The following is a 57671-nucleotide window of genomic DNA, read 5'->3' as shown; positions in this document are numbered from 1 at the left end:
GGCGGTAGGAAAGTCCATTGAGAAAAAGTGCTCTTCTAGCCACTGCCAAAACGGGCTGCTGCCGTTTTCGTCAGACACGCCGCGCATTTCTGCTATTACTGTTTGTGCAAAACGCTGCTCATGTTGTTTTATAAACATAAAGCGCGCTTTTGAAAGAAGTTTACCGTTACAGTTTTTACGATAGCCATCTTTCAAAAATAAGGTACATAGTTCTGTCGCGCCGGTGTAGTCGTTACATAGGGTTAAAATATCAACCGCTTTGTATACATCTAACGTGCGTGATGAGTGAATTACTTTACTTAAGTGGTAATGATAAAACGCATCATCAAGCCCTACTGCAGCTTCAATAGCTGAAGTACCGACTACTTCACCGGTTTCGGTATCTTCAAGAACAAACAGGTAGCCTTCGTCACCAGGTTGTGACGTTTGTTTAGCAAATGAACTTACAGAATGGTCAATTTTCTTTTGCAGTAACTCTTCGTTTAACGGCAAAGATGTAAAACCATGACCCGATTCGTGGGCAATTTTTAATAACGCTGCGTAATCATTTTGCTGGATTGGGCGAAGGATCATCATGAGTCCGCTTGCTCCTTTATCAATAACGGTAAATAGAATATGCAGGGCAAGCAGGCTTGCCCTTAATAAGGTGGTTTAACGCGCTTAAGCGTTTACTACGCTTGCTACTGCTTTTTCAAAACGCGCCATACCTTCGCGAATATCCGCTTCGGTGATTACTAACGATGGCGTAAAGCGTACTACATCAGCACCCGCTACAAGCGACATAAGCCCTTGCTCGGTAGCTGCTACTAAAAACTCTTTAGCACGGCCTTTGTATTGCTCGTTAACGGCTGCACCAATTAATAAACCTTGGCCACGAATTTCGCTAAACACGTTGTATTTTTCGTTTACCGCGTTAAGAAGCTCGTTAAATAATGCTGCTTTTTCTTTTACGCCCGCCAGTACTTCAGGGGTATTTACAGTATCAAATGCGGCTTCGGCTACTGCACACGCCAGTGGATTACCACCGTAAGTAGAACCATGAGTCCCTACTTTTAAGTGCTGTGCAATCTCAGTAGTAGTTAGCATAGCGCCAATAGGGAAACCGCCGCCAAGAGCTTTAGCTGACGTTAAAATATCAGGCACTACGTTTAGACCTTGGTATGCGTATAGCTCACCAGTACGGCCAACACCTGTTTGTACTTCATCAAAAATAAGCAGTGCATTGTGTTTAGTACATAGCTCACGAACGCCTTGTGCAAATTCGTCAGATGGCGAAATAATACCGCCCTCACCTTGCAGTGGCTCCATCATTACGGCACATGTTTTGTCGCTAATTAGCGCTTCAAATGCAGCTAGGTCATTGTAATCACAATGTACGATGTCGCCTGGCTTAGGACCAAAACCATCTGAGTATGCAGCTTGCCCGCCAACAGTTACGGTAAAGAACGTACGACCGTGAAAGCCTTTGTTAAATGAGATAATTTGTGATTTTTCAGCACCAAATTTATCAAGTGCAAAACGACGAGCTAATTTAAGCGCAGCTTCGTTTGCTTCTGCGCCTGAGTTTGCAAAGTAAACTTTTTCAGCAAAGGTCGCATCGACCATTTTTTTAGCTAAACGCAGCGCAGGCTCGTTAGTCATTACGTTTGATAGGTGCCAAATTTTTTCGCCTTGCTCTTTTAATGCACCTACTAATGCAGGATGGCAATGGCCAAGACAGTTAACAGCAATACCACCGGCAAAGTCGATAAATTCTTTACCTTGTTGATCCCATACGCGAGAGCCTTCGCCTCGAACAGGAATAACGCTTGAAGGCGCGTAGTTAGGAACCATTACGTGATCAAATAATTCGCGATTGACTGTCATTTTTTTTCCTCTTAATTGTGAGCAACACAAAACATCAAAATAGGTGTTTGGTTATAAATGTAACCAAGATATTTACGCACTAAATAGCAAAAGGTTGAGCGTAAAACTGCCTTGTGGTTCAATTTTCAGGCGCTCATTATTTCAGATATTTGTGGTGCTGTCTCGTTAAAAACTTTCATGCAGGCCTTTAAAATAAAGGCCTTGGGATATTATTTCATAGATAGTGAATAACTATCTGCATAGAAAATAAATGCCATTTTTTAATACTTATGCGCCTGCGCAGTGAGTCGCGCCTTACATTAAGTGCTTAAAGCGAGGTGTGCTTAGGGAGATGTTAATGAATGAATAGTCGCAAAAAAATTAACAAAAAATTCAATAGTTAATGAAAATTTGCCGCCACCAACGGCAATTTACCGATATAAGGACCAGCGAGTAAGCTGCTTTTTAGTCAATTTGAATAGCAAGGTTGGTAAAATTGCTTGTTTCGAGGGCTTTTAGCTCATTTTTAGTGAATTGGTGGTACGAAAACCACGCCTGCATTTCATCTTGTTCAATAAGTTGGTGCTGTTTTAGATTTAAATACTGCGAATAGCATCGCGCTTTAAGCATGACTTCACTCATAGGGAAAACATCACTACTTTGCTCGATGCCGTGAACAAGTTGCGCCATAACATGATTAAACGGCAAAAACTTAAAAGCCATTTTTCGAATAACTTTAGCACTTAACTCAAGCGACTTATTACTTAACAACGTGGTTAAAAATAAGGGATCTGGCTTTAGCTCCATCAATGCCGTGTGTAAATCTTTTTGCTGCGCTTCGCGTGCTATTTGCACTTTACGTTGCCATACCTGTTCAAAGGTTTTTAAGTACAAGCGTACTAAGGCAATACGCCCAACATCTATAAGCATGCCCAGTGTAAACGCATGTACGGGGTTTACATCGTTAAGCTCTGCAATTTTTTGCGCCGCAATTGCATTGGCCATGGCGGCATCGCGCAGGCGGCGTTTTAATAATGGAAATGGCTCTGTGCTGTGTGGCATCCAATGGCGCATAGCAAAAGTAGGAATTACCAATTGTAAGTTATCAAGGCCAATATAGCGCAGTGCAAGTGCGGGGCTGTCTACTTTAACTGAGGTACTTTTGCTGCGCTGCTTTCGGTAGTAAGGCAGGTTTACCAATGACACTAATTCGCGGCCAAGCCAACTAGAATCATTTACCAATGGCTCTAAACGCCCAACACTTGCCGACTTAGCCGCCAGTATATCTAGCATGGTAGCAACGTTATCTTCTATGCCTATGGTGTTTTGAATAACAGCATCCATATCTTCTAATTGCTTAAATATGGCTGTTTCTATTACTTTATGAAGTTGTTTACTCGCTTGTGCTCGGTACTTATGATGCGCGGTGCTACTTTGCTGGCGTTTATGCTGTGCGGCAACTTCTACTTCTAATAACGTGCGTTGCTTCATTGGTTCGCCATAATCAATTTCCAGCGTATGAATAAAGCCAATTTGTTGATGTGCAAAACTATGGCCAAGCAGCAAGTCGTGAGCACGCTGGTCAAGCATTGAGGCTATTCGCTTTTGCGACGCAAGTTCAGTCATAAAGTCCATTCAGTATAAGTATTACCATTCGGTGGTTACTGTAAGGTTAGAAGCGAGATAAAAAGTTAGCAAGCAATTCGAGCCCTTGAGTTGTTAAAATAGCCTCGGGATGAAATTGCACGCCTTCAAGAGCAAGCTCTGTGTGAAGTAGCCCCATAATTTCGTCAAACTCACCTTGCTCGGTTTGGCTCCATGCGGTAATGGCTAATTCACTCGGTAAACTATGTTTTTCTACCACCAGCGAGTGATAACGACACACAGTAAGCGGGTTTTCTAAACCGGTAAATACCCCCTTATTATTATGAACAATAGGTGAGGTTTTACCATGCATGACTTGCTTAGCACGTATAACCTTGCCCCCTAGCGCTTGCGCGATGGTTTGATGCCCTAAGCAAATACCCAAAATAGGGTAAATGCCTTTTAGCTGCTCAACGACATTGAGTGACACACCCGCTTCGTTTGGCGTACAAGGCCCCGGAGAAATAACAATATGCTTGGGGTTAAGTTGCTTAATTTGCGCAACAGATATTTCGTCATTACGCTTTACCAGCACCTCTTGGTTTAAGCGCTGAAAGTATTGTACTAGGTTATAAGTAAACGAATCGTAGTTGTCGATCATCAACAGCATTACACAACGACCTTATTTAATAATGTAGTGCTCTTTGCTCACATGTGTGGCTTGTAAAATGAGCGATAGAAGCTTTTATAGGGCCATTCTATCACTAATAATTACCCAACATACATTAGCAAAACGCCTTAAAAACTTACGCCTTTAGCTAAAAATGCTTCAAATTCGTTTGCTGGTATTGGCCGGCTTAACAAGTACCCTTGAATTAGGTCGCAGTTATACTCTTTTAGTTTTTCAAGTTGGGCATGCTCTTCTACGCCTTCGGCGATAATATCGAGCCCTAAGTTTTTAGCTAATTGGCAAATACTCAATACTAAAGCCTGATCGCGTGTGTCTGTGGCCATATTGCGCACAAACGACTGATCTATTTTTAATTTATTTACCGGAAAACGCTGTAAGTAACCCAGCGACGAATAGCCCGTACCAAAGTCATCAATTGATAAGCTAATACCCAGTGCACTCAGCGCCTGCAGTACTGAAATACCAAACTCTTCATCGTCCATAATGGCGGTTTCGGTAATTTCTAGCTCAATTAAATGCGCGGGCACGTTAAAGTGCGCCAACCGCTGTTTTATGCTTTGCACAAAGTCTTGCTGTGTAAATTGCCTTGCCGATATATTAATAGCCAAGCGGATATTTAAGTTTTGCTGATGCCATTTTTTAGCTTGGGCAAAGGCACTATCGAGTATCCATTCGCCTAATGGCAATATAAACCCGCTGTGCTCGGCAATAGGAATAAACTGTGCCGGAGAGACAAATTTCCCATCATCAAACCACCTAATTAAACATTCGCAGCTGTTTATGGTTTGCGATTTAAGGTGCATTTTAGGCTGAAAATAAAGCTCAAACTGCTGCTTTTCAATGGCGGTATCAAGGCGCCGAGCAATATGCAGCTGCTGGGCGTGCTTAACTCCGCTTTCGGTATCAAAATAAGCGTAGGGAATATTGCGTTTTACCGCCTCTTCTAAGGCAATATTGGCGTGCAGTAGAAGCGTTTTATAGTCATTACTGGTTGGGTAGCGTGTTACACCGCAGTTAAAGCTCATACGCATTTCACCGTACGGTGTGCTAATAGCTTGGCTTAAACGGCTTTGTACGCCTTTGAGTAAGTCATCTAGGGTTGTTGAGCAATCTTGCTCGGTATAAATAACCACAAAGTTAGCATCGGCAATGTGATAAAAGGTCAGTTTGTTTTTGCTTTTTAACTGCTGAGAAAATTTATTAGCGCTGCGCGATAAGTGCATAGCAAAGGCATTTATACACTCGTTAGCGCCCGATAAACCATATTGCTCAAGCAATAGCTTAAAGTGGCTTACATCAATCAGCATTAAACTAAAAGGCTGCTCAAGCGAAATTAGCTCATTGGTGTATGTTTCTAAACTGGCTTGGTTGGGCAACTTTGAATACGGGTGGTGAAAGGCTAAATACTCTAATGAGCGCTCTGCCTCAAATTGCTCTGTTACATCGCGTATGTGTATATCAAAGGCATCTATTTCTTGCAGCCAATGTATTTGGTAAGTGAGGTAATGGTTATCTAGCTGTGTATAAAAACGCTCAACATGACTAGCCGACTGCTTAGTGTCTATTAGTTGCTGCTTTATATTAGGGCTTAGTAATGCAATGGGCGTGCTGTGTTTATCGCTTACATACGCTTTATGCATAGCAATAGCGGCAGGGTTACAGTAGTTAAGCTCAAGGTTGGCGCTTAAACTCACAATTGGGTTAGGGTTGCGCGTTGGAAATAGCGCTAAACGTTCGTTACGGGCACTAAGCTTTATAAATTTAGATGCGTAACGCCCTGTATAAATGCTTACCAGCACTATGGCAAACGTAAACAAAAACACAATATTGACTGTGGTGTGCAGGTTGCTTTCGGTGTCTTTGTAGCCGCTATCAACCGCATTTGAAATAACCGTTTCTGCATTTGTTAAGTGCCCCATCACTTGGGCTTGCAGTTCGGTGAGTTGCTCTAGTTGCTCTCTGGCTAAATCCCAACTAGTGCTGCTGCTTGATAAGTTTTCGTGTAATTTAAGTGCTAAGTCTAAACCACTTTTAAACTCATCACTTAAGCTGCTTTCTAGCGCTAATGTGCTGTGGTTTTGATCTAGGTTTTTTATTAGCGCAAGTATACGTACATGGTTTTCTAAAAAGTCGATTAAATAAAGTTCACGCTTACTCGTTGCGTAATACTCATATAATAAGCGCTCTTGCTTTACTAGGTAGGTTTCGATTAATCGAATATCGCGTAGCGCCGGAATTTGTTGTTCCATTAAGGTCGATGAGGTGCGCTTAATGGTTTCTGCCTGATAATAAACCATCGCAGACAGTACACAGCCTACCAGCACAATACCGATATAAAACTGCTTAGCTTTACTGGCAAATTTATTAGTGAATATTTTCATATAAACGCTTGCTCTGACCCTAAAATATTAACAACTAATTTTAAAACGTAATTATATACGATTAATAAAAGCACTATTGTTTATATTTGGTTATAAAAAAGGGTGTACAAACGTTAATCAGGCGGGCGTAAAAAAGAAAGAGGCCGGCGAGGATGCCGGCCTTAATGATACCAATCCGCAATAATACTTAATCATTTTCAGGGGCTAAACGTGTCGCTATCTACGTTAAAAAATTCTCATTTAGAGCAACTAAATAGCGAATTTTTTGCCTTGCTATCAACACGCTTTTCCATCCTCAAATTAGATCACTTAATTATGCGGATTGGTATAATTTATTGTACAGAAATAACAACTTTACCCATAGCTTGGCCACTTGCTAAGCGGTCATGCGCTTTAGCGGCTTCTTCTAAACTAAAGTCTTGCTCATCAAGTACTGGGCGCATACCGCCTGCTTCAACAATTTGCGCAAGTTTAGTCAGTTTGTCGCCGTGGTCTTGACGGTTAAAGTCGTGGATCATTGGAATAAGCATAAAGATTACGTTTAACGATAACCCTTTAAAGTGTACTGGGCTTAAATCTACTTCTAATAAAGAAAGCGTTGTAGATACCTGTGCATTTAGCTTTGCTGCAGCAAATGAGTTAGTCAGGTTACCACCACCTACGGTGTCAAATACCATGTCAAAACCAACGTTGCTTGTGTGTTTTTCAACGTACTGCTCTACGGTTTCGTCTTTAAAGTTTATGCCTGTAGCGCCAAAGCTTTCTATGAGTGCTAGTTGCTCTGCGTTACCGCCAGTTGAGTAAACATCAGCGCCAAAATGCTTAGCTAGTTGTACTGCTAAATGGCCTACACCACCTGCGCCGCCGTGTACTAATACTTTTTGGCCTGCACTTACACTTGCACGTGTTAAGCCTTCAAGTGCTGTAATACCTACAAGTGGAATAGCGGCTGCTTCTTTCATGCTTAGGTTTTTAGGTTTGTGAGCAATTAAGCGCTTATCAGCAAGAATAAACTCAGCAAGTGCACCTGGTAAATCGCCTAGTCCACCAGCACAACCGTAAATTTCGTCGCCTACTGCAAATTCTGTTACACCTTCGCCAACAGCTTCAACGGTGCCTGCAAAGTCCATCCCTAAAATGCCCGGTAGTTTTGGAGCAAAGGGTAAGTCAGCACCCATTTGACGAATCATCATATCAATTGTATTTACGCTTGTTGCGGCAATACGAACTAACACATTACCTGCTGTTACTTGTGGTTTTGCAACCTCAGCTGCTACAAACTCTTCAGTGCCACCAAAATTATTAATTGTCATTGCTTTCATGGGTATTGCCTCTGTTATCTGTTGATAAGTAATTGTGTAATGAAGCTTCATTGTAGACACCCCCTTTACAAATGATAATAAGGCTAAACATACAATCAGTTTCAAAATAATATTTATAATAGAGTTTAAAAATCCTCCATCACTGTTTAAAAGTAGGCGTTAAACAAAATCCTACCCAGTCGCTGCGCTATATCAATTTAAGCTAGCTATGGTTGATTTATTATTGTCTAAGCCCCAGAGTAATATATGAAAAGGTAGTAATTCACTTAAGTAACTCATTTATCCTACTAAGGAGCGAATATGTTAGGCGAAGACCACTCACTTACCAATGACTTTCCACAGTACCTAAATACCATTGCAGAGCTAAATAAAAGCGACACAGAATTTGCTAAAAAGGCAGATAAATACGACAAGCTAGATAAAGAGATTCGTGTTTTAGAGCTTAAAGATGCGCCCATTAGCGATGAGCAAATGAATCAACTAAAACATGAGCGTTCAGAATTAAAAGATTGGTTGTACGAGCGTTTACAACAAGAGTAATGTTGCACACAAAAAAAAGAGTTCACCGTTAGGTGAACTCTTTGACGATCAACAAAGGGTAAAACATTTAAAGCACATATCGGCTTTATAAAAAACAACTAGGCCTTATAAGGCATGTGTGAAATCTTTTCGCGTTAATTTGCTACTAGCTATCAGCATTTAGCTGAGCAAGCAGGCTATCTAACGTATCAACTAACTGCTGATTTTTAGCAGGGTTGAGCGCATCTGGATGTGGCGGTGCAAAGCGCTCTGCATCGTTATCGAAATAAAGGCCAGTGGCATCTTTAAATTCGTCACTTAATGCGGCGCGGCAAAAAATATCAGCGCCTAGTTTTAAGTCGCCACCAGCAAGCCCGTAAGCATCTTTTACCATTTTACTACCTAGTAACGACTTAGGGTTTACCGCAACAACTAATGGCCCACTGCCTTTAAGTGCTAAACCTAAGTGACGCGACCACATAGTAATAGCCAATTTGCTTTGCGCGTAGGCTGCGCTATCTGATAGCGGCTTTTTGCCCACTAACGAGTCAAAGTTAACGCTGGTTTGTGCAGCCGATGACACGTTAACCACACGTGATTGCGTGTTCATTACAGGCAGTAACGCTTTAGTAAGTAAATAAGGCGCTAACGTATTAACTGCAAACCGTGCATCTAGCCCATTTACAGTAGTGATATTTGCCAATTTATAAACACCGGCGTTATTAATAACTACATCAAGTATTTCATTCGCGTTTTGTAAGTCGGCTAACACTGACTGAGCCAAGGTGTTTACTTGCGCCATATCGCTTAAATCGGCAATGTAGGTGGCTGTGCTTGCTTGCGGGTAATCAGCGTTTAAGCTTGCTTGTACAGTATTTAACTTGTCCTGGTTGCGGCCATGTAATAATACAGTATGCCCTTGCGCTAACAACATTTTAGCGGTCTCTAGGCCAATACCGTCGGTGGCACCGGTTAATAAAATTGTTTTTTTCATGTTGAACGTTCCTTTTTGTATTAAGACTTTGGCCATTGCATTAACGACAAATTACACACGCATTAGCTCACTGCTATTTATTAATAGTACCACCACTTTTAGCGACTAATAATTAGTGGCTCAGTAGAATCAGTTTATAGAATTAATTGATAAACCTATGCGCCCTTATTAAGAGGGTATAGCCATTGTGCCTTTGCTTGGGTAAATTTTAAGCGTTTATTTGAAATAACGGACAATCATAACTATTGTTTTTAAATTACCTTAATAGTAGTATTTATCATATAAATACACTTTTCGAGAAAACACATGAAAGTTTTAGTTACAGGCGGTATGGGTTATATAGGTAGCCACACATGTATTGCCCTTCATGAGGCAGGCATTACCCCAGTTATTTACGACAACTTATCTAACGCAAGCCCCCGTGTGCTTGATCAACTCGAAAAAATTACCGGTACCCGTTTTGAGTTTATTTTAGGTGACATTCAAGACGAGCAGCAGTTTAAACTTGCCCTTAAACACAGCCAAGCTGAGGCTGTATTTCACTTTGCAGCACTTAAAGCGGTAGGTGAATCAACTGAGCAACCCCTACGTTATTACCAAAACAATGTGTCGGGCACATTAAGCATGCTACAAAACATGCAAGAGGTAGGCGTTAACCATATTATATTTAGCTCATCGGCCACTGTGTACGGCGAGCCAGACTACCTACCTATTGATGAAAAACACCCTATACGCGCTACTAACCCTTACGGTTGGAGCAAAGTTATGGTTGAACAAGCCATGCAAGACGTATGTAATGCCAACAGCCAATTTATGGGCATTGCTCTTCGCTACTTTAACCCTGTTGGTGCACACCCAAGCGGCTTATTAGGCGAAAGCCCAAATGGTATCCCAAATAACTTAATGCCATTTATTGCTCAAACTGCGGTAGGTAAACGCGAAGTGGTGAATATTTTTGGTGACGACTACGACACCAAAGATGGCACCGGCGTGCGCGACTATATTCACGTTTTAGATTTAGCTAAAGGCCATGTAGCGGCCTTTATGCAACATAAAACAGATACCGCCTTTCATGCATACAACCTAGGCACCGGCCAAGGTTATTCGGTGCTTGATATGATCAAAGCATTTAGCGCATCAGCCAATAAAGATATTCCTTATAAAAGTGCACCGCGCCGTGCAGGCGATATTGCCTGTAATTACGCCGATGCCACAAAAGCACAAACCACCCTTAACTGGCACGCAGAACTAACACTGAGCGACATGACCAACGACACATGGCGCTGGCAAACTAATTACCCAAGTGGGTTGGAGAGTTAACATGGCTTTATTAGAAAGTACTCATAGACGTAAAAACCCGCTAACGGGGCGCTGGGTATTAGTATCACCGCATCGTAATAACCGCCCGTGGTTAGGTGCTACAGAAGCAATAAACGAAAGCGTACTACCAAAACACGATGAAAGCTGCCCACTTTGCCCAGGCAACACCCGTGCAAATGGCGACAGCAACCCAGATTACAAATACACCCATGTATTTAGAAATGACTTTGGCGCACTGACCCCTAATGAGAGCGAGCAATCGCAAAGCTTAGACTCAGACAGCGATTTATTTATTGCTGATGAAGCAAGCGGCGAATGCCGTGTGATTTGTTTTTCACCAGAGCATAACAAAACACTGCCAGAGCTTGAGCACGATGCCCTGCACGAAGTAGTAAAAACCTGGAAAGACAACTACACAGAACTTGCACAACACTATGAATGTGTTCAGGTATTTGAAAATAAAGGCGAGATCATGGGTTGCTCGCAACCTCATCCACATGGCCAAGTATGGGCGCATTCGCACTTATCAACCGAAATAGAAGCCGAAGATACGCAGCAGCTTGCTTATTATAAAAAGCATGGCAGCGCGATGCTTGCCGATTACGTGCAAAAAGAGCAAGCAGATAAAACCCGCGTCGTATTTGAAAACGAGCACTGGCTTGTTGTAGTGCCTTTTTGGGCAGCGTGGCCGTTTGAAACACTGCTTGTAACTAAAGATAACATTCAAAACTTTAGCCAGCTAAACGATGCGCAAACAGACGCCTTAGCACACGCGCTTAAAGTATTAACCACTAAATACGACAACGTATTTAATTGTAGCTTCCCGTATTCTATGGGATGGCACAATGCACCGGCTAATCGTGGCTCAGATGAGCAATATTGGCGCTTACATGCCCATTTTTACCCGCCGCTACTTCGCTCTGCCACCGTTAAAAAACACATGGTTGGCTACGAAATGCTAGGCGAAAGCCAGCGCGATTTAAGCGCAGAAACAGCTGCCTCTATTTTACAAGCAGCCAGTACCACACACTACAAAAAAACAGCAGGACACACAGATGACGCTTAACGATTTTCAACAACAATTTTTATCACTGTACGGTGCGCCTGCTCAAGGTATTGCTGCAGCTCCTGGGCGTGTAAACCTAATTGGCGAATTTACCGATTATAACGACGGCTTTGTATTTCCGTGCTCGTTAGAGTTTCGTACTCAAGTTATGTTTAAAGAGCGCGACGACAACATCATTACTGTGCATTCGTTAAATTACCCAGGCGAAAAAGACAGCTTTAGTGTTGATGAAGACATCAGCGAAGGACAATCGCAATGGGGTAACTATATCCGTGCCGTGTCATTTGTTTTAAAGCGCGCGGGCCATACTTTACGCGGCGCCGATTTACTTATTGACAGTAACTTACCGCAAGGCAGTGGCTTATCTTCATCGGCGGCATTAGAAGTGGCCATTGGTGGTATGTTTAACCATATTGCACAGCTTGGTTTAAGCGAAGAAAAAATTGCCTTACTAGGCCAAGAAGCCGAAAACGACTTTATGCATTGCCAATCGGGCATTATGGATCAGCTTATTTCGGCAAAAGGCGAAAACGGCCATGCGCTTTTAATTGACTGTGAAAACCTAGCAACTGAATCAGTAAAAGTACCCGATGATTTAAACATTGTTATTGTTAACTCTAACTACCCACGTAAATTGGTAGATAGCGAGTACAACCAACGTCGTGTTGACTGTGAGCAAGCAGCTGCAAAAATGAATGTAGCCACGCTTCGTAAAGCCACCATGGACACGCTTGAAGCAACTAAAGATGCACTAAGCGAAAACGAATACAAACGTGCACACCATGTAATTAGCGAAAACGAGCGTGTAATTGCAGCAACTAAAGCGCTGCAAAATAACGACATTGATACGCTGCGCGAGCTAATGGCGGCATCGCACCAATCGCTTAAGCATTACTTTGAAGTAACCGTACCAGCAACCGACGGCCTAGTAGAAATTTGTAAAGAAGCGATGGGCGAACGCGGTGCAGTACGTATGACCGGTGGCGGTTTTGGCGGTGCGATTGTGTGTTTATGCCGTGATGCAGAAGTACCACTTATCAAAGCAGCGGTTGAGCAGCACTACTTTGAACGTTTTAATTTAAATGCCGACATTTACGTATGTTCAGCAGGTTCAGGATTACAAATTACGTCTTTTTAAACATCATTAAGGAATAAGCATGGCAAAGGTTAATTGGGGTATTATTGGGTGTGGCAATATTGCTCACACCTTTGCTAAAAGCATTGCGCATTGCGCTAATGCACAGCTTATTGGCGCTTCATCGACCAGCGAGCAACGCGCAAAAGAATTTGCCACACACTATTCAGTTAAAGGCTATGAGAGCTACCAAGCCCTTATGCAATGCCCACACATTGACGCCATATATATTGCTAATACCCACGAGCAACACTTTAAAACTATTGCGCAATGCTTAGTGCACGATAAGCATGTACTCAGCGAAAAGCCCATTACTGTTAATGCACAGCAACTCATAACCCTTAGCCAGTTAGCCGAGCAACAAAACTGCTTTTTAATGGAAGGTGTATGGATGCGCTTTTTACCTGCCATAGTAAAACTGCAGCAGTTATTAAGCGAGGGCGTAATAGGTAAAGTACACAGTGTTAATGCCAACTTTAGCCTTGCGGGCAACTTTGCTGACTCACACCGTTTAATGAACCCTGCGACTGCAGGTGGTGCATTGCTTGATTTAGGTATTTACCCTATATCAATTGCCGATGTGGTATTTAATAAAGCCCCTGAACAAATTAAATCATTAGTACATAAAAGCACGACCGGCGTAGATGAGCGCAGTGTAACCCTTATAAATTACGGCCAAGGGCAATTTGCGCAGCTTAGTAGCGCGTTACAACAAAATGGCCCTACCGAAGCCTGTATTTTAGGGGAGCACGGGTATATTCGCATTGCTGAATTTGTTGGTGCACAGTCGCTAGAGCTTCATTTAAACGCCCAGCAAATGCAGCAGTTTGATTTTAGCTTTAATGACGATGAAAACTTTAAATTTGAAATTGCTCACGTTAGCGAATGTATTTTACAACAACAAACACAAAGCAATGTATTACCGCTCAGCACAAGCCTGCGGGTAATGCACATAATGGATACGCTTCGTGCGCAGTGGCAGCTTAAATACAGCGATAGCGTTGAAGCCCATGAGCTAGATTAATAATAAAAAATACACACAACAAGGATACACAATGACAACCACACACACGTTAAAGGCGCTTTCAAAAGCCTTGCTGCTAGCAACGGGCTGCTTAACAGCAAGTGCTGTTTTTGCAGATCAAAAAACGCCTGAGCAACTCTACCCACCTTTAACCAGCGATGTACTTCCTGAGCTTGCTGCTAAAGGTAGTTACAGCGTTGGCGTACAAACGCTTGATTTAATAAATCCCGCGCAGTTTGACCCTGCAACCCAAGGGGAAAAAGATCGCCCTTTAAAAGTAGAAGTGTGGTACCCAGCAGCAAACAGTGCAAACGCACCCTTAACCAGCTACAGCGACATAACCCGTACAGGTAAAGCGTTTACCTTACAAGCCGATGCCATGCGCGATGTAGCCATTAATAACAAAGAGCACTACCCTGTTATTGTGCTCTCACACGGTTATACCGGCTATCGTACAATTATGTATTACTTGGGCGAACATTTAGCATCGCATGGGTACATTGTGGCAGCCATAGATCATACCGACTCAACCAATGCAGATGTTGATTTTAAAAATGCGCCGTTTTCGGGCTTTTTTAGTACCCTTATAAACCGCTCACGCGATCAACAATTTGTACTTAACTACTTTAACGAACAAAACAACTTTGCCAGCAAGCAAGTAGATAACAAAAGCGCAGGCATAATTGGTTACTCTATGGGTGGTTTTGGCGCGGTTAATACAATTGGTGGCTGTTATGACTTTAACGAGCAAACGACTGCAATGTTTACCGGTATAAAAGACCCTGCACAAATTAAACACGTGCAGCAATTACTTAATAGCTGTGCGGGTGGGCAATATAAAAACCCACAAGTAGATACACGCATTAAAGCCATGGTGGCCTTTGCGCCTTGGGGCGGGCAACATAACTTATTTAATGCCAGTGCTATGCAAAACATTAAAGTGCCTTCGCTTTATGTAGCGGGTAGCTTAGATGATATATCCGGTTATGAAGGCATTAAAAACCTATATAACCAAACGGGCAGCACCGACAAGTACCTGCTTACTTACAAAAATGCGCGCCATAATATTGCGCCGCACCCTGCACCTGCTATTGCACAAAGTAGCAGCGAATTAGATATAGGCCATTACTACGAGCCATCGTGGTCAATGCGCACCCTAAACGAGACCAACAAACACTTTGCACTTGCTATGATGGACTGCCACGTAAAAGGCATTACCAGCCAATGTGAATACCTAGACTTACCACAAAATGGCGACCAAGCTGTGGTTAATGGTAAGCCACTGCCAGCATGGCATGGGTTTGATAATCGTTTTTCTACTGGTATGGATTGGCAACAAGCTAAACCGCGCACCAAGTAACACAAACTTTGGCGGCTATTTTTATATTTAGCCGCATACGCACTTAAAATAATGCTGCTATAAAACACCTGTTATTTAAAAGAGTTAGCAAATAAAAACAGCGTGCTTATTTTTTAAACGGCTATTTTAAGAAAAAATCATTGCCATTAATGTAAGTTAAAGGCAATCTAGTCATATATAAGATAAGATAAGATAAATAACACAAATATCATGTCAAAATACATACTCTCAATTGATCAAGGAACCACAAGCTCTCGGGCCATCTTGTTTACAAAAGATGCAGACGTTTTTGGCTCAGCACAACAAGAATTTTCGCAGCATTTTCCACAAAATGGTTGGGTAGAACACGACCCTAACGATATTTGGCAAACCGTGCTAAGTACCAGCCGCGAAGTATTAGCAGATAAAAACGTTAAGCCTGAAGAAATTATTGCCATTGGTATCACCAACCAACGTGAAACCACTTTAGTGTGGAACAAAAAAACCGGCAAACCTATTTATAACGCCATTGTGTGGCAAGACCGCCGCACCAGCGATTACTGCGAAAGCCTAAGCACTGACGAGCTTTGCCAAACCATAAGCGATAAAACCGGCTTACTGCTAGACCCGTATTTTTCGGCCACTAAAGTACGCTGGATTTTAGACAACGTTGAAGGCGCACGCGAACAAGCCCTTGCAGGTGAACTGGCGTTTGGTACCGTTGATACCTACTTACTATGGCAGTTAACCGGTGGTAAAGAGCACCGCACCGACGCCACCAATGCATCACGCACTATGTTATTTAATATTCATACTCAGCAATGGGATCAAGAACTACTCGATTTATTCGAAATTCCTGAATCTATGCTGCCCCAAGTGATGGACTCAGCCGACGAGTTTGGCTCAACCAGCGATGATATTTTTGGCGCACCAATACGCGTATGTGGTATTGCCGGCGACCAGCAAGCAGCCCTTGTTGGCCACGCATGTTTTGAGCAAGGTATGGCAAAAAGTACTTACGGTACGGGCTGTTTTTTAATGCTGAATACCGGCGAAAAAGCGCTTACCTCTGAAAACCGCTTACTAACCACGGTGGCTTATAGGCTAAATGGCAAACCAACATATGCCATTGAAGGCAGCATTTTTATGGCAGGCGCCACGATGCAGTGGATTGTTGAAGGCTTAAAACTCTTAAGCCATGCCGGAGAGAGCGAATCGTTAGTAAAAGATGTACCGCTTGATCATGGGGTATTTTTAGTGCCTTCGTTTACAGGTTTAGGCGCGCCCTACTGGGACCCAAATGCACGTGGCGCTATTTTAGGTTTAACCCGCGACTCGGGCATTAGCACCATTGTTGCTGCTGCGCTGCAATCGGTTGGGTATCAAACCAAAGACTTACAAAAAGCAATGGAGCGTGATGGCTTACGCCCAAGCGTGTTACGGGTAGATGGCGGTATGGTTAAAAATAACTGGGTACTGACCTTTTTATCAAACATTTTAGGCGCGACGGTAGAGCGCCCAACAGTGACCGAAACCACCTCTTTAGGCGTAGCATACTTAGCAGGCTTACAAACCGGTGTGTATGAGTCAACTGAGCAATTAGCAAAAATGTGGACCTGCGACCGTCGCTTTGAGCCAACAATGAGCGCTGACGAACGTAATGATTTATACGCAAAGTGGCAGCACTGTGTAGCGCAAGTTTGTCTCTCTAGTGACGATAGCAAACAAGCGTAATACGCCTAGCCGCTAATTAAAATTAGCGGCTTACAAAACACCGGCAACAGCGCTTAAATGGCGCGTTGTACGCTGTATGTTTTAAAAAGATCAGGATTGAAAATTAACAAGCAAAAAGCGCGGTTATCTATTGTCAAATAAGGGCCGCAGCTTTATGATGCCATATGTCTTATTTATATTACAAATAAAAAGGTTAGCTCGGTGGAATTAGCAGATAACGAATACGACCTACTCGTCGTCGGTGGTGGTGTAAACGGCACTGGAATAGCAGCTGATGCAGCAGGCAGAGGATTAAAAGTGCTATTGTGTGAACAATCAGACCTTGCCAGTGCAACGTCTTCAAATAGTTCTAAGCTGATCCACGGCGGTTTACGCTACCTTGAGCATTACGAATTTAGATTAGTAAAAGAAGCCTTGGCTGAGCGCGAAGTGCTGCTTAAAAATGCCCCGCATATTATGTGGCCGCTTACCTTTAGGCTACCGCACCAATCGCACCTACGCCCAGCATGGATGATCCGCATTGGCTTATTTATGTACGACAACCTAGCTAAGCGCGAAACACTTGCTGGCTCGCGTAGCATTAAGTTTGGTGAAAACAGCGTATTAGAACCTTCAATTACCAAAGGGTTTGAATACTCAGATGGCTGGGTTGATGATTCACGTTTGGTAATTTTAAACGCCTTAGCTGCCCAAAACAAAGGCGCGACCATTGCTACGCAAACCAAGTGCGTAAGTGCAAAACGCATCGATAACCAATGGCAGGTAACGCTTGAGCAACAACAAACTAAGGCGCAACAGACTATTAAAGCCAAAGGTATTGTTAATGCAGCAGGCCCGTGGGTTGCAAAATTATTTGACGAAGCACTGATAGAAAAATCGCCACAAAATATTCGCCTTGTTAAAGGCAGCCATATTGTGGTGCCGCGTATTCACGATGAAAAACAAGCTTACATTTTACAAAATAAAGATCAGCGCATTGTGTTTGTTATACCGTTTGAAGATGACTACTCACTAGTAGGCACCACCGATGTTGAACACAAAGGCGCAGCGCAAGATGTAAAAATTAGTGATGAAGAAATCGATTACTTAATCGATATTACTAACAGCTACTTTAAAAACCACATTAAACGCGAAGACATAGTACATACCTTTTCGGGTGTGCGCCCACTGCTTGATGACGAATCAGTGAATGCACAAAAAGTAACGCGTGACTACAAGTTAGAACTTTCAAGTGAAGGCAAACACACACCACTGTTAAGTGTGTTTGGTGGCAAAATTACCACTTACCGTAAACTTGCCGAAGCTGCAGTGAATAAGCTTGAAGAATTTTACCCGCAAATGAGTGAAGCGTGGACCAAACACAGTGCCTTACCTGGTGGCGATTTTAGCTCGGTAGAAGCGCTGACCAATGAGCTTAAAGCGACTTATAGTTGGTTACCAGAAATCACTCTTAAACGCTTTGTACGTACCTACGGGACTCGTGCAAAACTAATTTTAGGCAGTGCAACCCAGCTCAGTGATTTAGGCCAAGATTTTGGCCATGGCTTATTTGCAGCAGAAGTCGATTACTTACTAAATGAAGAATGGGCGGGTAACGCTTACAATATTTTATGGCGCAGAAGTAAACTAGGACTGCGCTTTAATGAAGCACAAGTGGCAACGCTTAATCATTATATTACGCAAAGCCAAGCGGCTAAAACAGCCTAACAGTAGGCTACAGCCAATGTAACCCTTACTTAATTTAAGAACTAGCCCCCAATGATTGCACAATCAATATTGGGGGCTTTTTTATGTTTGCTTGGTTTTATTACTATTAAATAAGTAGTTAAAACCACTTAACGTAGCCTCTTTCACGTCAAACTCTAAACATTGCACACCAATGCAATTTAACGCATGGGTAAAGCAGGTATTTAGTTGCTCTGTGCCAATAACCACTACTTTAGAATTATTCACCAATTGCCACTCACTGGCATGGCGTGCAGCGCGTACATCACTACCAATAAGCACCCCCGACAAGTATGCCTTGGCTTGCACTGGTGTTAACTCTTTTGAAAGTTGGCGCGTACGGACACTAAAAATACCGTGCGCCAAATTACCGCTGTCACTGCCTAACGTGAGTTCACAGCCTTGCTCAAATGCATGCCAATCAAACTCCCCCGCTTCACAGTCGTTAGGAATAAGTACACTTTGATGACATAGCAAGTCGTATAATTCGCCGGTCATTGCGGTTTTAAAACAGATGATTTGGCCATCTTTTAACAGCACCCATTTAGTATGGGTACCGGGTAAACAAATGAGTACGTTGCCGTGCTGATAGGCCGGGTTTTGCTTTAAAAAACCTAAAATTTGCAGCTCTTCGCCGCGCATTACATCAAATAAATTGTTTTGTAATGTGCATTTTGTACCAGGCAAAGCACTGACTTTATTACCTGCACAATCAAAATTAATTGCGCCACTAAGCAGGCTTTCGGGGTTTATGGGGCACGCTAAATAAGGGGTTTCTTTCCAGCCAATACTTGAGGTGATTTGCCCTGCCATATAAATAGGTAAAACGCCGTATTCGCTGGTCCATGGTTCAACGACACCAATTAAAGTATGTTCAAAGTTTTGTTTATCTCTAATCACACCTGGGCCGTCGCGCTGAGCAATTAAAGTTAACTGCCCTGTGGTATTTACGCTGCATAAATAGGCGCGTAAATGACTCGTGCCCCAATCTACGGCTATAAAAAGGTTTAAGTGCTGCAACTTAGAGCCTCCCACCGTCAATTTTAATACCTTGACCGGTGATCATACTGCTTTCGTCGGCAGCTAAAAAAAGTGCTAAATTAGCTACATCTTCAGGGGTTACTAACTTTTTAAGTGCCATGGCTTCCATCCACTTCACTTGCTCTTGCTCGGTAAACCAACTGGCTAATTGGCGGTCGGTGGCAACCCAACCCGGTAAAATAGCATTCACCCGAATACCAAATTCACCATAATCGCGTGCCAGTGCTTTAGTCATGCCGATTAAACCGGCCTTTGCCGTTACATAACCCGCCATTTGTGGCTGCCCCATGATGGCATTGATAGAGCTAAAATTAATAATGCTCCCCGCGCCTTCGCCCTTCATAAAAGACATAGCGACTTGCGAGGCAAAAAATGCCGGATTTAAGTTAATTTGTAGGCATTGATCCCAATCTTGTACTGTAACGTCTTCACTGGCTTGGCGGCGGTCATTGGCTACATTGTTTACCAGTACATTAATAGCGCCTAGTTCAGCACATGCATCTACCAAAGATTGCTGTAAAGCATTTGAGTCGGTTACATCAACCTGTCTAAACCACAATTTGGCGTTAGGCAGTGAGGCTATAAGAGATTGGGCAGCCTCGTTATTAATATCTATAAAGGCAATTTTGGCAGCTTGAGCGGCGAACGCCTTTACCATTGCACGGCCAATGCCTGAAGCGCCCCCGGTAATAAAAACAACTTTGCCAGAAATACTGGGATAGTGAGCGTGATTATTCAAATGCGTTTCTCCATAATACAGACTGCCCCTCTCAATATTTATAATTATTTGCTAAAGAGGATTACTGTTACAGCTGTGTTAAAATACTTGCCTTTAACAAAGTTTATAACATATCCTTTCGTACATTAATATGATATATGATATATAATAAAGCAATAACTCATTCGGATAACGCTCAATGAAAAGCCAACCTCGTCAAAATTTAACACAACAATTAACCCATGATTTAGGCTTTGCAATTGTGCGTGGCGTTTACCCTGTTAACGAAGGCCTGCCCTCAGAAGCTGACCTATGCGTAAAATACGATGTGAGCCGCAGTGCAACACGCGAAGCTGTAAAAATGCTCTCTGCTAAGGGCTTAATATCTTCTCGCCCTAAGCAAGGGATCCGCGTACTGCCAGAAAGCAGCTGGAATATGTTTGACACAGATGTACTGCGCTGGATTTTAAGCAGTAAACCGTCGCTTTCTTTATTAAAAGAGTTTACGCAAGTACGTGTCGCACTTGAGCCACAAGCCGCTGCCCTAGCAGCTGAAAATGCCAGCGCCGAACAACTTGCTGAAATAGACAACGCACTTGCCCGTATGGCCGATGCAGACCAAGGCTTAGACGATCCGCTTGAGGCCGATATTGCCTTTCATACCAGTATTTTAGTAGCCAGTAATAACCGCTTTTTTGTACAGCTCACTGAATTTATTAGCACCGCGCTGCGCGTAAGTATTCGTTACACCAACCACATTAAAGGTGTGCCAGGGGCCGACGTTGCAAAGCATGCTGATATTTTAGATACGATTAAATCGCGCAATCCAGAGCGCGCTAAAAAAGCAGTAGAAACTATTTTAGAAGAAGCGCTTGAGCTTATTGAGTCTAAACTCGACTAATAGCTTAAAAAACATTATTAAAAAAGGGAGCTAATTAGCTCCCTTTTTACTGCTTGCTATATTTTAAGCTTTGTTAAGCTCAAAAATAAGTGATGTTTGCGGGAATGAAATTGGCATTTGCAGGCCAAATTCCATCAACGCTTCACCCGTAAAAGTTTGCCCGTTAACAGCGGCAATAGACGAAGGTCGGTATTCTTCAAATTTAACAGGCCACACTAAATTAAGTGTGTACTGCGTATCTGCATCTAAACCAACAAAACGAAGCTTATTAGGCGCAGTGCGCGGTGTTTCGCGTACACTGTTATACGCAAATAACGCTTTTGATTTTTGCTCGTTGATTAAACCAAAGTTAATTGATAAATCGTCGCTATCGAGGCGGTACAAATCGGCAGCATGAATAAATTCACGGTGCTCTTTGTGCAGCGCAATAGCCGCTTTAAGCGCATTGTATTCGTGATCGCTCAGCTCGCGTGGGTCCATTTCAATACCCATATGGCCAAACATAGATACCGCAGCACGCATTTCAATACTGACATTACGACCTGTAATATGACAATCACGAGGGCCTACGTGTGCACCCATAACCGACGATGGGAAGAAGAACGAACAGCCGCGTTGAATTTCAAGACGGTCAAGTGCATCGTTAGAATCTGACGTCCATACACGGTCTGTGTGTGCAAGCACACCATAATCTACACGGGCACCACCTGACGAACAGCTTTCTATTTCAAGGCCAGGGTGAGCCGCTTTAATACGATCGATTAAGCGATACAGTGCCAGTGTTTGCTGATGCACCGCAGGCTTGCCTGAGAAGTTACCCGCGTGGTTTATATCGCGGTTCATATCCCATTTAATGTACTTAATTGTTGGGTATTCAACTAAAATGTCATCAATCGCTTTGTATAGGTATTCAACAACCTCAGTCCGCGTTAAATCAAGCACTAGCTGGTTTCTAAAGCTAAGTTGCTCGTTATTTTCTGAGCCTAATACCCAATCAGGATGGGCGCGGTATAAGTCACTATCTGGGTTTACCATTTCAGGTTCAAACCAAATACCAAACTCCATGCCTAAACTGTTTACATGGTCAATCACTGGCGATAGGCCGTCTGGGTAAATTTCGTAATCTACGGTCCAATCACCTAGGCCTGCATAATCACCTCGGCGACCTTTAAACCAACCATCGTCCAGTACAAAACGCTCAATACCTAATGGCGCTACTTTATCGGCTAACTGCTTTAGCGTGTCTACATCGTGATCGAAGTAAATACCTTCCCACGTGTTGTAATGTACTGGGCGTGTTTTTTCGCGCTGTGCTTGGCTAAGTAAGTTAGCTTTAACAAAGCGATGAAAATTACGCGACAGCGCACTAAAGCCATCGCTCGAAAACGAGCCATAAATACTTGGGCTTTGATACGTTTGGCCTTTAGCAAGGGTTAGCTCGCCCGGTAATAATAACTCACCCATTTGCACATAACGGCGCCCTTCTGGTAGTAGCTCAGCGCGTAGCTTGTTGTTACCGCTCCAACCTAAATGAAAGCCATAACACTCGCCTTGTTGCTCGCCTGCGCCTTCGCTATGAATTAATAAACCAGGGAATACGTCGTGCGATGTTTTACCTTTGCGGTTTTCGCGTACAAAGCTGCCTAATACTAAATCAACCGATTGGCGTTGAAACTCGTTAGACCAACGTCCTTCAAAGCTCACTAGTTTGTTCATGCTATCGGGTAGTTGGAACGTAGGTGCGGCGCAAAAATTAACGCTTAGCGGTGCATCACTTAAATTGGTTAATACGGTATGCGCACTTAGCACATCGGTGTTGCTATCAAGTGTGATGCTGTGCACTACTTCAATACCACGCAGCTCATCAACACTTACAAACTCTAAGCTAGAAGGGGTTGGCTGACGAACATCTTGAAGAGCAGGCCCAACTGACCAAGCTATGGTGTCGTTTGACAGCTCTAGCCCTGGCGCGCCTGTAAAGCCCTCACCTAATAGCGGAGAAAGAGAAATAGGTGCTTCTTCAACCACGGCACATTTTACTTCCTGACGAGTCGCAAGCTGAGTTAGCATTGTTTCAGTTGTTTGCTCAGATAGGCGCTTACCAAAATAAAGTAACGCTGGTGTTTTGCTCTGGCAGTCGAAAATAACGGTGCTGTTTGCGCTGTCTAATCGAAAGAATGGTTTAATATCAGCCATGATTCTCCTGTCCTCTTTAATGAAGATGAGTTTAATACGCGAGTACATTATATGTGTGCTTACTCGCCGCTTACTGCATCAAATTGCAGTCAGTGATTTTAAAATAATAGTATATATCATACAAATTACTTTTAGATAGTGTTTACGGTGTAATTTAGCCAATATTATTACTGGCTATACCAGTCATTAACTTAAACAGCGGTTAAAAAATTTAATACCACCTTGAGCAATATTATATTTAGTGGGCTTTTAGCCTGGGGTAGCCTGTAAAACCCAGCTGGTAGTCACACGTTTAGCCACGCAAAATGATTAAGTATTATTGCCCATAGGTGTTATCTACAGTGTAGGTTAATTGAATAAACAAAAATCGGCCTAAGTTACCTTAGGCCGATTTAGTAATGTGTTAACTGGCTAATAAAAAGTGACTTAACTTTTTATTGCTGGTTATTTTGGTGCGTGCACTGGTGGCGTATCTTCAATAGCAGGTGTTTTACCTGCCCACTGTGCATTTAAACCAAACACTACTTTATTAACGATTAACGCAAAGGCTACACATACAATAAGTGTAATTGGCATTAAGTGAATATAGTGTAGTTCAGTATGTAGCGGCGAATTTTCAAACGTCAGCATGCCATACATAACCACGCCTAAAATTACCGCGGCAATACCTGCACGCGCATCCACATTTTTAAACAATAAGCCCACTACAAAAATTGAGAATATAGGCATACTTAATAAGCCGTTTAACTGTTGTAGTAAGTTAATAATGCTGTCGGCTTGCTGATAAATTGGCACAAGCACAAGCGTTAAGCTAGTAAGTAACAACGTAACATAGCCACTTAGCTTTACTACACTTGGCTCTTTATTAAAGTAAGCTTCGTGAATATCACACACGTAAAGTGCCGTAGCCGAGTTTAATAAGCTGTTATAAGTAGAAAGCACTGCTGCCGCCATTGCTGCGGCAAATACACCCGTTAACCATGCAGGCATTACATCACCTACAATTCGGCCATAAGCTGCATCGCCAATGTCGCCATACAATTTGTACGAAATAATACCCGGTAGTACCACAATCGCCGGTACAATTAAAAAGCGAATACCCGCTGCTGCAAATATCCCTTTTTGCGCTTCTTTAACGTTTGGCGCAGCCATTGCTCTCTGGGTAATGGTTTGGTTAGTACCCCAGTAATACATTTGAATAAAGATCATACCGGTTAAAAGCGTAGGCCAAGGGATTGGCGAGTCAGCATCACCAATTAATGTTAAGCGCTCTTGTGGAATACCGCTAAAGTCGTAATCAATCGCGTTAAGCGCTAAAAATACGACCAGTATTGCCATGCCCAACACTAATAAACCATTGTAGGTATCGGATACGGCAACCGCACGTAAGCCACCAAAAAATGCATAAATAGCGCCTACTAAAGCAAATGCGGTCGCTATGTACATTAGCGGAATATCAACCTTAAACATGGTTTGCATAAATAGCGCACCAGAATAAATAACCGCAGGCATGTAAATTAGCGCATTACCTAAAAAGAATAAGCCACCAATAACAGCGCGAATATGCTTGTTGTTGTAGCGTTTTTCTAACAGCTCCGTGGTGGTTGTACAGTTGTACTTGTAATAAACAGGAATAAATACTTTGGCTAAAATAATAAGCCCTAAAATAGCCGCCAATTCCCACCACACAAGCAAGGCCATTTGATTGCCATTCATGCCCACCAGCTGGTCGGTACTTAAATTTGTGAGCGTAATTGAGCCTGCTACAAACATCCAAGTAAGGCCACCGCCCGCTAAAAAATACTCTTTTGTTTGATTATCACCACTATTACGGTTTTGGCCTCGGCACTTCCAATATGTAAGTCCACCAATTAAAGCGGTTACAAAGAAAAAAACCACCAACTGCAAAATGTTGTCTGACATGTGTGTGTCTCCAGCGCGTTAAACGCAATGTCTGTCTATGTGAACGTATTAACCTATCAAGGCTAATTAATAAATTGCACCTTACAGTGCGTGTGCATCTCGACTTAGTTCTAACTTAATTTGCTTTAATGGCATAAGTTCAGGATGCTGGTTGTGACGCTTTACTAACGCATTTAACTGAAACAACGAAATAAGCATGCTGTTAAGTACGCTCAGGTAACCTTGTTTGTGTAAATTGGCAATGGTATCGCTGTCTAAAGTTTGCAGTTTATCTTCATCAACAGTGCTCAAACCTTGAATAGTTTGCGCCTCGCCTTGTTCAAACTGCAAAACAATATCTATGTTTTTAATAAGCCCTAAGCGGGCAATTTCTTGGGTAAATTGGTACGTTTGATAATCATTTTTTAAATCGCTTTCTAGTAGCTTTTGCTGCGCACTTAAATACAGGCTTGGGTTGCCTTTGGCATCAAATAACGGCTCGCCTTGCTGGGTATTAACGGCTGAGCTTTGCTCATCAATAGCAATAAAGTAATCACTGCTATTTGCCTCACGAGTGAGTAAATAAAGCGGCTGGGTTTGCATGCACACAGGCATGTACAGCGCTTGCCATTGATTGTTACTCACAAATAAACTTTGCTGAGCACTAAAGCTGGTTAAACCCGAAATAGTGTGGCTGCCGTTGTGTGCGTTACGCGCTAAAAAAATAGGTAAATCGCAGGCCGCTTTTGCTACTTCGTTTGCACGCAGATTAACTAAATGCTGTGTTTTTGCGTATTCAACACCCGCATTAGGGTTAATTTTTATTGCTTGGTGTTGAGTATTTGATAGTTCACTAATTGCCATAGTTACACATCCTTAAACTGGGTTAGCCGCAAGCCACTGCTCAATATAAGCACGGTGAGGCGGCAACGTTTGCAACATCTGCTGTGTAAGCTGGCTGTTACGTTCAATTATTTGATTTGCTTGCGCATCGTTTGAGTACAAATACGCTTGCTTAGTAAAGTCGGGCTTAAAGCCCATACCGTATAAAACATACTGGTAACTGGCGGCAGGAAATAGCTCTAATGCGCCATGAAAATCTTGAATAAGAGGGCCACGCGTCCCCCAAAGCAGTAAGTCTTCTTGTAAACTTTGCGGAATGCTTTGTGGTTGTACGTGCGCTTGCCAATAAGGCTCTGGGCGCTTAGTTAGCATGTAATGTAGTTTTAAAAAGTCGATAATACGCTGCCAGCGATAATTCATTTGCTCATTAAAGCGCTTTGCAACAATGGGCATTACTTGGGTGTTGGCTGGCATGTGCTCTGCAACAAAGCGAGACGAAATTTCAACCAGCATAATGGCAGTTGCTTCAAGGGGCTCTACAAAACCTGCCGACATCCCCACTGCAACACAGTTTTTGTGCCAAAATTTTTCGCGATAGCCTGACTCAAAACTTATTTTTCGGGCAGTTAAGCCTTTAGCGGCATCACCTAAATAGTTACGTAAGTTTTGCTCGGCTTCTTCATCTGATAAAAACTTGCTTGAATATACATGCCCTACACCACGGCGATGCGTTAGGCCTATATCCCAAATCCACCCAGCATTTTGTGCGGTGGCAATGGTATGACTGGCCAGTGACTCATCACCTTCGTCGTAGGGGACTTGCATAGCTAGGGCGCTGTCGTTAAATAATACGTGATCCATTTTTTTAAATGGCACGTTAAGGGCTTGGCCTAATAACAGCGATGAAAACCCCGTGCAGTCTATGTATAAATCAGCGTTTATGGTGCGGGTTTGATCGGTTAAGGTAAGCGTGTCTATAGCCCCGCTTTCATCAAGCTTTACCTGATCAACGGTACCAATAATGTGCTCAATGCCGAGTTTGCTCTTACAATGTTGCTTTAATAGCTCGGCAAAGGCACCGGCATCTAAATGGTATGCGTAATTACAATTTGCTTGATACTCGCCTTGCGCAATGCCTCTCGGTGCTAGGTTTGCTTCGCAAATATCGTGCTGAAAATTAGTTTGCTGAGCAAAGTTTTCAACATTATCTAAGTAGGGGGCTAAATCTATACGGCCGTAACCTAGCGGTACCGTAAAGGGATGGTAGTAAAAATCGTTGTTGCCATGCGTCCAGTTTACAAATTTACCGCCTTGTTTAAAGGTGGCATTACAGGCTTTAAATACATCCACTTCTCGCAAACCAATTTGCTGAAGCGTGTTTTTCATAGTGGGCCAGGTACCTTCACCTACACCAATTGTTGGAATATCAGATGATTCTACCAACATCACTTTTAAGCCATCACCCTTATTACCTTGGTGATACGAAGCGATAATTGCAGCGCTCAGCCATCCTGCTGTGCCGCCACCAATTACGGCGATTGTTTTTATTGCTTTATTCATAACGGACTACTCTTTGAGTACTTTATTGATAACCGGTTAGACAACAAATGCCCTTTCGGGCATTTGTTTAAATTAGTCTCATTTTGTGCAAATTAGCTACTAACTTTATTAGTAACAGTACTTATAATGCACTGCAATGAAAACTAAGAGGCAATCGCTGCCTCTGCTATCAATTAAAACGTACCGCGAATACCAAACGCGTAACGTGAGCCATTATCTTCTACAGAGTAGATTTGATTAGCAAAACGGCCCGTTTGCACTAGCTCTTCTTCAGTAATGTTGATGCCTTCGGCAAAAATAGTGAAGTTTTCGTTGATATCGTAGCTTGCACTAATATCCCATTGACCGTACGTTTCTACGTTCACTGGTTCGCCGTTAAAGCCGTTATCAACTAAGCGTAAAAAGCCCTCACGGTTGTTAAATGCAACACGTGCCTGCCAGTTATCTTGCTCGTAAAACAGCACTAAGTTTTGTGAATCACCTAACCCTTCAAGCGCAAATGTTTGGCTTGTATCACCATCAACACTAATATCGCTATCTACTACCGTAGCATTAGCAATAAAACCAAAGCCGTTTTCAAACATATGAGTTACACCGATTTCGTAACCCGTTACCGTTGCAGACTCGCCATTTTGCGGGCGGCTTACAGTGTAAACTTCTGAGCTACCGTTAAGTTCGGCATCGGTTTGATCAGTACAGGTTGTACACGCAAAATCAGGGCCTGTACGGTCAGTCATGTCGTATGTTTCGTCGCCGGTTAGGGTAACAATAAAGTCATCCACTTCTTTACTAAATACGGCAAAGCTAAATAAGTTAGCGTCGTTGTAGTACCACTCGTAAGAGATATCCCAGTTTTCAGATTGGAATGGCTTAAGTGCAGGGTTACCACCACTTGCTGTTAAGTTTTGACGACGAGGCTCGTTAAACGTGGTCGCAGGTGATAACTGTGACATAGTAGGGCGAGTAATACTGTCGTACGCTGCAAAGCGTAAAATCATGTTGTCTTGCAGTTCAAGCTTAACGTTAAAAGAAGGAAGTAAGTTTGAGTAGCTCGTCCCTTCTTGAATGTCTGTTGCCGGGCCAAATACGTTTTGGAATAAAGTGGCATCAGAGGTAGGAATAACATCGCTGATAAAGCTTTGTACAGCCGCTACTTCAATATCAGTTTCTGAGTAACGTGCACCCATGTTAACCGTAACTGGCATATCAGCTAGGTCGAAACCAATGGTAAAGTCCATGTAAAGGCTAGTGATATCTTCGTTAATTGTGTAACGGTTATTTTGTAGTGTTGGCTCTACAGGGAAACCTTGGTCAGCAAGGTAATCAAGCATTTTGTCGCCGTCGTAGCTATAAAATGTATCGATTAAACCTGGGAAGTAGTTACTTGCTGAGTAAGCTTCAAAATCAATTTCATCAAGTGGCGCTTCAGTGCCGTAACCACAAAATTGACATTGGCTACCAAAAATTTGGAAGCTTGATTTTTCACGTTCTTGACGATAAGCACCAAAGTTAATGCGATCAACTGGGCCTTTATCTGGTACGTATTCAAAATCGGCTTTGATTTCGGTAATTTCATCTTCATCAGTAAACTGGTTACCAATTTCGTTGTAGTGAAGACGCGCAAGGCTTGCATCTGGCAGCGAGCCATTTTCAAAACCATCATGCTGTACGGTAGGAACGCTACCGGTGCCATCAAAGCTGTAGCTGTTAATAATACCCACTACGTTAAAGCGGTCATTACCAGCACGGTCGTTTTCAGCTGTTGAGCGAGATACGTCAAATTTTGCTTTTAATGACTCGTTTACTTGCCAGTCAACGTTAATACCAAATGCTTTGTTAGTTACATCACGCGAGTTACGTGTGTGTGATACAAAGTCGGTTGCAGGATTGCCACTGGCGTTACCTAAACCTACTTCTTGCGTAAAGGTAAGCAAGGTACCCGTTTCTGGATCGATTGTTGCGCTACCTACGCGGTCTGGTTCAAACCAAGAAGCTAAATCGCGTACTGATGAGTCCACTTCAAATTTAGAAATTAAACCATCTACGGTAATAGTAATATCGTCAGACGGTGCATATTGTAATACTAAGCTTGCATTAGTACGTTCACGGTCTTGCTCATCTACAACTTGGTCCCAGTTACGTGGGATGTATGCATTGTCGTACAATACGCCGTCTTGTGGGTTTGAAATGGTTTGTCCACCGCGCCAACCAGCCGTTAAAATTTGGTTATTTTGCAGCTTACGTTGTTGGTTAGTGATGGCAAAAAGCACACCGAGCTTGTCGTCGTTAAACGTATTACTTACTAAAAATGAAGCCGATGGCGATACTTCTTCAGAAAGGCTTTCGTACATGCCTTTTACTGAACCAATCACATGTAAGCCACCAAAATCGAATGGACGAGCTGTGGTTACGTTAACCGTACCACCAATGCCGCCTTCTTGAAGCGTTGCACTGTTACTTTTATAAATATCAGCACCGGTGATTTGATCTGCCGCTAATACATCAAAATTAAATTCACGCCCTGCACTGTCAGTCGCAATTTGACGACCATTTACAAGTACCGTGTTAAATTGTGGACCAAAACCACGAATTGTTACTGCTTGCCCTTCACCGCCACTACGGTCAATGGCTACACCTGTAATACGTTGCAGAGACTCTGCTACGTTTAAATCAGGAAATTTACCAAGATCTTCTGCTTTAATCCCATCGGTTACAACATTAGATGCTTTTTTATCTAACATTGATGAACGTAAGCTGCTGCGAATACCCGTTACTGCGATAACCTCAACATCTTTATCTACTACTGTCGGTGTGTCGCCTTCAGCGCCTTGAGCTGCAACGTGGCCGCTTGCCAATATGCCTGTAATAGCAATACTGAGTGCGGTTTTCTTGTTGAACGATAACTTATTGTTAATTATCATTTTTTAAAAACTCCTGATTGTGTGTAGTCATTTTGTCGTTGTGTGGTGTGTATAGCTTCAAATACTATTTATAATATAAATACTTTAAATTGAGCAAAAGTGCAACCTTTTCCTTAATTATGGATATCTTTTTGTTACGTGTATTTTTCTTTTTGTTTTCTTTAATTTAACAGTAGAATTAGTACGTTATTGCGAAAACGCAAAAATTATTTGATGATTATATTCTTCATCCGGCAATAAATTAGCTTTTGGATAATCGCTTCTATTTGCTGCATTGGGCCAGTTTTGGGCTTCTAAACACACCGCTTGGCGTGCTTTAAAAGGAGAGCCTACAAAATTTGCCGTATAAAGCTGCATACCCGGTTGGGTACTTTTAAGGGTTAAATTAACGCCCGTGTGTGGCGAGGTTAATGTAGCCATTGTTTTTAAACGATTGTCATCGCTAAAAATATAGCAATGATCAAAGCCACTACCGGCATCAAGTTGCGCATGCTGTGCGCAAAGTGCATCGCCAATGGGCTTGGGGTGAGTAAAATCAAAGCAGCTGCCCGAGCCATCTTCATAATGGGCAAGCGGTATACTGTTACTATCGATAGGTAAATAGGTTGCGGTATTTATTTGCAGCAGGTGGTTATTAATGCTCTCACTGCCTTCAAGATTAAAATAGCAGTGGTTGGTAAAGTTAACGAGGGTTTCTTTATCGGTAATAGCTTTGTAACTGAGGATTAGCTCGCCATTGCGTGCAGTAATTGTTTGCCAAACTTGTAACTGCCCAGGAAAGCCTTCTTCCCCATCTGCCGAGCAATAATAAAGCTCCACTTCATTATTGCTTTGTTTAGTGACTTGCCACTGTACTTTATTAAAGCCTTTTTCGCCGCCGTGTAAGCTATTTGGGCCATTATTTGCTTTAAGTTGGTACTCTGTGCCTGATAATACAAAACGTCCGTTTTCAATACGATTTGCGTAGCGCCCGACTGTTGCCCCTAAATAAAATGGGTTTTCTAAATAATAAGCAGGTTCGTTAACGCACAGTGTCATCTCTTGGTTATTAAACTTTATGCTTTTGATAATAGCGCCAAATGGCAATATTTCTGCAGTTAAGCTTTTACCATCGCTAAGCGTTATTACCTCTAACGATTTATTGCCAGTTGTAGATGCCACATTCATTCTCCATAAACTACCAGCTCAACAGTACCTGTCATAGCGGTGCAACAATATATAATATAAATAGTATATAAGTGAGAAGCGTAACTCAATCAAAATGCGTTAAAATAACGCTATAAAAATTCACAGCTGTCGCTTGTGGTTTACATCACCGCTCCTCGTTGCATGGAGTAAATGCACCTAGTTAAACTAGGTGTTCGCTGAGTGCTGCGACTTCTGCTTCGCTTAAATTTTGTTTAGCTTTGTTTTTAAAGTTATAACGCACTAATACAGTTTTACCCACAACACAGCATTTACCTTGCTGCCACGCCTCTTGCTTAATGGTAAAAGAGCTATTTCCTACATGCTCAACAGCTGTTTTAATCGTCACTTCGTGAGCATAAAATAATTCCCCTACAAACGATGCTTCTATTTTAGCAATGATCAGTTTCCAGTCGTGTGGGTTTAGATCGGGGGTAAAAAATTTAAAAATAGGGACGCGTGCGGCTTCAAACCACACAGGTAGTACGGTATTGTTGATGTGTCCGAGTGCATCTGTTTCGCTAAAGCGCGGCATCACTTTTTCAATAAACATAAAAATCCAAATAAAAACTAAATAAAAAGGTAAATCATGACGGACTTTATCCACGTTATTGATAACGCGTTAAGCGATGATTTTTGCGATAACTTTATTACCACATTCTCTAACAGCCCGCATGTAAAACAAGGTGTAACCTCTGGTGGTGTGGACTTAAAAAAGAAAGACAGCCACGACCTGCAATTAAACAGTTACCCAGAATACGCCCAACAATTAAAGCATATTCAGCAAACCACTGCACAGCATGTTTTTAACTATGTAGAAGCACACTTTTTTATGCTAATTGGCGCATTTGGCTTAAAAGTTTATCACCCAAAAACGGGGGATGTGGTGGATTTAACTCAGGATAACTTTGACGAAGTGGGCAAACCACAGCTCTCTGTGTTGGTGCAGCAAATATTTAGACTTGGGAACATTCAGGCGCAAAAGTACGAGGTAAATAAAGGCGGCTACCCTTACTGGCATAGTGAAGTGTATCCACAGCTACAACACAATGAAGCCCTGCACCGTGTATTATTATTTATGTTTTATTTAAACGATGTAGACGAAGGTGGCGAAACAGAGTTTTATTATCAAAAACGTAAAATTGCGCCTAAAAAAGGCACTATGGTCATTGCCCCAGGCTACTTTACGCATACCCATCGAGGTAATAAACCGGTATCGAACGATAAGTATATTTTAACCTCGTGGGTGCTATTTAACCGTGCAGAGCAAATATATGGTGCGCCTAAAAGTTAGCGCACCAAAATTAGTATCATTTAACCGAGCAGTTCATCAAATAAATTAAACAACTGATCTAGCTCTTCAATGGTGTTGTAGTGCATACAACCAATACGTACTACACCGCCTTTATCAAGCACACCTAATTGCTTACACAAACCTTGCGCGTAAAAATGTCCATCCCACACACATATGTGTTGCTTACCTAAAAATTCAGACACTTCACGTGGCTCTAAACCTTCAAACGTTAAAGCAAAAGTAGGTGTACGCTCGTTTAAACGATCAAAATCATCAATACCAAACAATTTAATACGCGGGTAATTAACCAAACGTGTTAAAAAGTGCTCACTAAGCGCCATTTCATGCTGCTTTGTTTTAGCAAAAGCCGCAGTTAACTTTTCACGGCGCGTGTGGCCTTCATCAAGCCCGCTAATTGCAGCAATGTAATCAACAGCGGCAATAAAACCCGCTAAGGCTTCGAAGCTTTGCGTGCCTGTTTCCCATCGGCCTGGTGCTACATCTTTAGCTGGTTCTACTTTGTAAGGCGTAAAACCTTCAAGATGCTGTGTTTTACCGTACACCATGCCTAAGTGAGGACCAAAAAACTTATAGGCAGAACAAGCCAAAAAGTCGCAATCAAGAGCCTGAACATCAACAAGCTCGTGCGGTGCATAATGCACAGCATCAACGTACACTAATGCGCCTACAGCATGGGCAAGCTCTATAATACGTTTAATATCGTTAATAGAACCCGTAGTATTTGAAGCGTAAGTTACCGCAACCAGTTTAGTATTGCTGTTTAATAAGCTTTCAAACTGCGCCATATCTAAGCTGCAATCAGCCTCGTTAATTAAAGCTGTTTGAACTTTAGCGCCTTTATCTTGCGCTGCTTGCTGCCACGACGATACATTTGAGAAATGATCAGCGTTAGTCACAACAATCTCATCGCCGGCTTGCCAATCGCGTGAAATAGCACGGCTAAAGCTAAAGGTAAGGCTGGTCATGTTAGGGCCAAACACTATATTTTGTGCACTTGGCGCATTAAGTAAATCGGCCGCTGCTTGGCGCGCATTTGCCATTAACTCAACGGTTTTATCACTTGAAAAAAACGCACCGCCTAAGTTTGAGTTGTAGTGCCCTAAATAAGCAGTCATTGCATTTAGTACAGACTGCGGCACTTGAGAGCCACCTGGGCCATCTAAAAATATTGGCGATTTACCATCAACGGTTTGTATTAATGCAGGAAACTGCTCACGTAGTTGCGCTATGTTCATGAGCATTCCTTAAGAGGTAAGTACAAAACAATCCAGGTAACCTGGCTTGCTTGTATCTACTTTGTTCATTGGCGTTGCATTGTGCCAAACTTGACGGTCGTTTATTAGTGCAAACATTCCGTCTTTAATTTCCATTTTAAAACACGGTTCAGCTTGCTTGTTTTCGTATACAAGCAGCTCGCCGCCTTCTAAGTTTTCGTGAGAAACACCACATACACAAACATGGTCAAACCCATCTTGATGCACACCTTCAGGTGCTGCCGGCGTATCGCTATCAATGGCAAGCATTCTAAATTGGTGAATTTCAATATCACGGCCTTCATCAATGCCGGTAAGCTCACAAAACTCACTTACAATGCTTTTCATACCTTCTGACTCAAGTAAGCTTTGCTCTAAGTTTTCATAAGTACGCTCAACATTACCCTGAAAGGTGTTAATAGAATCGTCTTGAACAAACGCTTTGGCAGCTTGTAGTTTTAGCTCACCATTTTGAAATTTAATTACCGAGTAACGACGCTTACGAAATTCACCATCTGCATACGGATTAGCAGGTAGGTTATCAAAAGAAGGCTTAACCAAATCAATATTTGCTTGGTTAATAAAACGAAGTTGCAGTAAATTCTGGTTGTTTAATGCAGTCATAAAATCTCGCTTAAAATAATGAGAATATTGAAAGGGATTTTAATGCATGTAGGAAGGATTTTCTGAGCATAAATTGAGGCATAAAAGATAAAAAGTTAAATTTTAAGATATAAAATCCTAGTTTATTGAAAATTTAATTCAAAAAAATTGGCTACACTGTGTAGCCAATTTATTAAATTTAATCACCGCTCTAATTTTAGAGCGAAACTATAGAGCGTATTCACTCCATTAGTTCAAATGCGATATTAATATCGCAGCTTTGCGCCAAATAATGAACCGTGTATGTATTGTCTTCTAAAACGCCATCACACCCGCTAATAGACTCTAATTTATAGCCTGCATTTGCAGAAATATTAAAGGTTAACGTATCGCCATGAAAGCTTGTGTAGTTTTCAACCCCGTTATTTACCACACCATTACCATCTGAATAAACTGTAACATCATACCTTGGCGCAAAAATCGTAAAGGTCATCTTTTCTTGATTTTGACATGCTGTACCTTGTAAATACTCACAAAGCACTATCTCATCGCGATCATTCGAGATAAATTCAATCACCTTATTTTGGCCGTCTTGTTCGTAGGTAAACTTACCTTCAACTAATTCAAGTGATCCAGCTTTAATATCGTTTTTCCAAAGCTCGTACCCATCTATATAGTAAATACCCCACTTTACGAAGCTCTCACCACTGCGTTCGTAAATTTCAAAAGGGATTTCATGCTCATAAAACTTATCAGCGCTTGTATTTTCAATATAGTTTTCAAAGTAAAGTGATGCGTAAGAAAGGTTTTCTTCCCCTGAATTAGTATCAAATGATCTAGATACACGCTCTACAACTTGGTAACTATCATTTTGATTAATAAGCCTATAATCCATCGTATAATCAATTAAGCACGTTTCTAAAGTCAAATCACAATCGGAGCCGTATGTTCCTGTAAGTTGATCATATTTTCGGCTTCGACTAAAGCTTTCATCTTTAAACTCACCTTGAATGGAACTTGTTGAATAAGTGAAGAATACTTGACCATCTTCATATACTTGTAGCTCATCCCAAATGGTCTCTAAGTCATGACCTTGTTTAAATAAGTGACGCCCAGCAAAATTACTCGGTGTTATAGGTTGTTCTTCAAGCCTTATCATCACGGCAACATTTACCTGTCTTTCATCTTCATACTGGCCTTGCATTATCATTTGATAGCCAAGGTCTATATCCTTAGTAATATAGATATCTTCAACACTATCAGAAGTCGTAATTTGAAACCCTACTTCTGTTTGCTGCCAAGTAAAACTTTCTGCTTGCGTTGTATCAATAGTATCGACTACATTACCTGTTCCATCACCATTTAGCAGTAATTCCTTAACTGTACTCTCAGATGGAATATCCAAAGACCAGCTACCAACCAAATCGCTTGGGGTTAAATCAATTTGAGATGCTACAGAATCAAATAATTTAACATGGCTATCACTGTGCCACTCTTCAACTAGTTCCTCGTTACGAAACTTACTTATACTCTGCGTCATTTCGTACCAGGCGTTACCTAAATCAAAACGTTCCTTTAGTACCATACTGGTCATTACATCTTTACGTCTAACTTCTACTTGAGTGCCATTTTCAACTTCATACGCAACACTTTCATTTAAAACATACTCATCAGAAAAATAAACTCTAATTTCATCAAAATATTTATACCAAGTGATCGCAACCTGGTTATTGCCAGTAAATGCGCCCTCTTCATTTTCGTTGAGCTCTAATTTGAAAGAGGTAGAGGTAAAATAATCAGGATTATTAATTAAAAATTGCCCTGATATTGTTTCTGGCTTTTCCACAAATGTAGCATTAATTTCGCAGTCACTGTGTCCACTAAAGGCAATATAATATTCCCCCTCAATATAACCTTCGCAGCCTTCTATTGAATCAACTTCATAGCCCTCATTAGGCACTATATTAAAACCAACCAACTGAGCAAAAGGCACCTCTTGCACTGCTGGCTGTAATTGACCAAATTCATTAGATAGAGCTGTTAAAGTCACTCGTGGGTTTTTAGATTGATAGACTGTTTTATCGCTCTGTGTACAGCTACTACCTTGTTGGTAATTACAAATAGTGTATGTTTCACCATCACCACTAACAATTTCAAAAAGCCATGTTTGCGCATTTTTTTGATATTCAATGACACCTTCATTCAACTGCGCTTCATACTCTATGCCATCGATTGTTATCGTAAATGAGCCGTCATCGTAATTAACCCGGATTCGATCCTCTATTACTTGCTCACCAGCACTTTTATAAAGATTAAAACTGCTTTGTAATAAGTAGGGGGTAAACTCTGAATAGCTTAGCTCTTTACTGTACTGATAAATAAGTAAACCTTTTTGGATATCATCAATATCTCCTTCAGGAGAAAACCATTTAAACTCTCTTAGTAAGTAATATTGACTGTCTTCTACTGCAATGATGTCATGGGTTACTTCGGCGCTTAAGTAGCAGGTTTCATCAAACCCTTCACAACTGCTAACGGTGTAGTCATTATATTCATAACGGCGTCTAGTTAGTTTTCCATCCTCAAGAATCCCTTGGTAAGACGTAGTTCCTAGCCCTAACATTATTGTGCCATCGGCAAACACGTTCATATCATAAAGTTGTGACGTGCCAACAAAGCCCTGCCAACGCCCAACTAAATCGTCATTTGATAAAGACACCGCTTCTCTTTTTATCATTAAGCCATATTGGCTATCAGCTGGGTCGGCTGATGTAGTATCTAATGAAACTAGCTGATAGCCTGCTTTTAAATTTTTAGTAAACCAAAAATTTGTTGTTCCAACGCTACCGTCTTCATCATAGGTTACTTGTAATTGATTATTAGTCAGCTCCCACTCAAACGGTGCTGAATTATCACTTAAAACAGCGCCGGTCCCATCCTCATAGAAAGCAATAGTCTCTAGGTGGCTAATGAAATTACGGCTTTCTGTACGCTCCATTTCCCATTCACCGACAATATCTCCGACGGTCAAACTTAAGGTTTTACTTTTAAGAATAAGGTTGGTGGTTTGTATTTCTTGCTTGTTTTGCGCTTCAACGCTGTTTTCATAAACTGAAATATCGCTTTTAATATCTACTGTTTTAAAAACATCGTTTTCGCCGAGTACTTGTAGCGAAAATGAATTTAAATGCTCCTCATAAATAGTTTCAACATCTTCTTCGATCTGGGAGTATTTATTAATAAGTACTGGAGACTGTAAATTAACTTCGATTTTACCACTTACTTCTTCCCATGTTACTGGGCTACCCGTCACTGCATGGTATTGACCAGTACCATTTTCATTTAAGGTTAAGTGACTAGCGGGGTTTGCATAATAACGCGGAGAATTAATTATATACTCACCAACCAACGGCTCTTTTGAGCCTGTTACTAAGTCTTCGTCTTCTTTAATTTCGGTTTTCGTTTGCTCTATTAGGTCGGGGTCTTGCTCGTTAACTTCTTCTTCAAATTGCTGTGCAACTTCTTCATCGGTAACTAAATCAAGGGTGCTTTCTACCCCCTCCGGCAACTCATAATCAGAATTATCTACAATAATTTTAATCAAGCTTGCAAGTTGTACTTTTTCATCAGCATCGACATTTAAAAGTGCATTATCTAGTTCATCTTCACTTGTCGGTTCATCACCATCTCTTACAATCAGTGCATACTCTGCTGTTGTCACATTAGTTGTGTTAACACCAAAATTTTCATTACTGTCTAAAATGCCATCATCGCCTGCCTGCGTAGCTAACTTTTTAACAGAGCTAAGCTGAGAGATAAATTCAACCCCAGGATTTAAATCATCCCGCCCTTTAGCTTTAACTTTTACTAGGGTTTGCTCTAAGGCTTCATCGACATCTAATACTATTGTGTAAACACCATTTTCATCTGCTGTCGCTGAATAAACTTCATCACCTATTATTATTTCTACGCTTGCATAACTAATTGTATTATCGGTGATTAAGCCATTAAGAGTCACTGCCGTTGAGTTGCGTTTAATTAATACTTGCTGAGTAGCACTTGTTGTTGCCCCATCATCATCTTCTACAGTTACTGTAAAGTTGACAGTTACATCTTCTGTAATATCGGGGGAGAGGTATGTTATCTCATTTGAATTTGGGTTTTGTGCGCTGAGGTTTAAAGTCGAGTCATGCTGCCAATAATAATTTACTATTTCTCCATCTTGATCTGATGCGCTGGCAGTAAGTGAAAAGCTGGTTTTTTCTTGTATTTCGCCTTGCCCAGAAATTGCTACAGAGGGAGCTAAGTTTACGCTTTCGTCGCTATCCTCATCTTTATCAAAACTACAGCCCGACACTAAAAAACACGCACTCACAGTACTCGCTATTAGTTTTAATCGGTAGTTACTTTTATATTCCATTATGTGCTCCGTGAGTTGTTTAAAGCGGAGCAAGAAAATACTTGTTGATTGCTCCCTCAATCATTAACAAATGTTATTGTGACTTATAATTGTTCATTTTTTGTTAATTTTCAAATTAATTTACTAGTTATTATGCTAATTATTTATTTTTATAGCTTAGTTATTGAAAGCATAAGATTTTATTTTAGCCAATAAAAAACCCGCCTAAGCGGGTTTTTTTAAAACAGGTTTAGATTATACAGCTTGCTGAATAATTACGTTGTCTGCTTTTTTAGTGTACTGAGGCATACGGTGGAAGTTCAAGTAACGGTATGTATCTGCAGCCGTTGCATTGATTTTCTCTGCGTATTCTTGGTACTCAGCTGGTGTAGGTAATTTACCTAAAATTGCCGCTACTGCAGCAAGCTCAGCTGATGCTAAGAATACATTTGCGCCTGTACCTAAACGGTTAGGGAAGTTACGTGTTGAAGTAGAAACAACCGTTGCTTTATCAGCAACACGTGCTTGGTTACCCATACACAGTGAACACCCTGGCGTTTCGATACGTGCACCAACACGACCAAAGATACCGTAGTAACCTTCGTCAGTTAGTTGGTCTTTATCCATCTTCGTTGGTGGAGCTACCCAAAGTTGAGTTGGGATACGACCAGTAAAGCCATCTAGTAATTTACCCGCAGCACGGAAGTGACCTATGTTAGTCATACAAGAACCGATGAATACTTCGTCGATTTTCTCGCCAGTAACATCAGAAAGTAAACGCGCGTCATCTGGGTCATTTGGAGCACAAAGGATTGGCTCTTTAATTTCTGCTAGGTCGATTTCTACAACGTGCTTGTACTCTGCATCAGCATCAGCTTCCATAAGTTCTGGGTTAGCTAACCACTCTTGCATTGCATTAATACGACGTTCGATTGTACGTACATCGCCGTAACCTTCAGAGATCATCCACTTAAGCATAACAATGTTAGACTCAAGGTATTCGCTGATAGACTCTTTAGAAAGCTTAACAGTACAACCTGCTGCTGAACGCTCTGCTGATGCATCTGATAATTCAAACGCTTGCTCAACAGTTAAGTGCTCAACACCTTCAATTTCTAGTACGCGACCAGAGAATTCGTTGATTTTACCTTTTTTCTCTACTGTTAATAAGCCTTGCTTAATACCGTAGTAAGGGATTGCGTGTACTAGGTCACGTAAAGTGATACCTGGTTGCATTTCACCTTTAAAGCGAACCAAAATAGACTCAGGCATATCAAGTGGCATAACACCTGTTGCTGCTGCGAACGCTACTGCACCTGAACCCGCTGGGAACGAAATACCTAATGGGAAACGTGTATGTGAATCACCACCAGTACCTACAGTATCTGGTAATAACATACGGTTTAACCAAGAGTGAATTACACCATCACCAGGGCGAAGTGAAACACCGCCACGGTTCATGATGAAATCAGGAAGCGTATGGTGAGTGTTTACGTCAATTGGTTTAGGGTAAGCAGAGGTATGACAGAATGACTGCATTGTTAAATCTGCAGAGAAACCTAAACATGCTAAGTCTTTAAGCTCATCACGTGTCATAGGACCTGTAGTATCTTGCGAACCTACAGTGGTCATTTTAGGCTCACAGTATTGGCCTGGGCGAATACCTGCTACGTTACATGCTTTACCAACCATTTTTTGCGCTAGTGTAAAGCCTTTATCAGACACTTCTGTTACTGCTGGTACTTTAAATACGTCAGTAGCACCTAAACCTAAAGAGGTACGTGCTTTGTCTGTTAAACCACGACCAATGATTAGAGGAATACGGCCGCCGGCACGTACTTCATCTAAAATTACGTCTGATTTAAGTTCAAAAGTAGAGATAACGTCATCAGTACCGTGGCGCTTAACTACACCTTCGTATGGGTAAATATCAATTTGATCACCCATGTTGAACTCATCAACATTTAACTCGATTGGTAACGCACCTGAATCTTCCATTGTGTTGAAGAAGATAGGCGCAATTTTGTTACCTAAACATACACCACCAACGCGCTTATTAGGTACGTATGGGATATCATCACCCATAAACCAAAGTACAGAGTTAGTTGCAGATTTACGAGAAGAGCCAGTACCTACAACGTCACCTACGTATGCAAGTGGTAAACCTTGTGTTTTTAATTCTTCAAGTTTAGTGATTGGACCTACTTCACCCGCTTTGTCAGGAGTGATACCGTCGCGCTCATTTTTTAGCATTGCTAAAGCATGAAGCGGGATATCTGGACGTGACCATGCATCTGGTGCTGGTGATAAATCATCAGTGTTTGTCTCGCCGGTTACTTTAAATACAGTAACAGAGATTTTTTCAGCAACAGCTGGCTTGTTAGTAAACCATTCAGCGTCTGCCCAAGATTGAATAATCTTTTTAGCGTGCTCGTTACCTGCTTTTGCTTTTTCTTCTACGTCGTAAAATGCATCAAACATTAATAATGTGTTTGATAGACCTTTTACAGCGATAGGCGCAAGGGTTTCGTCATCAAGTAGCTCAATCATTGGGGCGATGTTGTAACCACCTAACATTGTACCTAATAATTCTGCTGCTTTTTCTTTAGATACTAATGGAGATTGTGCTTCGCCTTTAGCAACTGCCGCTAAAAAGCCTGCTTTGATGTATGCTGCATCATCAACGCCTGGTGGTACGCGGTTGATTAGTAAATCTAAGATGAACTCTTCTTCACCCGCTGGTGGGTTTTTAATTAGTTCAATAAGATCAGCCGTTTGCTGAGCATCTAATGGCGCTGGTACGATACCTAACGCGGCACGTTCTTCTACGTGTTTACGATATTCTTGTAGCACAATATTGCCCTCTTGGTGACGTGAAAGTATTCGGTAGCGCCTCATGCGCAAAAAAAGTAACCCAATACTTATAGTATTCTAACGCGGGATTATAAAGCTTTTATGTATAGATGAAAATCCATCCAGCTAAGCAACTGATTATACCGACTATAAATGTTATGAATAGTGGTAAGCGTAAATTCTATTTTCGTGAATGTTTGTTAAGTAATAATCATTCTTGTTTAATCAGGTTAATACTGCATATGCTGTTTTAAAGGCATAAAAAAACCCAGCACTAGGCTGGGTTTTTAAAATAAAGTAAGTATCTATTAACGCTTAACTTTTACACGTTCAATAGATTTTACATGTGCTTCTACACGACGGTTTTCAGCGTGAGCTTCTTTCGTGTTAGCTGTGTTTTTAAGACGTTCTTCACCTAGACCAACAGTTGTAATGCGATCTTCAGCAATGCCATCTTTTATTAGCTCTTGTGCTACATCATCAGCACGCTTTTTAGAAAGCATCTTGTTGTAGTTTGCGTTACCTACCGCTGACGCGTGGCCTTCAAGTAGTACAGTTGTATCTTCGTGCTCTTTTAAGAACTCAGATACTGATGCAATGTCGTCAAAGTAACGTTGACCAACTTGTGCAGAATCATGTGGGAAAGTAACTAATAAGCTTGTTGTTACTTCACGGTCTTCGTATAAAGTACAGCCATCGCCATCAACAGCGTCTGTCATTGGCGTGTTAGGACATTTATCATCTTTATCTAGGATGTTGTCGTTGTCGCTGTCTTTAGGTTCTACAGGTACTTCTACTACTGTAGGTGCTGGCTCTACAGGCTGTGCAGGCATAGAGTTTTGGCCAAATAAGTAGTTAATACCAATTTTAGCACCTACATCTGTGTAACCTTTATCAAGACCTTGGTATACCGCAGTTTCAGCGTTTACGAAAAAGCCATCAGTAATAAAATGTTGGTAACCAACACCTGCGTTTAAGAATGTGTTGTCATCTACTACGTCCATTTCTTTAATACCGAATAGACCGTAGAAAGGACCGCCGTCAAGGTGGTAAAGCGCATCAATACCGTAACGCTCGCCGTCGATATTATTACGATTGCCCGCAGCTTTATCGAACGCGTTAAAGTCCATATCTGCATACTCAAGGCGTGCGCTCCAGTAATCGCTGAAACGGTAACCTGCTTCTACACCCCAACCAGTTGACTCGTTTACGTCAAGGCCAGCTTGAGCGCGCATGTTTTCCCATGACGCATCATAGTAGTCACCAAATGCACCAATGTAGAAACCTTCTTCTTTATCGGCAGCGAATGTAGACGCGCTAGTTGCAGCTAACGCAATTGCAATTGTAAGTGATTTTAATTTCATTGTTTTCTTCCCATTTTAACAACTTAGAAAATTGTAGCTAATCAATACTAGCTCAACCAGTTTTATACACACTACCCGAGCTTTTGTTAATCGATACTTAACGAAAAATAAAGTTTATAAATTTTTTCAACGATCTACAGGCATTCCAACCACCAATTGTAGGTTAAGTAAAAATTTTTACCTAATCTGCAATTAATAAATTATGGTAATTTATAAATAGTTACTTTTTATGAATGCGCACAATAACACCGAGTGTGTAACTGCTCAATCATTGTACACTGCATTATTTAAAAATGACTATTTATAATCAAAAACTTACAATTAATTACAATACTTAAGTACCGCAAAAAGTTTGATAGCCCTTGTCATCTTTACCTGTCTCTTGAAAGCGGGCTAAGTTAGCTGTTTTATCATATGGGTTACTCATCACCGTTAAAAAGTCGCTTAGCAGCTCGCTCTCGCCGTGCTGATTATATTGCGCAAGTATTTCTTCGACGATGTGATTACGCGGTATAACCCTTGGGTTAGCCGCTCTCATTAGGTTATAGCTGTTTTCATCACATCTTTTTTGCCATAACTGGGCCCATTGCGTTAATTCATCTGGCACTTTGCCACCCTTTAGTGACTCGGTTAAGGCATCAAAGGTGTTGGTGTAATCGAGCTTATGCTCTTGAAATAACAATAATAACTTACTTACAAGCTCTACATCGTCTTCGTTATAACCTGCTAAGCCTAATTTTTGTGCCCACATTTGATTATATTGCGCGTTAAATAACGTAGAAAACTGATTAATTAGCGGCGTCATTAAACTTACAGCTTGTTCGTCATCTTCATCTATAAGTGGTATTAAGCTCTCGGCTAAACGCGCGCAGTTCCAACTTACAATATTTGGCTGATTACCATAGGCATAGCGACCTTGCTTATCAATTGAGCTAAACACGGTATCAAAATCAAAGGTATTCATCATTGCACACGGGCCGTAGTCGATAGTTTCGCCACTTATCAAGGTATTATCAGTATTCATAACGCCATGAATAAAGCCTACTCGCATCCAGCTAATAACCAGCGCTAGCTGACTATTTATAACGGCTGCTAAAAAGTCTAAATAGCGCTGAGCCCCTGTTGATTGAATACTTGGGTAATGACGCTCAATGGCTACATCAGCTAATTTTTTTAATCCCTCTACATCACCTTGAGTTGCTAAATACTGAAACGAGCCAACGCGGATATGGCTACTTGCTAAGCGGGTAACAATTGCGCCTGGTTGCGGCGGATTACGATAAACAGCTTCGCCTGTGCCGACAACAGCCAAACACCGCGTGGTTTTAATCCCTAAGCCGTGCATAGCTTCGCTCATAATATACTCGCGAATAGCGGGGCCTAATGCGCATCGCCCATCGCCTCCTCTTGAAAAAGGCGTGGAGCCTGAGCCTTTTAACTGAATATCCCACAGCTGATTTTTATCATCGCTGATAGCACCCAGTAAGTGCGCTCGCCCATCACCCAAGCGCGGCGAAAAGTGCCCAAACTGATGCCCAGAATAGCCAAGCGCTACAGCATTTACCGGTTGTGGCTCGTTACCAGCAAAAGTACTGGCGCGCAGCGCAGGCTCAACATCTATATTAAACTGCTGTGCTAACGCTTCGTTCCACAAAAGTAATTGCGGGGCTGCAACGCTTGAAGGACTGTCCTCTATTGCGAAGTTATCTGCTATGTCTGTGTATCTTGGCACTAGTTTCATGGTTAATCCTCTGTTTGTTGGCTTATGCCTACGCGATTGTCGCCCACGCTGTAAGCCACAATTAAGCTAAGTTCTTGCAGGCTCAAACCACTTTGCTTTTGCATTTCGTTAAAAAACGCCTGTGCGGCAGTGAGCGATTTTTTAGTTTGCAGGCCGCCATCGATAATTTTGTGCGCTCTTAGGTAACTTTCTACATCTCGCGAAAGTAAAAAAGTATCTTTACCAAGCGCTCTTAAGGCATACGGGCCTGTATTGCCGCCCAAACGGGCGCCGTGTTTTTTTAAATGCGCCCATAAACCAATAATGTCATCGCCTGGCCAGTTAGCTACAAATTGGCTAAAACTGCCATATTGCTGTGCTATTTCGTGGATCATGTAGGCATTTTCAGGAATTGTTTTTACCTTTTTATAATTACGAATAATGCGCTCATCAGTTGCTTTTTGCTCGAGCATATCGGGCGGCATCATAAGTAATTTATCAACACTAAATTGCCAAAAAACCTCTCTAAAACCTGGCCATTTACTGTTTATTACCGACCAGTAAAACCCGCTTTGAAATACTTTTCGGGTAAACTCTTCAAGCCAATCGTCGTCACTTAATGCGCTTAATGCTTTTTTAGATAAGGGTTTTGCGAGTAATAACTTAAGCATTTTTTCAGAACCTTTTCGCTCTACTGCTCGCTTATAAATATCGCTAAATTTTTCCATACTTATTAAATACCTCATCACTGCTCATAGGGTTAGTTTACGAGAAAAGCAGCCAATACGTAACCACCCACATTTTCGATGAACTAATCTGTATCCTGCAACTTGACACCTAGACGGCTAAAATGTTTTAATCGCCGCAATTACCCTATTTAAATTGTATTTTGTTAAACCTTTTGCGGTTAAACAAAATACAAAGGGCTAGAAGAGGTGCGTTATTCAGGTAGCGTATGTTAGGAGCGCAAACTCCAGTGAGCATATGTGAGGGGAATACCGCCGAGAGGTAAACGCTTTTGCGAAGCAATTACTTCGGGCGACTAGGTTGAATCCTAGCGACTGTCACCAATAGCTGTTTTAGAGCAGCTTATTAGTTTGGTGGAGAGCTTCTGGTCTTAAATAATAAGGCCGTGCGCCCTATTATTTTAAGCCCATTCGCTCTTCGAATACTGTTCGAACGACGTTAATGCGGCTCACATCATACAGCCTCCTTAATATCTCGAACACCTTATAGGTTCGTAAGAGATGATTCACAACTTCAATTTAGACGACTACGCACTGTGGACAGCGCTTGTTACGCCGTTTGATCAACAAGGTAATGTTGACTACGACACGCTCACAACACTTGTTAGCGAACAAGAAGCGGCACACAACGGTATTTTACTGCTCGGTAGCACAGGTGAAGGCTTAGCCCTTACGCTTAAAGAGCAGCAAGGCATTGTTGAGCACGTGTGCCAATTAAAACCCAGTGTACCGCTTATGGTTGCTGTTGGTGGTAGTAATTTGGCCCAACAAAAAGAATGGGTTAGCTACTGTAACCAATTACCTATTCACAGCTACTTATTAGGCTCGCCTCTTTATGCAAAACCAGGGGCTGTAGGTCAAACACATTGGTACGAAAGCTTATTAAACGAAAGCGCGCATCCGTGTATGTTGTACAACGTACCTGGGCGCAGCGGTGTAAGCATTCCTATCGAAACCATTGAAAACTTAAAAGCGCACCCAAAACTGTGGGCTTTAAAAGAAGCCAGTGGCAACATCACCCAATTTGAAGCATACCGACAAGCCGCGCCTAATTTAGCGCTATACAGTGGCGACGATGCACTTATGCCCTACTTTGCCCAAGCAGGTGCAAAAGGCTTAGTTTCGGTTGCGGCCAATGCATGGCCTTTGCAAACACACGAATTTGTAAAGCGCAGCCTAAGCGGTCAACACCCCAATTTATTTGCTCAGTGGACTCGCGCTATTAATAGCCTATTTGCTGTAGCAAACCCTATTCCCGTTAAAGTGCTAATGCACCAGCAAGGGCGTTTAAATAGCCCACTGTTGCGTCCACCTTTAACGCATCTTGAGTTAACGCAAACCGATTGCATTACCACTGCAAACGACACCATTTTATCTTGGCATTAAACACAGGTTTTTATAATGAGCTGGTTAGAACTACTAAATAATTTAGAATCGGGCGCAGTACGCGCAGCATCACAAAACGAAAGCGGCCAATGGGAAGCTAACGTAGAAGTAAAACAAGGCATTTTAGAAGCCTTTAAAAATGGCACTAACACCGAGTTTGCAGGCGGGTTTGTTGATAAGCACAACCTTGCACCGCAAGAATTTAGCACTGAAGATGGCGTGCGTATGGTACCAGGTGGCACCAGTGTTCGCCGCGGTGCCTACGTAGCTAAAGGCACTATTATTATGCCACCAGCGTACGTAAATATTGGCGCATACATCGACGAAGGTACTATGGTTGATAGCCACGCATTAGTGGGTTCATGTGCACAAGTTGGTAAAAATGTACATTTAAGCGCAGCTGTTCAACTTGGTGGTGTACTTGAGCCAATTGGGGCAAGCCCAGTCGTGGTTGAAGACGATGCGTTTATTGGCGCAGGTTGTGTCATTGTTGAAGGCGTAGTGGTTAAAAAAGGCGCGGTACTTGCCCCAGGTGTGCGTTTATCTGCCACTATTCCGGTTTACGACTGTGTTAACGAGCGCCAGCTAGATAAAGGCGAGCCAATTCCAGAGTACGCTATTGTAATACCAGGCTCTCGCCCTGCGTCTAACGAATGGGCTCGTGAGCAAGGCTTAAGCATGTCGTGTGCACTCATTGTTAAATACCGCGACGAGCAAAGCGATGCATCGTTATTGCTAGAAGAGGTTTTACGATAATGAGCTTTTTGAGCACGCCTATCAAGGCCGCCGTAAATACACTTACTCAGCAACTTGATACACCTTTTTTTGTTTACGACTTAGACAAACTAAACGCACACCTTACCCGTTTAGTTGCGCAAACCGATGTAAAGCTTTGGTATGCGGTAAAAGCCAATCCGCTTTCTAAGGTTATTCAATGCCTAGACAGCGCCGGATTTAACTTTGACGTAGCAAGTAAAGGTGAGCTTGAACAAGTCCTTGCACAAGGTATTAGTTCACAGCGCGTGCTCAACACAGGGCCTGCAAAGAGCCCTAAACAAATTAAACACTTTATTGAGCGCGGCGTGCGTATTTTTGTTGCCGAAAGCCTCAATCAAGTACGTTGGTTAAACCAGCAAGCGCAGCTGCAAAATACGCAGCTGCAAGTATTACTGCGTGTGCAATTACGCTGGCCAGAAGGTGAAAAAAACCCATTAGGGGGTGACAGCCTTACTCCGTTTGGGCTTGGTTGCGATGAATGGCAAGCGCTCAATACTGGCGATTACCCAGCACTTAATTTTGATGGCCTACATATTTTTCAGTGGGGCAACATGCTTAGCACACAAAAGCTAAGCGAGCTGTGGTCGCAAATGATTGTACCGCTTACCACCTTGGCTAATAACTTAAATATAAACCTGAAAATTTTAGACTTAGGCGGCGGTTTAGGTATTCCTTACACACCAAACGATGCAACACTTGAGTGGGATGGATTAATCACCGCGCTGGCAAAAATTAAAAAAGATGCGGGTGTAGACGAGCTTTGGATGGAGCTTGGCCGTTACGCTGTAGGCGAATGCGGTCATTACGCTAACCCCGTCGTTGAGTGCAAACAAAACTACGGCCAACAGCAAGTTATTTTAACCGGAGGTATTAACCACTTATTGCGCCCTGCTGTTACAAGCCAAGATTTTCCTGCGGCGTTACTGCGCGAATCAACAGCGCCAGAACAAGCAATGAGCTTATACGGCCCATTATGTACTGCCCTTGATTGCTTAGGCGAGCATACCCTACCAAGCGATTTAAACGAGCAAGACTGTCTGGTGTTTAGCCAATGTGGCGCCTATGGTTTTACCGAAAGCATGCCCTATTTTTTATGCCATGAACTAGCTGCAGAATACGTGTTACAAAATGGCGAGCTCACGTGTGTGCGCCAAGCAGAAGATGCCAATCACTACTTAAGGTAATAAACATGAGCATAACAACACCCATTAGCCAAGAAAACATTGTAGTAGGGGAAGTAGCAAACGGCTTACCTCTAACTATTCCGGTGTATCGCTTAAAAGGCGATGGCAGCGGGCCAAGCGTGTATATTCAAGCCAATATGCATGGCGCCGAGGTACAAGGTAACGCGGTTATTTTTCAGCTGCTAGAGCAGTTAAAACAGCTCAATTTAAAAGGCGACATTACCTTAGTACCTTATGCTAACCCTATTGGTTGTAATCAAAAATCAGGGGAATTTACCCTTGGCCGATTCGACCCTATTACTGGCACTAACTGGAACCGTATGTATCACTACAATAGTGATTTAGTTACCCAGTTTGCACACGAGCATAGCCAGTACGACGATGCAGCTTTAAAAAGTAACTTTAAAAAAGCCCTGCTTGATGAAATAGATGCCAAACTTAATGGCCCAGCTTACTTGCTCAATACCGGTAAACGCATTGCGCTTAACCTGCAAAAGCTTGCGCATCAAGCCGATATCGTGCTCGACTTACACACGGGGCCTATTTCAAGTAAGCATCTGTACTGTCCAACGTATGCCAGCGACAGCGCACGTTATTTTAATATTGAACACGTACTGCTAATTCCAAGCGACTTTGATGGCGCAATGGATGAAGCTAGCTTTTGCCCATGGTGGCATCTAAGTGATGCACTTAGTGCGCAAGGCAGGGACTTCAATGTACAGGTTGAGGCCTTTACAGTAGAGCTAGGCAGCCAAGAAAAAATAGATTTAGCAGCCGCCTTTGATGATGCAAACAGCATTTTAAGCTATTTGAACCATAAAAATGTATTGGTAGATGCAGCGTATCAACCTAAGCAGATGACTCGTTATGCGTGCCATTTAGATGACTACTTTGCTTATTATGCGCCGATTGGCGGCATGGTTGAATATGTTGCCCCATTAGGCGCACACATAAAGGCAGGTGAGCCAATAGCCCATATATTACGCATGGAGCGCTATTTAACTGAGCAGCCCCTACAAACATTAAGCCTTGATTGCGATGCAATTGCTATTTTGCATTTTGCCTCAGCAAGCGTAAACCAAGGCACTGAACTTTATAAGTTTTTTACTAACGTATTTGAGTTATAACGCACCGCGCTATAACTCCCCCTTCTCATTGCGTGAGAGTAAGTTAACTAACTTACAATATAAGCGGCTATATGCCGCTTTTTTTGATCTGTGATAACGGTGTAAACGTAAGGTAATCAAATAAGTGTAAATTCAGTGAAAGTTCACCGTTACAAATGTAAAAACACGTTATAATTTATAAATCTACCTTACTCTCAAAGGAATAAACAATGAGCTGGCGTTATTGGATTGCAGTTACGGCTTTACTAAGCACACCCTCTTTTGCCCAACAAGAGGTTAAAAAAAATGAACAAGACAACGACATAGAGCTAGTTAAGCAATGTATTTTAAATGAAGTAATTGGTGGCGATGGTAAGCAAACCTTAGACGAGCTGCGTACAAAATGCTCCGCCCTTGAAGAAAACAAACAACTTACCGCACTTGATAAACGCAAGGCTCGCGAAGAGGTAAGTAAAAAAAATCGTAACGTAATTACGCCGCATAAACGTAACTACATTTTACCTTTATCGTATGTCTCGCACCCTAACGATCGCCCGTTTGATGGCTTTGACGAGCTAACAGATGAAGAAAATGGCGAACCCCTTGATAACCTAGAGGCTAAATACCAGCTTTCTATTAAGGTACCACTGTACGATGATTTTGCAGATGACGACCAAGCCATCTTTTTTGGCTTTACCTTGCAGTCGTATTGGCAAATTTATAACTCAGAGATTTCTTCTCCGTTTCGTGAAACCAACTACGAACCAGAAATATTTTGGGTAAACTACCTAGACCAAGAAAACGTACTTTGGGGCGACGAAATGGCCATAGCGCTGGGTATTTCGCACCAATCTAATGGCCGCAGCCAGCCAAACTCTCGTTCATGGAACCGGATTTACGCCGATTTTATATGGGAAAAGAGCGGTTTTGTATTTAGCTTTAAACCTTGGTATCGCATTGCCGAGGATGAAAAAGACAATATATTAGAAGCCGATGGCGACGACAATCCAGATATTTACAAATACATGGGTTACTTTGAATTTGGCGGGGCGTATCGTTATCACGATCACGAGTTTAGCTTTATGACTCGTAACAATTTAAATTCAGATAACCGTGGTGCACTTCAACTAGATTGGTCATTCCCGCTTTGGGGTCGTTTACGTGGCTACGCGCAATACTTTAACGGTTACGGTGAGAGCCTAATTGATTATAACGCTGATGTAGAGCGTATTGGTGTAGGTATATTACTTACCGATTTACTTTAATTTATTAATACACCATAAAAAAAGCCAAGCCCTTTTATAAAGTGCTTGGCTTTTTTATTAAAGCGTTACTCGTTATTTTTTAACGGCAAACACCCCTTCAAACTCTGCAACAACATCGCTGCCATCAAATATAGTAACAGGTACTACGTAGCTTGCTTTGCCTGTTGTTTCCAGCTCACTGAGCTTACCTTTACAGGTTTGCACATCAACACAACCACGTGGGTCGGTATTAAGTGGTTTTAAGTATTTTATAGTGGCATCGGCTAATACAATATTGCCCTCAAGCCCTGCCTCTTTAAGCGCTAAGTACGTTGCGCCCCAACCGGTTAAGGTTGCTAAGCTGTATATAGAGCCTGCAAACATAGTATTGTGTAGGTTTAAGTTAGCGTCTAAATCAGCACGCGTTGTAAACTGCCAGTCTGTGTAGCTTTCTACTTTTATACCCATTGCATCACTAATTGGGATTGATTCACGCCAAATATTTTGCAGTACTTGCGTCCAATCAGGGTGGCGAAACCAACCCGGCTCACTAGGTTTTTGTTTAATCATTTTGAAATGTTGTACATCGCCATACGCTAAGTGGGCTTTTTCTTTTAGCTCGTAGCCGTGGCGCTTATAAAACTCAAGCGCACGCTCGCGAGCAAATAACACTAATTCGCCTGCATTTTGCGTCCATGCTATTTTTTCAAGCTCGTGTAATAAACGGCTACCAATATGCTGGTTACGGTTGCCTTCGGCTACGGCCATGTAACGTACTTGCGCTTGTTCATGGTTGTTAAAGTGTAAACGGGCCACACCAAGCACATCACCGTTGTTATTTTTAATAAAGCGATGCTCTGAGTCTTGTTCCATATCATCTTGTTCAGAGCCACGAGGCTCATTCCAAGGCGCACGTAGTACTTCCCAACGTAATTGATAGTACGCTTGCCAGTCTTCGCTGCTCTGCGGTGTCGTTACTTGAAACATATATACTCCTGTTGTTTTGCCGTAAATAAAAAATAAAGGCTACGGCATGTAATCCAACTGAATAACTCTTTAACCTGCACATTGGTTTTTACATTAGAAAATTAAAGATTAAGTTGGTTGGAATTATTATGGCAAATACCATACTCCATCTTTTAAACACTGCCAATACGACTTTGGTAAGCAAGCGAAAAAATAACTGTTTTACCCATCGCATCAGCTAGTTTATGCTGGGCCTTTAGAGATTGAACATGCACTGAGCGAAGGGTTCTGCCTAGGGGAAGTTTACTCTTTGTTGCCTACATGGGTGTAAGCCAGTAGAGTAACGCAGGAGCAGTTACCTAGCCCACTAGGTTACAAATCTCGCGCCGCGATTAAATCGCCCCTAGATTGAACACACTTTAATCCTGAAAGGTCAACAGGCCCTTAATGTTATGAGCGATTTTATAAACCCTTTAACGGGTGTAGTGAGTAGCCACTTTATTAGTCACAGCCAAGATATTGGGCAACTAGTTTACTGGCATAAATATGCAGGCGATCACATACAGGTTCGCCAATCCGGGCAGCTTCGCTGGCTGCTAATTAACGATACATTGCAATCGGTGATAGAGCTTAACAATCCACAGCGTTTACTATTTCCACATTTAACCTATTTAGCTAAGCAGTGGCAAACCTTAGCACCGCCAAATCATGTGTTAGAACTTGGTCTTGGCGGTGGCGCTATACGTAATTACTTACAATACACTTACCCGCAGGCACACGTAACATCAGTTGAAAAAAATGCAGATATAATTGCCTGCTATACAGATTTTTTCGCTCTTAAAAACCAAAGTGATGTGCTGTGTGATGACGCGCAAAATGTACTTAGCAAGGCACATAACCATGACTGGATTATTCTTGATTTATTTAGCCAGATAGATGCACCACGATTTTTGTTTGAACGCGCTTTTTATCAAAAAATATACGATGCGCTAAACGCAGGTGGCACGTTATTTATTAACTTTTTATCGCAACATGAGTCGCAGTTAATTCAGTTACAGCAATTACTATTTAATGTGTTTAGCGTAAAAGTAAGCCCGCATAAAATTGCGGGCTTTGTGAATCATATTATTATTGTTACTAAAGCTGGTAATTAAACCGATAAGTTAAACGTAACAGGCCCATCGTTACACAAGCTCACTTGCATATCGGCGCCAAACTCTCCCGTGGCAACACTAATACCCTGCGCTTTAGCTTGAGTTACAAAGTACTCGTAAAGCGCGTTAGCTTGGCTAGGTGTGGCTGCCGATGAAAAGCTTGGGCGCATGCCTTTTTTAGTATCAGCCGCTAATGTAAATTGCGACACCACGAGTAATTCACCGCCTATATCTTTTAGGCTTAAGTTCATTTTGTCGTTTTCATCGGTAAATATTCGGTAATTACTTACCTTATGCAACAGCTTGTCGGCGGCTTGCTCATCATCTGGTTTTTCAACACCGAGTAACAATAAAATACCTTGGCCAATTTCACCTATAACTTGGTTATCAACTTCTACTTTGGCACTTTTTACACGTTGTATTAAGCCTTGCATTTAACTGCGTTCCTCTGTTTTTAGTTCTTCATCAATGTCTATTTCTGGTGTTTGTGGTACATGATTAGGGCTTATACAGGCGGTAAATTCGGCCCCTAATAGCACCACCACCCACGACAAATACACCCACACAAATAAAATAGGAATAGTCGCAACAGCGCCATAAATTACTTCGTACGATGGAAAGTGGCTAATATAAAGCGCAAAGCCTTTTTTAGTCAGCTCAAATAATACTGCCGCAAAAAGAGCCCCCGGTAGCGCAGCCCTAATAGATACAGGCGTGTTAGGCACTAAAGTGTATAACATTAAAAAGCCAATCATCGAAAAGCCATAAGGCACCAGCTTTAACAAAAAGCCACTAAACCCAGGAATGCCCTGATCGGCAAACGACACTAACGAAACAATATACGATGTAACACCAATACTTGCGCCCAGCAGTACGGGGCCTAAGCTCAATACCATCCAATAAACCGCAAAAGAGATCATCATGGGGCGTTTTTTCTTAATACGCCAAATACGATTAAGCGTGGCATCAACATTACGTATAAGCAGCAGTGCAATCGCCGCTAAAAAGCCAATACCCACGGCGGTCATTTGGTTCGCATTACCAGCAAAGGAGCTTATATGCTCTTTAATCACATCAGATGAGGTAGGTACAAAGTTAGTAAACAAAAAGCTTTCTATGGCTATGCGGGTCGACTCAAACCCCGGGAAGGCCGAAAATATTGCCACGCCTACCGCTATCAAAGGCACTAAAGAAAGCAAAGTAACATAGGCAAGATAGCCTGCATTCACTGTAATTTGATCGTCTATACAGCGGTTAACGTACTGCATCCACCAGCTTGGCTGTTGCCTTAAAAAGGAGATAGCTTGCTGTTTATAAAGGGAGAGCTTATCATTCATACAATTGACTTGTGCTAATCGAATTTTGATTATGATAGCAATCAGCACCATAATTTACAGCACTTACTGGTAAATAGGGATCCAAATGAAAAAACAAACATTACTTAGCGCCTCGGTACTGGCCATTACGCTTACTTTATCGGGCTGTCAGTCGGCCTATTATTCTGCAATGGAAAAAGTAGGTGTACATAAGCGCGACATTCTTATTGACCGCGTAGAAGAAACCAAAGATTCACAAGAAGAGTCGCAAGAAGAATTTCAATCAGCACTTGAGCGCCTAACGACCTTAATTAATTTTGATGGCGGCGAGTTACAAGATGCCTACAATCAACTTAATGACGATTATGAGTCGAGCTTAGCAGCCGCTAATGAAGTGTCGAGCAATATTAATAAAGTTGAAGATGTAGCAGAAGCTTTATTTGACGAATGGAGCGATGAGCTTGAGCAATACAAAAGCGCGTCGCTTAAACGCGAAAGCAGTAAAAAGCTAGCGGCTACACAACGCCAATTTAGCCAGTTACTACGCTCTATGCGCAGTGCAGAGAGCAAAATGGAGCCAGTGCTATCGTCTTTACAAGATAACGTACTGTACTTAAAGCATAACTTAAACGCACAAGCGGTTGCCGCTATTAAAGGCGAATTCACTAATTTAAAGCGTGATATTCAAGTGCTGATGAACGACATGAATAAATCAATTGCCGATTCAAACAAGTTTATAGAGCAAATGAATAGCGCTGGCTAATCAATTAAAATCTGCCTAACAAAGCCTGCATATTGCAGGCTTTTTTGTTGTTACGTTTTGTTACCTTTGAACTATTTGTTAATCTTTTGATGTTGTTATACTTTTATAAAAATAATAATAGATAGCAACAATGAAACTAAAAACCACCAGCCTTGTATTTATTTGTGGATTGCTTAGCGCTTGCGAAACCGCTAATCGCATTGAGGTGATTGCAGGGGAAAGCACGCTTACCCCGCAGCATCAAACAGGCGAGCGAAAAGGACGCTTTTATAACCTCTACTCTGGCAAAAAAACCTACCCCACCACCTGCGAAACCGGCTGCTACCCGCCAAGCCCTAAATTACAATGCAAACAAGACGCTGAAGATTGCCAATTTATTGCTGAGCAAAAGCCAATTAATTTAAATACGGGCTTTACCGTGCGCTGGTTAGGGCACGCTGGGTTTATGATCCGCACACCTAACGGACAACACGTGCTATTTGATCCTGTAAAAGAGCAGTTCGACTCACCTGTTGATTTAGCCTTTAGGTTAGCCTCAGGGTTTTACAGGCAACCCGGCGATTGGCTTACACAAAACGAGCTTAAAAACCTAAGTGCAGTGATGTACTCGCATATTCATTACGATCACTTTAATAAAGCCGATATAGGGGAGCTTGGTAATAAACCTCGCTACTTAACGCCATTAGGTATGGCCGACAACTTCCCTACTGGTGGCTATAACATTAGCGAAATGGCCTGGTACGCAAAAACACAGCTTGATGATTTAACGATTCATGCCCTACCAGCGCACCACTTTAGTAGCCGTGTATTAGTACCCTTTATTTACGAAGATAACGATAAAGACCTATGGAATGGCTGGTTGCTTGAGCAAAACGGCAGTACCGTGTTTTTTGCAGGCGATACCGGCTACTCAAAACACTTTAAAGACATTCAGCAAAAGTATGGCGATATAGACATATGCCTACTGCCTATAGCCTCGTATTACAGTGAAGACAGCCCTACTTGGTATCGTTATGTACACACCACACCAGAGGATGCTGTAAATGCAGCTAGCGATCTTAACTGTAAAGTAATGATACCGTGGGGCTATGGTAACTCAAGCTGGAAAATGGGCGACCGGACAAGCCATTCAGCACTGTTAAGGTTGCTTTATATGCACAATAAAATGGCTTCAACCACACCTTTATATATTTTAAACGAAGGCGAAAGTATTTCACTGTAACTCATAGCTGAACTGTTTTAGGATGATTGTAATATCTAAATACATATTAACATTGAGAAATTAATGAAAAAACACGCATTAGCTTTAAGTTGTTTATTAAGTGCCCCAGTGATGGCCATTGATGTAGCGCACACATCGACCCCTATTACTATTGATGGCGTATCTGAAAGCGCATGGGATAAAGCAACGTGGCATAATATGCCGCATTTAATGGATGGCACCTTGCCCTCATCAGATGCCGACTTTAAAGGCCGCTACCGCCTGCTGTGGGATAAAAACTACCTGTATTTACAAGCTGATATAACTGACGATGTACTTATTGATACGCACCCAGACCCGACTGTAAAATATTGG

The 57671-nt window shown here is 42.0% G+C and carries 45 protein-coding genes and 1 riboswitch (2 of these 46 cut by a window edge); of the genes, 19 read left to right on the top strand and 26 right to left on the bottom strand.

Annotated elements, in window-relative coordinates:
- The 6 genes from astA to AN390_RS14320 all read right to left on the bottom strand — a co-directional run.
- Positions 1 to 576 carry the 5' portion of an arginine N-succinyltransferase gene (gene astA, locus AN390_RS14345; protein ID WP_004588189.1) on the bottom strand. The gene continues 441 nt to the left of window position 1, outside the view, so 576 of the gene's 1017 nt are visible here — the first part of the coding sequence; its start codon is at positions 574 to 576; its stop codon lies beyond the left edge, outside the window.
- 84 nt (positions 577 to 660) lie between these two features.
- Positions 661 to 1866 (bottom strand): aspartate aminotransferase family protein, encoded by a 1206-nt coding sequence (locus AN390_RS14340; RefSeq protein WP_055255185.1) that lies wholly within the window; start codon positions 1864 to 1866, stop codon positions 661 to 663.
- A 444-nt stretch (positions 1867 to 2310) separates the two neighbouring features.
- Positions 2311 to 3471 carry an HDOD domain-containing protein gene (locus tag AN390_RS14335; RefSeq protein ID WP_055255184.1) on the bottom strand — a complete coding sequence of 387 codons (1161 nt, stop codon included), beginning with the start codon at positions 3469 to 3471 and terminating at the stop codon, positions 2311 to 2313.
- A gap of 46 nt (positions 3472 to 3517) precedes the next feature.
- Positions 3518 to 4099 (bottom strand): aminodeoxychorismate/anthranilate synthase component II, encoded by a 582-nt coding sequence (locus tag AN390_RS14330; protein WP_004588186.1) that lies wholly within the window; start codon positions 4097 to 4099, stop codon positions 3518 to 3520.
- Between the two features lie 128 nt (positions 4100 to 4227).
- Entirely contained in the window at positions 4228 to 6501 is a 2274-nt protein-coding gene (locus AN390_RS14325) for a bifunctional diguanylate cyclase/phosphodiesterase (protein ID WP_055255183.1), read from the bottom strand.
- A 332-nt stretch (positions 6502 to 6833) separates the two neighbouring features.
- Positions 6834 to 7823 (bottom strand): zinc-dependent alcohol dehydrogenase family protein, encoded by a 990-nt coding sequence (locus AN390_RS14320; protein ID WP_055255182.1) that lies wholly within the window; start codon positions 7821 to 7823, stop codon positions 6834 to 6836.
- A gap of 300 nt (positions 7824 to 8123) precedes the next feature.
- Here AN390_RS14320 and AN390_RS14315 point away from each other — a divergent pair, with 300 nt between their 5' ends.
- Entirely contained in the window at positions 8124 to 8363 is a 240-nt protein-coding gene (locus tag AN390_RS14315; RefSeq protein ID WP_004588182.1) for a YdcH family protein, read from the top strand.
- A gap of 145 nt (positions 8364 to 8508) precedes the next feature.
- Here the strand turns inward: AN390_RS14315 and AN390_RS14310 are convergent, their stop codons facing one another.
- On the bottom strand, positions 8509 to 9336 hold the full coding sequence (locus tag AN390_RS14310; protein ID WP_055255181.1) for an SDR family NAD(P)-dependent oxidoreductase: 828 nt from the start codon (positions 9334 to 9336) through the stop codon (positions 8509 to 8511).
- A 306-nt stretch (positions 9337 to 9642) separates the two neighbouring features.
- Here AN390_RS14310 and galE point away from each other — a divergent pair, with 306 nt between their 5' ends.
- From galE to glpD, 7 genes are all read left to right on the top strand, one after another.
- Complete coding sequence (galE, locus tag AN390_RS14305; protein ID WP_054983392.1) at positions 9643 to 10656, top strand: UDP-glucose 4-epimerase GalE; 1014 nt, start codon at positions 9643 to 9645, stop codon at positions 10654 to 10656.
- A gap of 1 nt (position 10657) precedes the next feature.
- A complete protein-coding gene (locus AN390_RS14300) occupies positions 10658 to 11722 on the top strand; it encodes a UDP-glucose--hexose-1-phosphate uridylyltransferase (RefSeq protein WP_055255180.1) in 1065 nt (354 codons plus the stop codon).
- Positions 11712 to 12860: a galactokinase gene (gene galK / locus AN390_RS14295; RefSeq protein WP_024032028.1), complete on the top strand. Its 1149-nt coding sequence runs from the start codon at positions 11712 to 11714 to the stop codon at positions 12858 to 12860. The genes AN390_RS14300 and galK overlap by 11 nt, the downstream gene beginning before the upstream one ends.
- A gap of 19 nt (positions 12861 to 12879) precedes the next feature.
- Positions 12880 to 13881, top strand: coding sequence for a Gfo/Idh/MocA family protein (locus AN390_RS14290; protein ID WP_055255179.1), 1002 nt, complete (start codon positions 12880 to 12882; stop codon positions 13879 to 13881).
- Positions 13882 to 13912: 31 nt separating this feature from the next.
- Positions 13913 to 15241 carry a dienelactone hydrolase family protein gene (locus AN390_RS14285; protein ID WP_055255178.1) on the top strand — a complete coding sequence of 443 codons (1329 nt, stop codon included), beginning with the start codon at positions 13913 to 13915 and terminating at the stop codon, positions 15239 to 15241.
- Positions 15242 to 15451: 210 nt separating this feature from the next.
- On the top strand, positions 15452 to 16954 hold the full coding sequence (gene glpK, locus AN390_RS14280) for a glycerol kinase GlpK (protein ID WP_039972273.1): 1503 nt from the start codon (positions 15452 to 15454) through the stop codon (positions 16952 to 16954).
- Positions 16955 to 17155: 201 nt separating this feature from the next.
- A complete protein-coding gene (gene glpD / locus AN390_RS14275) occupies positions 17156 to 18661 on the top strand; it encodes a glycerol-3-phosphate dehydrogenase (RefSeq protein WP_055255177.1) in 1506 nt (501 codons plus the stop codon).
- 81 nt (positions 18662 to 18742) lie between these two features.
- Here glpD and AN390_RS14270 read toward each other — a convergent pair whose 3' ends face one another.
- Together AN390_RS14270 and AN390_RS14265 are read right to left on the bottom strand one after the other, a co-directional pair.
- Entirely contained in the window at positions 18743 to 19699 is a 957-nt protein-coding gene (locus AN390_RS14270) for a 2-dehydro-3-deoxygalactonokinase (protein WP_055255176.1), read from the bottom strand.
- 1 nt (position 19700) lies between these two features.
- A complete protein-coding gene (locus tag AN390_RS14265; protein ID WP_054983386.1) occupies positions 19701 to 20459 on the bottom strand; it encodes an SDR family NAD(P)-dependent oxidoreductase in 759 nt (252 codons plus the stop codon).
- 178 nt (positions 20460 to 20637) lie between these two features.
- Here AN390_RS14265 and AN390_RS14260 point away from each other — a divergent pair, with 178 nt between their 5' ends.
- Complete coding sequence (locus AN390_RS14260; RefSeq protein WP_004588172.1) at positions 20638 to 21339, top strand: FadR/GntR family transcriptional regulator; 702 nt, start codon at positions 20638 to 20640, stop codon at positions 21337 to 21339.
- A gap of 63 nt (positions 21340 to 21402) precedes the next feature.
- On the opposite strand, the gene AN390_RS14255 is transcribed toward AN390_RS14260, so the two are convergent.
- The 7 genes from AN390_RS14255 to AN390_RS14225 form a co-directional block, all read right to left on the bottom strand.
- Entirely contained in the window at positions 21403 to 23535 is a 2133-nt protein-coding gene (locus AN390_RS14255; RefSeq protein WP_055255175.1) for an alpha-galactosidase, read from the bottom strand.
- A gap of 444 nt (positions 23536 to 23979) precedes the next feature.
- Positions 23980 to 25458 (bottom strand): SLC5 family protein, encoded by a 1479-nt coding sequence (locus AN390_RS14250; RefSeq protein WP_024032020.1) that lies wholly within the window; start codon positions 25456 to 25458, stop codon positions 23980 to 23982.
- A gap of 81 nt (positions 25459 to 25539) precedes the next feature.
- Entirely contained in the window at positions 25540 to 26301 is a 762-nt protein-coding gene (locus AN390_RS14245; protein WP_055255174.1) for a SapC family protein, read from the bottom strand.
- A 12-nt stretch (positions 26302 to 26313) separates the two neighbouring features.
- Entirely contained in the window at positions 26314 to 27840 is a 1527-nt protein-coding gene (locus AN390_RS14240) for a tryptophan halogenase family protein (RefSeq protein WP_055255173.1), read from the bottom strand.
- A gap of 173 nt (positions 27841 to 28013) precedes the next feature.
- On the bottom strand, positions 28014 to 30761 hold the full coding sequence (locus AN390_RS14235) for a TonB-dependent receptor (protein WP_024032017.1): 2748 nt from the start codon (positions 30759 to 30761) through the stop codon (positions 28014 to 28016).
- Between the two features lie 186 nt (positions 30762 to 30947).
- Entirely contained in the window at positions 30948 to 31928 is a 981-nt protein-coding gene (locus tag AN390_RS14230; RefSeq protein ID WP_055255172.1) for an aldose epimerase family protein, read from the bottom strand.
- 181 nt (positions 31929 to 32109) lie between these two features.
- Positions 32110 to 32499, bottom strand: a complete 390-nt coding sequence (locus AN390_RS14225; RefSeq protein ID WP_024032015.1) for a thioesterase family protein — start codon at positions 32497 to 32499, stop codon at positions 32110 to 32112.
- A 36-nt stretch (positions 32500 to 32535) separates the two neighbouring features.
- On the opposite strand from AN390_RS14225, the gene AN390_RS14220 reads away from it, so the two are divergent.
- Positions 32536 to 33240: a 2OG-Fe(II) oxygenase gene (locus AN390_RS14220; RefSeq protein ID WP_055255171.1), complete on the top strand. Its 705-nt coding sequence runs from the start codon at positions 32536 to 32538 to the stop codon at positions 33238 to 33240.
- Positions 33241 to 33260: 20 nt separating this feature from the next.
- On the opposite strand, the gene AN390_RS14215 is transcribed toward AN390_RS14220, so the two are convergent.
- The 7 genes from AN390_RS14215 to AN390_RS14185 all read right to left on the bottom strand — a co-directional run bounded on the left by AN390_RS14215 (position 33261) and on the right by AN390_RS14185 (position 46181).
- Positions 33261 to 34496 (bottom strand): cysteine desulfurase-like protein, encoded by a 1236-nt coding sequence (locus AN390_RS14215; protein ID WP_055255170.1) that lies wholly within the window; start codon positions 34494 to 34496, stop codon positions 33261 to 33263.
- A gap of 9 nt (positions 34497 to 34505) precedes the next feature.
- On the bottom strand, positions 34506 to 35138 hold the full coding sequence (locus tag AN390_RS14210) for a 2OG-Fe dioxygenase family protein (protein ID WP_055255169.1): 633 nt from the start codon (positions 35136 to 35138) through the stop codon (positions 34506 to 34508).
- Positions 35139 to 35358: 220 nt separating this feature from the next.
- Positions 35359 to 39537 (bottom strand): PKD domain-containing protein, encoded by a 4179-nt coding sequence (locus tag AN390_RS14205; RefSeq protein ID WP_055255168.1) that lies wholly within the window; start codon positions 39535 to 39537, stop codon positions 35359 to 35361.
- Between the two features lie 234 nt (positions 39538 to 39771).
- A complete protein-coding gene (gene acnB, locus AN390_RS14200) occupies positions 39772 to 42369 on the bottom strand; it encodes a bifunctional aconitate hydratase 2/2-methylisocitrate dehydratase (RefSeq protein ID WP_004588162.1) in 2598 nt (865 codons plus the stop codon).
- Between the two features lie 308 nt (positions 42370 to 42677).
- Positions 42678 to 43733, bottom strand: coding sequence for an OmpA family protein (locus AN390_RS14195; protein ID WP_055255167.1), 1056 nt, complete (start codon positions 43731 to 43733; stop codon positions 42678 to 42680).
- 334 nt (positions 43734 to 44067) lie between these two features.
- Entirely contained in the window at positions 44068 to 45474 is a 1407-nt protein-coding gene (locus AN390_RS14190) for a YdiU family protein (protein ID WP_055255166.1), read from the bottom strand.
- A 2-nt stretch (positions 45475 to 45476) separates the two neighbouring features.
- Positions 45477 to 46181 carry a DNA-3-methyladenine glycosylase I gene (locus AN390_RS14185; RefSeq protein WP_055255165.1) on the bottom strand — a complete coding sequence of 235 codons (705 nt, stop codon included), beginning with the start codon at positions 46179 to 46181 and terminating at the stop codon, positions 45477 to 45479.
- A gap of 194 nt (positions 46182 to 46375) precedes the next feature.
- Positions 46376 to 46572: riboswitch (Lysine riboswitch) on the top strand.
- Between the two features lie 128 nt (positions 46573 to 46700).
- Here AN390_RS14185 and dapA point away from each other — a divergent pair.
- From dapA to AN390_RS14160, 5 genes are all read left to right on the top strand, one after another.
- Positions 46701 to 47585, top strand: coding sequence for a 4-hydroxy-tetrahydrodipicolinate synthase (gene dapA / locus AN390_RS14180; protein ID WP_029773500.1), 885 nt, complete (start codon positions 46701 to 46703; stop codon positions 47583 to 47585).
- A gap of 15 nt (positions 47586 to 47600) precedes the next feature.
- Positions 47601 to 48341 (top strand): 2,3,4,5-tetrahydropyridine-2,6-dicarboxylate N-succinyltransferase, encoded by a 741-nt coding sequence (locus AN390_RS14175; protein ID WP_054983375.1) that lies wholly within the window; start codon positions 47601 to 47603, stop codon positions 48339 to 48341.
- Positions 48341 to 49546: a PLP-dependent decarboxylase gene (locus tag AN390_RS14170; protein ID WP_055255164.1), complete on the top strand. Its 1206-nt coding sequence runs from the start codon at positions 48341 to 48343 to the stop codon at positions 49544 to 49546. The genes AN390_RS14175 and AN390_RS14170 overlap by 1 nt, the downstream gene beginning before the upstream one ends.
- A gap of 5 nt (positions 49547 to 49551) precedes the next feature.
- Positions 49552 to 50673 (top strand): succinylglutamate desuccinylase/aspartoacylase family protein, encoded by a 1122-nt coding sequence (locus AN390_RS14165; RefSeq protein WP_055255163.1) that lies wholly within the window; start codon positions 49552 to 49554, stop codon positions 50671 to 50673.
- Between the two features lie 209 nt (positions 50674 to 50882).
- Positions 50883 to 51917 (top strand): phospholipase A, encoded by a 1035-nt coding sequence (locus AN390_RS14160; RefSeq protein WP_004588421.1) that lies wholly within the window; start codon positions 50883 to 50885, stop codon positions 51915 to 51917.
- Positions 51918 to 51989: 72 nt separating this feature from the next.
- Here AN390_RS14160 and AN390_RS14155 read toward each other — a convergent pair whose 3' ends face one another.
- Positions 51990 to 52883, bottom strand: coding sequence for a bifunctional GNAT family N-acetyltransferase/hotdog fold thioesterase (locus AN390_RS14155; RefSeq protein ID WP_024032005.1), 894 nt, complete (start codon positions 52881 to 52883; stop codon positions 51990 to 51992).
- Between the two features lie 431 nt (positions 52884 to 53314).
- Between AN390_RS14155 and AN390_RS14150 the strand changes: the two genes are divergently transcribed.
- Positions 53315 to 54016 carry a spermidine synthase gene (locus AN390_RS14150; RefSeq protein ID WP_055255162.1) on the top strand — a complete coding sequence of 234 codons (702 nt, stop codon included), beginning with the start codon at positions 53315 to 53317 and terminating at the stop codon, positions 54014 to 54016.
- Here AN390_RS14150 and dtd read toward each other — a convergent pair.
- Both dtd and AN390_RS14140 read right to left on the bottom strand, forming a co-directional pair.
- Entirely contained in the window at positions 54013 to 54450 is a 438-nt protein-coding gene (gene dtd, locus AN390_RS14145; RefSeq protein ID WP_054983371.1) for a D-aminoacyl-tRNA deacylase, read from the bottom strand. The two genes, AN390_RS14150 and dtd, sit on opposite strands and share 4 nt — an antisense overlap.
- Positions 54451 to 55353 carry a virulence factor BrkB family protein gene (locus tag AN390_RS14140; protein ID WP_029773504.1) on the bottom strand — a complete coding sequence of 301 codons (903 nt, stop codon included), beginning with the start codon at positions 55351 to 55353 and terminating at the stop codon, positions 54451 to 54453.
- An 85-nt stretch (positions 55354 to 55438) separates the two neighbouring features.
- On the opposite strand from AN390_RS14140, the gene AN390_RS14135 reads away from it, so the two are divergent.
- From AN390_RS14135 to AN390_RS14125, 3 genes are all read left to right on the top strand, one after another.
- Positions 55439 to 56095 (top strand): DUF2959 domain-containing protein, encoded by a 657-nt coding sequence (locus AN390_RS14135; RefSeq protein ID WP_004588426.1) that lies wholly within the window; start codon positions 55439 to 55441, stop codon positions 56093 to 56095.
- A gap of 130 nt (positions 56096 to 56225) precedes the next feature.
- The gene (locus tag AN390_RS14130; protein ID WP_055255161.1) at positions 56226 to 57317 is read left to right on the top strand and encodes an MBL fold metallo-hydrolase; all 1092 of its coding nucleotides are present in this window, start codon (positions 56226 to 56228) and stop codon (positions 57315 to 57317) included.
- 63 nt (positions 57318 to 57380) lie between these two features.
- On the top strand, positions 57381 to 57671 hold the beginning of the coding sequence (locus AN390_RS14125) for a CBM9 family sugar-binding protein (protein WP_055255160.1). 444 nt of this gene lie beyond the right edge of the window; the window shows 291 of its 735 coding nt (coding positions 1-291); its start codon is at positions 57381 to 57383; its stop codon lies beyond the right edge, outside the window.

The sequence above is a fragment of the Pseudoalteromonas sp. P1-11 genome, assembly GCF_001399995.1.
Taxonomy (GTDB): Bacteria; Pseudomonadota; Gammaproteobacteria; order Enterobacterales; family Alteromonadaceae; genus Pseudoalteromonas; species Pseudoalteromonas atlantica.
This window is presented reverse-complemented; position numbering and strand designations above follow the sequence as displayed.

Excerpts from the sequence above, each read along its gene's own strand:
- AN390_RS14340 (WP_055255185.1), bottom strand. The coding sequence starts at position 1,866 with ATGACAGTCAATCGCGAATTATTTGATCACGTAATGGTTCCTAACTAC.
- AN390_RS14335 (WP_055255184.1), bottom strand. The coding sequence starts at position 3,471 with ATGACTGAACTTGCGTCGCAAAAGCGAATAGCCTCAATGCTTGACCAG.
- AN390_RS14330 (WP_004588186.1), bottom strand. The coding sequence starts at position 4,099 with ATGCTGTTGATGATCGACAACTACGATTCGTTTACTTATAACCTAGTA.
- AN390_RS14325 (WP_055255183.1), bottom strand. The coding sequence starts at position 6,501 with ATGAAAATATTCACTAATAAATTTGCCAGTAAAGCTAAGCAGTTTTAT.
- AN390_RS14320 (WP_055255182.1), bottom strand. The coding sequence starts at position 7,823 with ATGAAAGCAATGACAATTAATAATTTTGGTGGCACTGAAGAGTTTGTA.
- AN390_RS14315 (WP_004588182.1), top strand. The coding sequence starts at position 8,124 with ATGTTAGGCGAAGACCACTCACTTACCAATGACTTTCCACAGTACCTA.
- AN390_RS14310 (WP_055255181.1), bottom strand. The coding sequence starts at position 9,336 with ATGAAAAAAACAATTTTATTAACCGGTGCCACCGACGGTATTGGCCTA.
- galE (WP_054983392.1), top strand. The coding sequence starts at position 9,643 with ATGAAAGTTTTAGTTACAGGCGGTATGGGTTATATAGGTAGCCACACA.
- AN390_RS14300 (WP_055255180.1), top strand. The coding sequence starts at position 10,658 with ATGGCTTTATTAGAAAGTACTCATAGACGTAAAAACCCGCTAACGGGG.
- galK (WP_024032028.1), top strand. The coding sequence starts at position 11,712 with ATGACGCTTAACGATTTTCAACAACAATTTTTATCACTGTACGGTGCG.
- AN390_RS14290 (WP_055255179.1), top strand. The coding sequence starts at position 12,880 with ATGGCAAAGGTTAATTGGGGTATTATTGGGTGTGGCAATATTGCTCAC.
- AN390_RS14285 (WP_055255178.1), top strand. The coding sequence starts at position 13,913 with ATGACAACCACACACACGTTAAAGGCGCTTTCAAAAGCCTTGCTGCTA.
- glpK (WP_039972273.1), top strand. The coding sequence starts at position 15,452 with ATGTCAAAATACATACTCTCAATTGATCAAGGAACCACAAGCTCTCGG.
- AN390_RS14260 (WP_004588172.1), top strand. The coding sequence starts at position 20,638 with ATGAAAAGCCAACCTCGTCAAAATTTAACACAACAATTAACCCATGAT.
- AN390_RS14255 (WP_055255175.1), bottom strand. The coding sequence starts at position 23,535 with ATGGCTGATATTAAACCATTCTTTCGATTAGACAGCGCAAACAGCACC.
- AN390_RS14250 (WP_024032020.1), bottom strand. The coding sequence starts at position 25,458 with ATGTCAGACAACATTTTGCAGTTGGTGGTTTTTTTCTTTGTAACCGCT.
- AN390_RS14245 (WP_055255174.1), bottom strand. The coding sequence starts at position 26,301 with ATGGCAATTAGTGAACTATCAAATACTCAACACCAAGCAATAAAAATT.
- AN390_RS14240 (WP_055255173.1), bottom strand. The coding sequence starts at position 27,840 with ATGAATAAAGCAATAAAAACAATCGCCGTAATTGGTGGCGGCACAGCA.
- AN390_RS14235 (WP_024032017.1), bottom strand. The coding sequence starts at position 30,761 with ATGATAATTAACAATAAGTTATCGTTCAACAAGAAAACCGCACTCAGT.
- AN390_RS14230 (WP_055255172.1), bottom strand. The coding sequence starts at position 31,928 with ATGAATGTGGCATCTACAACTGGCAATAAATCGTTAGAGGTAATAACG.
- AN390_RS14225 (WP_024032015.1), bottom strand. The coding sequence starts at position 32,499 with ATGTTTATTGAAAAAGTGATGCCGCGCTTTAGCGAAACAGATGCACTC.
- AN390_RS14220 (WP_055255171.1), top strand. The coding sequence starts at position 32,536 with ATGACGGACTTTATCCACGTTATTGATAACGCGTTAAGCGATGATTTT.
- AN390_RS14215 (WP_055255170.1), bottom strand. The coding sequence starts at position 34,496 with ATGAACATAGCGCAACTACGTGAGCAGTTTCCTGCATTAATACAAACC.
- AN390_RS14210 (WP_055255169.1), bottom strand. The coding sequence starts at position 35,138 with ATGACTGCATTAAACAACCAGAATTTACTGCAACTTCGTTTTATTAAC.
- AN390_RS14205 (WP_055255168.1), bottom strand. The coding sequence starts at position 39,537 with ATGGAATATAAAAGTAACTACCGATTAAAACTAATAGCGAGTACTGTG.
- AN390_RS14195 (WP_055255167.1), bottom strand. The coding sequence starts at position 43,733 with ATGAAATTAAAATCACTTACAATTGCAATTGCGTTAGCTGCAACTAGC.
- AN390_RS14190 (WP_055255166.1), bottom strand. The coding sequence starts at position 45,474 with ATGAAACTAGTGCCAAGATACACAGACATAGCAGATAACTTCGCAATA.
- AN390_RS14185 (WP_055255165.1), bottom strand. The coding sequence starts at position 46,181 with ATGGAAAAATTTAGCGATATTTATAAGCGAGCAGTAGAGCGAAAAGGT.
- dapA (WP_029773500.1), top strand. The coding sequence starts at position 46,701 with ATGATTCACAACTTCAATTTAGACGACTACGCACTGTGGACAGCGCTT.
- AN390_RS14175 (WP_054983375.1), top strand. The coding sequence starts at position 47,601 with ATGAGCTGGTTAGAACTACTAAATAATTTAGAATCGGGCGCAGTACGC.
- AN390_RS14170 (WP_055255164.1), top strand. The coding sequence starts at position 48,341 with ATGAGCTTTTTGAGCACGCCTATCAAGGCCGCCGTAAATACACTTACT.
- AN390_RS14165 (WP_055255163.1), top strand. The coding sequence starts at position 49,552 with ATGAGCATAACAACACCCATTAGCCAAGAAAACATTGTAGTAGGGGAA.
- AN390_RS14160 (WP_004588421.1), top strand. The coding sequence starts at position 50,883 with ATGAGCTGGCGTTATTGGATTGCAGTTACGGCTTTACTAAGCACACCC.
- AN390_RS14155 (WP_024032005.1), bottom strand. The coding sequence starts at position 52,883 with ATGTTTCAAGTAACGACACCGCAGAGCAGCGAAGACTGGCAAGCGTAC.
- AN390_RS14150 (WP_055255162.1), top strand. The coding sequence starts at position 53,315 with ATGAGCGATTTTATAAACCCTTTAACGGGTGTAGTGAGTAGCCACTTT.
- dtd (WP_054983371.1), bottom strand. The coding sequence starts at position 54,450 with ATGCAAGGCTTAATACAACGTGTAAAAAGTGCCAAAGTAGAAGTTGAT.
- AN390_RS14140 (WP_029773504.1), bottom strand. The coding sequence starts at position 55,353 with ATGAATGATAAGCTCTCCCTTTATAAACAGCAAGCTATCTCCTTTTTA.
- AN390_RS14135 (WP_004588426.1), top strand. The coding sequence starts at position 55,439 with ATGAAAAAACAAACATTACTTAGCGCCTCGGTACTGGCCATTACGCTT.
- AN390_RS14130 (WP_055255161.1), top strand. The coding sequence starts at position 56,226 with ATGAAACTAAAAACCACCAGCCTTGTATTTATTTGTGGATTGCTTAGC.